The 54139-nt window shown below is 73.5% G+C and carries 59 protein-coding genes and 1 pseudogene (1 of these 60 running past the window's edge); 35 read left to right on the top strand and 25 right to left on the bottom strand.

What is annotated here, in order from left to right; translation table 11 throughout:
• The 3 genes in view from ACIBQZ_RS05180 to secA2 are tightly spaced (at most 54 nt apart) and all read left to right on the top strand, a layout consistent with a single transcriptional unit that may run on beyond the window.
• Positions 1–739, top strand: the 3' portion of a protein-coding gene (locus ACIBQZ_RS05180; protein ID WP_396087168.1) for a zinc-binding alcohol dehydrogenase. The gene continues 347 nt to the left of window position 1, outside the view; the window shows 739 of its 1086 coding nt (coding positions 348–1086); its start codon lies beyond the left edge, outside the window; the stop codon is at positions 737–739.
• Positions 740–791: 52 nt separating this feature from the next.
• Positions 792–2525, top strand: a complete 1734-nt coding sequence (locus ACIBQZ_RS05175; protein ID WP_396087167.1) for an ABC transporter ATP-binding protein — start codon at positions 792–794, stop codon at positions 2523–2525.
• A gap of 54 nt (positions 2526–2579) precedes the next feature.
• Entirely contained in the window at positions 2580–4868 is a 2289-nt protein-coding gene (gene secA2, locus ACIBQZ_RS05170) for an accessory Sec system translocase SecA2 (protein ID WP_396087166.1), read from the top strand.
• A gap of 9 nt (positions 4869–4877) precedes the next feature.
• Here the strand turns inward: secA2 and ACIBQZ_RS05165 are convergent, their stop codons facing one another.
• On the bottom strand, positions 4878–5804 hold the full coding sequence (locus ACIBQZ_RS05165; RefSeq protein ID WP_396087165.1) for a DUF3500 domain-containing protein: 927 nt from the start codon (positions 5802–5804) through the stop codon (positions 4878–4880).
• Positions 5801–6217 carry an ankyrin repeat domain-containing protein gene (locus ACIBQZ_RS05160; protein WP_396087164.1) on the bottom strand — a complete coding sequence of 139 codons (417 nt, stop codon included), beginning with the start codon at positions 6215–6217 and terminating at the stop codon, positions 5801–5803. The genes ACIBQZ_RS05165 and ACIBQZ_RS05160 overlap by 4 nt, the downstream gene beginning before the upstream one ends.
• Before the next feature lie 52 nt (positions 6218–6269).
• Between ACIBQZ_RS05160 and ACIBQZ_RS05155 the strand changes: the two genes are divergently transcribed.
• The 5 genes from ACIBQZ_RS05155 (at position 6270) to ACIBQZ_RS05135 (ending at position 9691) form a co-directional block, all read left to right on the top strand.
• Positions 6270–6647, top strand: coding sequence for a signal peptidase I (locus ACIBQZ_RS05155; protein WP_396087163.1), 378 nt, complete (start codon positions 6270–6272; stop codon positions 6645–6647).
• 367 nt (positions 6648–7014) lie between these two features.
• Positions 7015–7485 (top strand): winged helix-turn-helix domain-containing protein, encoded by a 471-nt coding sequence (locus ACIBQZ_RS05150; protein ID WP_396087365.1) that lies wholly within the window; start codon positions 7015–7017, stop codon positions 7483–7485.
• Positions 7486–7495: 10 nt separating this feature from the next.
• Positions 7496–8119, top strand: a complete 624-nt coding sequence (locus tag ACIBQZ_RS05145) for a uridine kinase (RefSeq protein ID WP_396087162.1) — start codon at positions 7496–7498, stop codon at positions 8117–8119.
• Positions 8120–8337: 218 nt separating this feature from the next.
• The gene (locus ACIBQZ_RS05140; RefSeq protein WP_396087161.1) at positions 8338–8760 is read left to right on the top strand and encodes a TraR/DksA family transcriptional regulator; all 423 of its coding nucleotides are present in this window, start codon (positions 8338–8340) and stop codon (positions 8758–8760) included.
• Positions 8761–8824: 64 nt separating this feature from the next.
• Entirely contained in the window at positions 8825–9691 is an 867-nt protein-coding gene (locus tag ACIBQZ_RS05135) for a DUF72 domain-containing protein (RefSeq protein WP_396087160.1), read from the top strand.
• Here ACIBQZ_RS05135 and ACIBQZ_RS05130 read toward each other — a convergent pair.
• Positions 9688–10476, bottom strand: coding sequence for an aminotransferase class IV (locus ACIBQZ_RS05130; RefSeq protein WP_396087159.1), 789 nt, complete (start codon positions 10474–10476; stop codon positions 9688–9690). The two genes, ACIBQZ_RS05135 and ACIBQZ_RS05130, sit on opposite strands and share 4 nt — an antisense overlap.
• Positions 10477–10485: 9 nt before the next feature.
• A complete protein-coding gene (locus tag ACIBQZ_RS05125; RefSeq protein WP_396087158.1) occupies positions 10486–11220 on the bottom strand; it encodes a DUF72 domain-containing protein in 735 nt (244 codons plus the stop codon).
• A 108-nt stretch (positions 11221–11328) separates the two neighbouring features.
• Here ACIBQZ_RS05125 and ACIBQZ_RS05120 point away from each other — a divergent pair, with 108 nt between their 5' ends.
• Positions 11329–11646 (top strand): BatC protein, encoded by a 318-nt coding sequence (locus ACIBQZ_RS05120; protein WP_396087157.1) that lies wholly within the window; start codon positions 11329–11331, stop codon positions 11644–11646.
• A 10-nt stretch (positions 11647–11656) separates the two neighbouring features.
• Positions 11657–12907 (top strand): cupin domain-containing protein, encoded by a 1251-nt coding sequence (locus ACIBQZ_RS05115; RefSeq protein WP_396087156.1) that lies wholly within the window; start codon positions 11657–11659, stop codon positions 12905–12907.
• Between the two features lie 224 nt (positions 12908–13131).
• Here the strand turns inward: ACIBQZ_RS05115 and ACIBQZ_RS05110 are convergent, their stop codons facing one another.
• From ACIBQZ_RS05110 to ACIBQZ_RS05085, 6 genes are all read right to left on the bottom strand, one after another.
• Complete coding sequence (locus ACIBQZ_RS05110; protein WP_396087155.1) at positions 13132–13842, bottom strand: hypothetical protein; 711 nt, start codon at positions 13840–13842, stop codon at positions 13132–13134.
• Complete coding sequence (locus tag ACIBQZ_RS05105) at positions 13839–14000, bottom strand: hypothetical protein (RefSeq protein ID WP_396087154.1); 162 nt, start codon at positions 13998–14000, stop codon at positions 13839–13841. Before ACIBQZ_RS05105 ends, ACIBQZ_RS05110 begins: the two co-directional genes overlap by 4 nt.
• Positions 13997–16642 (bottom strand): FtsK/SpoIIIE domain-containing protein, encoded by a 2646-nt coding sequence (locus ACIBQZ_RS05100; protein WP_396087153.1) that lies wholly within the window; start codon positions 16640–16642, stop codon positions 13997–13999. The genes ACIBQZ_RS05105 and ACIBQZ_RS05100 overlap by 4 nt, the downstream gene beginning before the upstream one ends.
• Complete coding sequence (locus ACIBQZ_RS05095; protein ID WP_396087152.1) at positions 16635–17513, bottom strand: hypothetical protein; 879 nt, start codon at positions 17511–17513, stop codon at positions 16635–16637. The genes ACIBQZ_RS05100 and ACIBQZ_RS05095 overlap by 8 nt, the downstream gene beginning before the upstream one ends.
• Before the next feature lie 4 nt (positions 17514–17517).
• Positions 17518–17778, bottom strand: a complete 261-nt coding sequence (locus ACIBQZ_RS05090) for a hypothetical protein (RefSeq protein WP_396087151.1) — start codon at positions 17776–17778, stop codon at positions 17518–17520.
• A gap of 172 nt (positions 17779–17950) precedes the next feature.
• On the bottom strand, positions 17951–18325 hold the full coding sequence (locus ACIBQZ_RS05085) for a hypothetical protein (RefSeq protein ID WP_396087150.1): 375 nt from the start codon (positions 18323–18325) through the stop codon (positions 17951–17953).
• 48 nt (positions 18326–18373) lie between these two features.
• Between ACIBQZ_RS05085 and ACIBQZ_RS05080 the strand changes: the two are divergent.
• A pseudogene (locus tag ACIBQZ_RS05080) lies at positions 18374–18535 on the top strand (hypothetical protein); the annotation flags it as partial.
• A gap of 2 nt (positions 18536–18537) precedes the next feature.
• Here the strand turns inward: ACIBQZ_RS05080 and ACIBQZ_RS05075 are convergent.
• Positions 18538–19518 (bottom strand): LysR family transcriptional regulator, encoded by a 981-nt coding sequence (locus tag ACIBQZ_RS05075; RefSeq protein ID WP_396087149.1) that lies wholly within the window; start codon positions 19516–19518, stop codon positions 18538–18540.
• A gap of 180 nt (positions 19519–19698) precedes the next feature.
• Positions 19699–20304 carry a hemerythrin domain-containing protein gene (locus tag ACIBQZ_RS05070; RefSeq protein WP_396087148.1) on the bottom strand — a complete coding sequence of 202 codons (606 nt, stop codon included), beginning with the start codon at positions 20302–20304 and terminating at the stop codon, positions 19699–19701.
• Between the two features lie 95 nt (positions 20305–20399).
• On the opposite strand from ACIBQZ_RS05070, the gene ACIBQZ_RS05065 reads away from it, so the two are divergent.
• Positions 20400–21710 (top strand): M20/M25/M40 family metallo-hydrolase, encoded by a 1311-nt coding sequence (locus ACIBQZ_RS05065; RefSeq protein WP_396087147.1) that lies wholly within the window; start codon positions 20400–20402, stop codon positions 21708–21710.
• Positions 21711–21729: 19 nt separating this feature from the next.
• Positions 21730–22398, top strand: a complete 669-nt coding sequence (locus tag ACIBQZ_RS05060) for a hypothetical protein (protein WP_396087146.1) — start codon at positions 21730–21732, stop codon at positions 22396–22398.
• A gap of 61 nt (positions 22399–22459) precedes the next feature.
• Here ACIBQZ_RS05060 and ACIBQZ_RS05055 read toward each other — a convergent pair whose 3' ends face one another.
• Positions 22460–22651, bottom strand: coding sequence for a DUF5703 family protein (locus ACIBQZ_RS05055; RefSeq protein WP_396087145.1), 192 nt, complete (start codon positions 22649–22651; stop codon positions 22460–22462).
• A gap of 5 nt (positions 22652–22656) precedes the next feature.
• Positions 22657–23673, bottom strand: a complete 1017-nt coding sequence (locus tag ACIBQZ_RS05050) for an aldo/keto reductase (protein ID WP_396087144.1) — start codon at positions 23671–23673, stop codon at positions 22657–22659.
• Between the two features lie 166 nt (positions 23674–23839).
• Between ACIBQZ_RS05050 and ACIBQZ_RS05045 the strand changes: the two genes are divergently transcribed.
• From ACIBQZ_RS05045 to mshC, 5 genes are all read left to right on the top strand, one after another.
• Positions 23840–24892 carry an LLM class F420-dependent oxidoreductase gene (locus ACIBQZ_RS05045; RefSeq protein WP_396087143.1) on the top strand — a complete coding sequence of 351 codons (1053 nt, stop codon included), beginning with the start codon at positions 23840–23842 and terminating at the stop codon, positions 24890–24892.
• 2 nt (positions 24893–24894) lie between these two features.
• Complete coding sequence (locus tag ACIBQZ_RS05040; protein WP_396087142.1) at positions 24895–25584, top strand: histidine phosphatase family protein; 690 nt, start codon at positions 24895–24897, stop codon at positions 25582–25584.
• Positions 25585–25693: 109 nt separating this feature from the next.
• Entirely contained in the window at positions 25694–26293 is a 600-nt protein-coding gene (locus tag ACIBQZ_RS05035) for a DUF3090 domain-containing protein (RefSeq protein ID WP_396087141.1), read from the top strand.
• Positions 26290–27105 (top strand): SCO1664 family protein, encoded by an 816-nt coding sequence (locus tag ACIBQZ_RS05030; protein WP_396087140.1) that lies wholly within the window; start codon positions 26290–26292, stop codon positions 27103–27105. Before ACIBQZ_RS05035 ends, ACIBQZ_RS05030 begins: the two co-directional genes overlap by 4 nt.
• Before the next feature lie 55 nt (positions 27106–27160).
• Entirely contained in the window at positions 27161–28399 is a 1239-nt protein-coding gene (gene mshC, locus ACIBQZ_RS05025; protein ID WP_396087139.1) for a cysteine--1-D-myo-inosityl 2-amino-2-deoxy-alpha-D-glucopyranoside ligase, read from the top strand.
• Between the two features lie 60 nt (positions 28400–28459).
• Here mshC and ACIBQZ_RS05020 read toward each other — a convergent pair whose 3' ends face one another.
• Positions 28460–29116 (bottom strand): response regulator, encoded by a 657-nt coding sequence (locus ACIBQZ_RS05020; RefSeq protein WP_396087138.1) that lies wholly within the window; start codon positions 29114–29116, stop codon positions 28460–28462.
• Complete coding sequence (locus ACIBQZ_RS05015) at positions 29113–30258, bottom strand: sensor histidine kinase (protein ID WP_396087137.1); 1146 nt, start codon at positions 30256–30258, stop codon at positions 29113–29115. Before ACIBQZ_RS05015 ends, ACIBQZ_RS05020 begins: the two co-directional genes overlap by 4 nt.
• Before the next feature lie 157 nt (positions 30259–30415).
• On the opposite strand from ACIBQZ_RS05015, the gene ACIBQZ_RS05010 reads away from it, so the two are divergent.
• Positions 30416–31657: a hypothetical protein gene (locus ACIBQZ_RS05010; RefSeq protein ID WP_396087136.1), complete on the top strand. Its 1242-nt coding sequence runs from the start codon at positions 30416–30418 to the stop codon at positions 31655–31657.
• 41 nt (positions 31658–31698) lie between these two features.
• Here ACIBQZ_RS05010 and ACIBQZ_RS05005 read toward each other — a convergent pair whose 3' ends face one another.
• Positions 31699–32766, bottom strand: a complete 1068-nt coding sequence (locus ACIBQZ_RS05005) for an alkene reductase (protein ID WP_396087135.1) — start codon at positions 32764–32766, stop codon at positions 31699–31701.
• Between the two features lie 122 nt (positions 32767–32888).
• On the opposite strand from ACIBQZ_RS05005, the gene ACIBQZ_RS05000 reads away from it, so the two are divergent.
• On the top strand, positions 32889–33395 hold the full coding sequence (locus tag ACIBQZ_RS05000; protein WP_396087134.1) for a MarR family winged helix-turn-helix transcriptional regulator: 507 nt from the start codon (positions 32889–32891) through the stop codon (positions 33393–33395).
• Here the strand turns inward: ACIBQZ_RS05000 and ACIBQZ_RS04995 are convergent.
• Complete coding sequence (locus tag ACIBQZ_RS04995) at positions 33382–34173, bottom strand: GntR family transcriptional regulator (protein WP_396087133.1); 792 nt, start codon at positions 34171–34173, stop codon at positions 33382–33384. The genes ACIBQZ_RS05000 and ACIBQZ_RS04995 overlap by 14 nt on opposite strands.
• Positions 34174–34289: 116 nt before the next feature.
• Here ACIBQZ_RS04995 and ACIBQZ_RS04990 point away from each other — a divergent pair, with 116 nt between their 5' ends.
• Complete coding sequence (locus ACIBQZ_RS04990) at positions 34290–35093, top strand: class I SAM-dependent methyltransferase (protein WP_396087132.1); 804 nt, start codon at positions 34290–34292, stop codon at positions 35091–35093.
• Positions 35094–35102: 9 nt separating this feature from the next.
• Positions 35103–35450, top strand: a complete 348-nt coding sequence (locus ACIBQZ_RS04985; protein WP_396087131.1) for a hypothetical protein — start codon at positions 35103–35105, stop codon at positions 35448–35450.
• Here ACIBQZ_RS04985 and ACIBQZ_RS04980 read toward each other — a convergent pair.
• The gene (locus ACIBQZ_RS04980) at positions 35447–36538 is read right to left on the bottom strand and encodes a TetR/AcrR family transcriptional regulator C-terminal domain-containing protein (RefSeq protein ID WP_396087130.1); all 1092 of its coding nucleotides are present in this window, start codon (positions 36536–36538) and stop codon (positions 35447–35449) included. The genes ACIBQZ_RS04985 and ACIBQZ_RS04980 overlap by 4 nt on opposite strands.
• A 136-nt stretch (positions 36539–36674) precedes the next feature.
• Here ACIBQZ_RS04980 and ACIBQZ_RS04975 point away from each other — a divergent pair, with 136 nt between their 5' ends.
• A complete protein-coding gene (locus ACIBQZ_RS04975; protein ID WP_396087129.1) occupies positions 36675–37430 on the top strand; it encodes an ABC transporter ATP-binding protein in 756 nt (251 codons plus the stop codon).
• Complete coding sequence (locus tag ACIBQZ_RS04970) at positions 37427–38743, top strand: FtsX-like permease family protein (RefSeq protein WP_396087128.1); 1317 nt, start codon at positions 37427–37429, stop codon at positions 38741–38743. The genes ACIBQZ_RS04975 and ACIBQZ_RS04970 overlap by 4 nt, the downstream gene beginning before the upstream one ends.
• A 46-nt stretch (positions 38744–38789) precedes the next feature.
• On the opposite strand, the gene ACIBQZ_RS04965 is transcribed toward ACIBQZ_RS04970, so the two are convergent.
• Complete coding sequence (locus ACIBQZ_RS04965) at positions 38790–39659, bottom strand: PAC2 family protein (RefSeq protein WP_396087127.1); 870 nt, start codon at positions 39657–39659, stop codon at positions 38790–38792.
• 167 nt (positions 39660–39826) lie between these two features.
• Here ACIBQZ_RS04965 and metH point away from each other — a divergent pair, with 167 nt between their 5' ends.
• The gene (gene metH, locus ACIBQZ_RS04960; RefSeq protein WP_396087126.1) at positions 39827–43351 is read left to right on the top strand and encodes a methionine synthase; all 3525 of its coding nucleotides are present in this window, start codon (positions 39827–39829) and stop codon (positions 43349–43351) included.
• Between the two features lie 49 nt (positions 43352–43400).
• Here metH and ACIBQZ_RS04955 read toward each other — a convergent pair whose 3' ends face one another.
• Both ACIBQZ_RS04955 and ACIBQZ_RS04950 read right to left on the bottom strand, forming a co-directional pair.
• Positions 43401–43649 carry a hypothetical protein gene (locus ACIBQZ_RS04955; RefSeq protein WP_396087125.1) on the bottom strand — a complete coding sequence of 83 codons (249 nt, stop codon included), beginning with the start codon at positions 43647–43649 and terminating at the stop codon, positions 43401–43403.
• Positions 43650–43789: 140 nt separating this feature from the next.
• Complete coding sequence (locus ACIBQZ_RS04950; protein ID WP_396087124.1) at positions 43790–44866, bottom strand: hypothetical protein; 1077 nt, start codon at positions 44864–44866, stop codon at positions 43790–43792.
• Positions 44867–44971: 105 nt separating this feature from the next.
• Here ACIBQZ_RS04950 and ACIBQZ_RS04945 point away from each other — a divergent pair, with 105 nt between their 5' ends.
• Both ACIBQZ_RS04945 and ACIBQZ_RS04940 read left to right on the top strand, forming a co-directional pair.
• A complete protein-coding gene (locus ACIBQZ_RS04945) occupies positions 44972–45274 on the top strand; it encodes a GNAT family N-acetyltransferase (protein ID WP_396087123.1) in 303 nt (100 codons plus the stop codon).
• An 81-nt stretch (positions 45275–45355) separates the two neighbouring features.
• Complete coding sequence (locus ACIBQZ_RS04940) at positions 45356–45673, top strand: hypothetical protein (RefSeq protein ID WP_396087122.1); 318 nt, start codon at positions 45356–45358, stop codon at positions 45671–45673.
• Positions 45674–45946: 273 nt separating this feature from the next.
• On the opposite strand, the gene hpt is transcribed toward ACIBQZ_RS04940, so the two are convergent.
• Complete coding sequence (hpt, locus tag ACIBQZ_RS04935; RefSeq protein WP_396087121.1) at positions 45947–46495, bottom strand: hypoxanthine phosphoribosyltransferase; 549 nt, start codon at positions 46493–46495, stop codon at positions 45947–45949.
• Between the two features lie 150 nt (positions 46496–46645).
• Here hpt and ACIBQZ_RS04930 point away from each other — a divergent pair, with 150 nt between their 5' ends.
• The 6 genes from ACIBQZ_RS04930 to ACIBQZ_RS04905 all read left to right on the top strand — a co-directional run bounded on the left by ACIBQZ_RS04930 (position 46646) and on the right by ACIBQZ_RS04905 (position 50732).
• Positions 46646–47425 carry a hypothetical protein gene (locus tag ACIBQZ_RS04930; protein ID WP_396087120.1) on the top strand — a complete coding sequence of 260 codons (780 nt, stop codon included), beginning with the start codon at positions 46646–46648 and terminating at the stop codon, positions 47423–47425.
• Positions 47426–47561: 136 nt separating this feature from the next.
• Entirely contained in the window at positions 47562–48554 is a 993-nt protein-coding gene (locus ACIBQZ_RS04925) for a CDP-alcohol phosphatidyltransferase family protein (protein WP_396087119.1), read from the top strand.
• Positions 48555–48629: 75 nt separating this feature from the next.
• Complete coding sequence (locus ACIBQZ_RS04920; RefSeq protein ID WP_396087118.1) at positions 48630–49343, top strand: spermidine synthase; 714 nt, start codon at positions 48630–48632, stop codon at positions 49341–49343.
• Positions 49344–49361: 18 nt separating this feature from the next.
• Positions 49362–49907 (top strand): hypothetical protein, encoded by a 546-nt coding sequence (locus ACIBQZ_RS04915; RefSeq protein ID WP_396087117.1) that lies wholly within the window; start codon positions 49362–49364, stop codon positions 49905–49907.
• Between the two features lie 25 nt (positions 49908–49932).
• Positions 49933–50292, top strand: coding sequence for an ArsR/SmtB family transcription factor (locus ACIBQZ_RS04910; RefSeq protein WP_396087116.1), 360 nt, complete (start codon positions 49933–49935; stop codon positions 50290–50292).
• Entirely contained in the window at positions 50289–50732 is a 444-nt protein-coding gene (locus tag ACIBQZ_RS04905; protein WP_396087115.1) for an SRPBCC domain-containing protein, read from the top strand. Before ACIBQZ_RS04910 ends, ACIBQZ_RS04905 begins: the two co-directional genes overlap by 4 nt.
• Here the strand turns inward: ACIBQZ_RS04905 and ACIBQZ_RS04900 are convergent.
• Both ACIBQZ_RS04900 and ACIBQZ_RS04895 read right to left on the bottom strand, forming a co-directional pair.
• Positions 50729–51487: a YqjF family protein gene (locus ACIBQZ_RS04900; protein WP_396087114.1), complete on the bottom strand. Its 759-nt coding sequence runs from the start codon at positions 51485–51487 to the stop codon at positions 50729–50731. The two genes, ACIBQZ_RS04905 and ACIBQZ_RS04900, sit on opposite strands and share 4 nt — an antisense overlap.
• A 14-nt stretch (positions 51488–51501) precedes the next feature.
• Positions 51502–52476 carry an aldo/keto reductase gene (locus ACIBQZ_RS04895; RefSeq protein ID WP_396087113.1) on the bottom strand — a complete coding sequence of 325 codons (975 nt, stop codon included), beginning with the start codon at positions 52474–52476 and terminating at the stop codon, positions 51502–51504.
• A gap of 159 nt (positions 52477–52635) precedes the next feature.
• On the opposite strand from ACIBQZ_RS04895, the gene ACIBQZ_RS04890 reads away from it, so the two are divergent.
• Entirely contained in the window at positions 52636–53376 is a 741-nt protein-coding gene (locus ACIBQZ_RS04890; protein ID WP_396087112.1) for a neutral zinc metallopeptidase, read from the top strand.
• A gap of 103 nt (positions 53377–53479) precedes the next feature.
• Positions 53480–54127, top strand: coding sequence for an HAD family hydrolase (locus tag ACIBQZ_RS04885; RefSeq protein ID WP_396087111.1), 648 nt, complete (start codon positions 53480–53482; stop codon positions 54125–54127).
• Positions 54128–54139: the final 12 nt, after the last annotated feature.

The raw sequence follows: 54139 nt of genomic DNA, 5'->3' as shown, positions 1-54139 counted from the left end.
GGACCGGGTGGTGCCGCTGCCCGCCGACCTCGACCCGATGCTCGGCATCTACGTCGCGCACATGGGCCCGATCTGCGCCAACGGCCTGCTGCACGCCGCCGCCGACCGGTACGGCACCGACGTCCGCGGGCTCGGCGACGGCGTGGCGGGCCGGCGCGTCGCGGTCACCGGCGCCGGGGTGGTCGGCCTGATCACCGCCCTGTTCGCCCGGGCGCACGGCGCGGCCTCGGTGGTCGTCGTCGACCCCACCCCGCAGCGGCGGGCCGTGGCCCGGGCGCTCGGCCTGGAGACGCTGGATCCGGAGGACGGCGATCCGGCGGTGACCCTCAAGACCGCCTGGCGGCACACCGCCGACGACCGCGGCGCCGACGTCGTCTTCCAGTGCCGCGGCCAGGCCTCGGCGCTGCACCTCGCGCTGCGCCTGCTGCGGCCCCAGGGCACCGTCATCGACCTGGCCTTCTATCAGGGCGGCGCGGACCCGGTGCGGCTCGGCGAGGAGTTCCACCACAACGGTCTGGGGCTGCGCTGCGCCCAGATCGGCCGGGTGCCGCCCGGCCTCGCGCCGACCTGGGACCGCGAACGGCTGTCCGCCGCCACCGTCGACCTGCTGCGCGCCGACGGCGACCGGATCCGCAAGCACCTGATCTCCGCGGTGGTGCCGTTCGACGAGGCGCCGCGGTTCCTCGACGACCTGGCCGCCCGCCGCCGCCAGGAACTCCAGGCGGTCATCGCCTGCTGAGGGTGGTGCGCGACACGTCCCCGCGGGTGCGGGGCGCGGCTAGGCTCGCCGCATGACAGTGCGGAGGGTCGGCCTGCCCGCACTGCTGCCCTACCTGCGCGAGCACCGCGGCACGCTGGCCGTGGTGGGCGTGCTCTCCCTGGTCACCGCGGCCACCGCGCTCGTGCAGCCGGTCCTGGTCCGCTCGGTGCTCGACGGCATCGGCGCGCGCCGGCCGGTCGGCGGCGCGGTGGCCCTGCTGATCGCGCTGCTGCTGACCGGCGCGGCGCTGGGCGGGCTGCGCGACTACCTGCTGCAGCGCACCGCCGAAGGGCTGGTGCTGACCACCCGCCGCCGGCTGGCCCGGCACCTGCTGCGGCTGCCCATCGCGGAATACGACACCCGCCGCACCGGCGACCTGCTCTCCCGGGTCGGCGCCGACACAACCCTGCTGCGGGCGGTGGTCACCTCCGGGCTGTTCGAGATCGTCACCGGCACCGTCATGGTGGCCGGCGCGACGATCGCCATGGCGGTGCTCGACCCGCTGCTGCTCGGCGTCGCCCTGTGCGGGCTGGCCGTGGGCATGGCCGTCGCCATCTCGGTCTCCCGCCGGGTGCGCAGCCTGTCCGAGCAGACCCAGGCGCGGCTCGGCGAGATGACCTCGGCGGTCGAGCGGGCCATCTCCGCGGCGCGCACGATCCGGGCCAGCGGCGCCGAGGAGCGCGAGGCCGAGACGGTCACCCGCAGCGCGACGGAGGCGTACCAGGCCGGCATGCGGGTGGCCCGGCTGCGCGCGCTCATCGGGCCGGCCTCGGCGGCGGCCACCCAGGGCGCGTTCCTGCTGGTGCTGGGGGTCGGCGGGGCCCGGGTGGCGGCGGGGGCGATCAGCGTCGGCGACCTGGTGGCGTTCGTGCTGTTCCTGTTCTTCCTGGTGCTGCCGCTGGGCCAGGCGCTGAACGCGTACACCCAGCTGCAGACCGGGCTGGGCGCGTTGCAGCGGATCGAGGAGGTCCTGGACCTGCCGTCGGAGACGGCCGGGGACCACCCGGCGGCGGTCGCGCCGGCCGGCGACCCGGAGATCGCGGTCGCGCTGGAGAAGGTGAGCTTCGGTTATCCCGGCGGCCCGCCGGTGCTGCACGAGGTGTCCTTCACGGTGCCGGCCGGCAGCCGGATCGCGCTGGTCGGTCCGTCCGGGGCGGGCAAGTCCACGGTGCTCGCGCTGATCGAGCGCTTCTACGAGACCACCGCCGGCACCATCCGGGTGGCCGGCACCGACATCCGCCAGCTGCCCCGCGACGCGCTGCGCCGCCGGCTCGGCTACGTCGAGCAGGAGGCGCCGGTGCTGGCCGGGACGCTGCGTGACAACCTGCTGCTGACCGCGCCCGGCGCCGACGAGCAGCGCCTGCTCGCCGCCCTGGCGCAGGTCAACCTCGGCGCGCTGGCGACCCGCACCGCCGAGGGCCTGGACGTGCAGGTGGGCGAGGGCGGGGTGCTGCTCTCCGGCGGCGAGCGCCAGCGCCTGGCGATCGCCCGCACCCTGCTGGCCGACACGCCGATCCTGCTGCTGGACGAGCCGACGAGCAATCTCGACGCCCGCAACGAGGCCGCGCTGCGCGAGGCGATCGCGGCCGCGTCGTTCCGGCGCACCCTGATCGTGGTGGCGCACCGGCTCAGCACGGTCGTCGACAGCGACCAGATCGTGGTGCTGGAGGCGGGCCGGGTCGTCGCGGTCGGCCCGCACGAGCAGCTGCTGGTGACGAGCCCGCTCTACCGCGAGCTCGCCGCGCACCAACTGCTCGTCGCGTGAAACCGGCGGGAGTCGGCACCCGGTCCCAAGCTGAGTGAAGTACCGTAACCGCCCATGGGTGTGTCGCAGCGGTTCAAGAACCGGTTCCGTAAGTTCCTGCAGCGTCCGGGCACCACGGTCGATCTGGCGCCGCTGGAGAAGCGGCTGCCGGAGATCGAAGCCCGTGAGGAGGCGCTGCGCGAGCTCGACGACGCGGCGCTGACCGAGGCCGCCGCCGCGGCGGACGACTACACCGAGATCTGCGCGGTCGGCCGGGAAGCCGCCTGGCGCGCGCTCGAGCAGCGGCCGTACGACGTGCAGCTGGTCGGCGCGATGGCGCTGCTCTCCGGCAAGGTCGCCGAGATGGCCACCGGTGAGGGCAAGACGCTGACCGCCACCATCGCCGCGTACGGCCACGTGCGCCTCGGCAACGGCCCGGTGCACGTGCTCACCGTCAACGACTACCTGGCCCGCCGCGACGCCACCTGGATGGAGCCGGTGTACACCCTGCTCGGGTGCAGCGTCGGCTGGGTCACCGAGGCCTCCACCCGCGAGGAGCGCCGCGCCGCGTACGCCGCCGACGTCACGTACGTCTCGGTCAGCGAGGCCGGCTTCGACTACCTGCGCGACCAGCTCGTCACCGACGTCGAGGACCGGGTGCAGCGCAAGCTCGCCACCGCCATCGTGGACGAGGCCGACTCGATCCTGATCGACGAGGCCCGGGTGCCGATGGTGCTGGCCGGCAGCATCACCACCGAGAGCGACCCGGTGCACGACGCCGCCGAGCTGGTCCGCGACCTGCGCCCGGGCAAGGACTACGAGGTCGCCGAGGACGGCCGCAGCGTCGCGTTCAGCAACGCCGGCCTGGCCGCCCTGGAGCAGAAGATGGGCATCGACCTGTACGCGGACGACCAGGTCGAGCAGCTGTCCGCGGTCAACGTGGCGCTGCACGCCCGCGCCCTGCTGCGCCGCGACGTCGACTACATCGTCCGGGACGGCAGCGTCGAGCTGATCGACGAGATGCGCGGCCGGGTGGCCCAACGCCGCCGCTGGCCCGACGGCCTGCAGGCGGCCGTGGAGGCCAAGGAGGGCCTGAACGCCACAGCCGAGGGTGAGGTCCTCGACACCATCACCGTGCAGGCCTACATCGCGCTGTACAAGACGGTGTGCGGCATGACCGCCACCGCGGTGCACGTCGGCGAGCAGCTCCGCGAGTACTTCAAGCTCGAGGTCGCGGTCATCCCGTCGAACACCCCGAACATCCGCGAGGACGAGCCGGACCGGATCTACTCCGCGCACGACATGCGCGACGAGGCCCTGGTCGAGGAGATCAAGATCGCCCACGAGAAGGGCCGGCCGGTGCTCATCGGCACCCTCGACGTGAAGGCCTCCGAGCTGCTGGCCAAGCAGCTCGCCGCGGCCGGCGTGCCGAGCAACGTGCTGAACGCCAAGAACGACGACGAGGAAGCGGCGATCATCGCCGAGGCCGGCGCCCTGGGCGCGGTGACCGTCTCGACCCAGATGGCCGGCCGCGGCGTCGACATCCGGCTCGGCGGCAGCGACGGCAAGGACGCCGAGCGGGTCGCCGAGCTGGGCGGCCTGTACGTCATCGGCAGCGGCCGGCACGACAGCCGCCGGGTCGACGACCAGCTGCGCGGCCGGGCCGGCCGGCAGGGCGACCCGGGTGGCTCGGTGTTCTTCGTCAGCCTGGAGGACGACCTGATCACCCGGCACGCCGGCGACATCCTGCCGTCGTCGCCGCGGATGGACATGGACGGCGTGGTGCACGACGAGCAGGTGGAGTACGCGGTCGAGCACGCCCAGCGGGTCGCCGAGGGCGTCAACCACGAGATCCACCGCAACACCTGGCGCTACAGCGTGGTCATCGAGGAGCAGCGGCTGGCCCTGGCCGAGCGCCGGGAGCGGCTGCTCACCTCCGAGGTCGCCGCGATCATGCTGCTGGAGCGGTCGCCGGAGAAGGCCAAGGAGATCGACGAGGACGTGCTCTCCGACGCCGCCCGGTCGATCGCGCTGTTCCACCTCGACCGGCTCTGGGCCGAGCACCTGGCCGAGCTCTCCGAGGTGCGCGAGGGTGTGCACCTGCGGGCGCTGGGCAAGCTCGACCCGCTCGACGAGTTCCACCGGTCCGCGGTGCCCGCGTTCCAGAAGGTCTTCACCGAGATCGAGGCGCGCACGATCGCGACCTTCGAGGAGGTCGACCTCACCGACGGCTACGACCCGGACCGCGCGGAGATCGTCCGGCCGAGCGCGACGTGGACGTACCTGGTGCACGACAACCCGTTCGGCTCCGAACTGGACCGGCTCATCGCGGCCGTCGGCCGCCGCCTCACCTCGGGCGGCTGAGCCGGCCCGTCAGGAGTGCGCAAAGCCCGCGCGGTGGGCGGCGAGGATGTCGCCGCCGAAGTCGCCGCGCGGGCGGCGCAGCACGCTGTGCGCGTGGTTGCCGTCGTCGGTGGTGTTGTCGAACTCGATCAGCAGGTCGTCGGCCTGGATCCGGTAGTAGTGCCGGGTCCGCGGCCCGGGCGGCCCCTCCCAGGCGAAGTGCACGTCGCCGCCGGCCGGGTCGAGGGCCGCGGCCAGCTCGTCCGGCAGCCGGCCCAGGTGCACGGCCACCAGCTGGTCCAGCAGGGCCCGCTCGCCGGGCCGCAGGTCGGCGCGGGCGATCCCGGCCGGCGCCAGCCGCTCGCTGACCGGCCGGGTGGCCGAGCGGATGTCGTCCGGGGCCTCGTCGGCCACCACCGCCCGGCGCCGGGCCGCCGCCGGCAGCGACCGCAGCAACTCGGCGCCGAGGTCCTCCTCGATCGCCAGCGGCCGCAGCACGGTCCGCCCGGCGTGCTCCACGTGGGCCGGGTTGGCGCCCAGGAACACCGGCGCGGGGGAGACCCGGTCGCCGGCCAGCGTCATGCTGACCGACAGGTGGTGGCCCTCGAAGCGCCAGCCCCACGCGTCGTCGCCGGGCGCGCCGAAGACGATCACCCGGTAGTCCTCGCTGTGCCGTCCCCGGGCCCAGCCCTCCCGGCGGTCGAGGATCTCCTCCAGCGCCAGCACGGTCATCGCCTGGGCGTACGCCGGCGGGCTCAGCGCGGTGGCGAGCAGCCGGTGGGCGGCCTTGCGGGCGGCGGTCCCCAGCTCGGTGAGGCTGAGGCCCGGGCGGGGCCGGGGACGGTACTCGATCCAGCGGCGGGCGTCGTCGTCGGCGAAGGCAGCGGTGGCGCGTGCCCCCTCGGCGGTCGCGAGCAGCGTCGCGGCCGCCTCCCGCATCTCGTGCGCGAGAGTCATGGCGTCACCGGCGTCTCGCCGGCCCGGCCGCGGAGCAGTTCGGCCATCTCCGGCAGGTCGAAGAACGCGGCCGTCCCGGCAGCCGACGGGCTGCCGTCCGCCGGGTCGGCGCCGGCCGCCAGCAGGGCCCGCACGCTGTCGGCGTTCTTGCGGAAGACCGCCGCGGCCAGCGCGGTCTGGCCGCGGTCGTTGACCCGCGCCGGGTCGGCCCCGAGCTCCAGCAGCGCGGTGACCGTCCGCGGATGGTTGTGGTAGGCCGCCAGGATCAGCAGCGTGTCACCCTTGTCGTTGGTCAGGTTCACGGGCAGGCCGTGGGCGATCTGGCCGGTCAGCTGCTCGGTGGACCCGCAGCGCGCGAGGTCGAACATCCGGTGCGCGAAGGCGATCGTTTCGGCATCCAATTCCGCGGCCATGCGGACCAGCCTACGGTGCTAATGTCTGGCGCACATTATCCGGGGGTGAGCGGTGACCGACGGGGTCTACGTGGGCCGGGCCGGGCACGACGGCGCGGCCAACCAGGGCTGGCTGCTCGGCCATTTCATGCCCAAGGGTGAGCTGTTGCACAGCACCGACGTCGAGGTGAAGTGGGGCGTGCACCCGCCCGGCGACCGGCGGACGGCCTGGGCCACCGGCGAGGTCCGCACGGCCCTGCTGGTGCTGATCCGCGGCTCGTTCGACATCGAGCTGCGCGACCGTACGGTGCTGCTGCGCGAGCCCGGCGACTATGTCGTGTGGGGACCCGGCGAGGACCACTCCTGGCAGGCCGGGGCGGTGGAGACGGTGGTGCTGACGGTCCGCTGGCCGTCGCTGCCGGGCTGGCGCCTGCCGCCGGAGCCGGGCTGATCGGTCGGGAAACCGTCTTTATTCGCCGGGCTGCGACAAACGGTTGACCGCCGTTAACCACCGGCACCGGTAATCGCATTCCCGGTGCGGTAAAACACGATGCATCCAACGGTTATGGAACGAGTTTCCCACAGTGTGGATGCCGCCTTGACCGGAGAACCGGAGGGCCGGAAATATCGACCGCGGTTTAAGCGTGCATTAATTCGCGCCCGTTGTCCGGGCGCGGGGTTTCCATTCTTTCGACGCAGGAGGATTCATGGCGGTCACCGCCCTGCCGGCACGCTCGGGACGGCACACGAAGGGCTCGGGCCGGCTGGCCGCGATCCGTCGTGTCCCGCCCGTGGCGCCCCCTCCCACCGCGCTGACCATCACGCTGAACATCCCGCTGACCGGCGACGCGCTGCCGCCGCAGGCGCACCGGCTCATCGAGGCCGTCCGGGAGCTGGTCGAGGCGGGCCAGGGCTCGGTGGCCGTCGAGCCGCCGCCGGCCGCCCGGGCCACCGCGCCCCCGCCACCGGAGCGGGCGGAGGGCACGGTCGAGGTCAAGCTGCTGACGGCCTCGCGGCAGGTGCTGGTGGAGGGTGAGCTGCTGCCGCTGACCCGGCTGGAGTTCGACCTGCTGCTGTTCCTCGCCGACCACCCGCGCCGGGTGTTCAGCCGGACCCAGCTGCTCACCGCGGTCTGGGGCTACGAGCACACCGGCGAGCGCACGGTCGACGTGCACGTGCGCCGGCTGCGGGTCAAGATGGGCACCCAGCTGCCGCTGATCACCACGGTCTACGGCGTGGGTTACCGGCTGGCCGACGAGGCCCGGATCGTGGTGCTGCCGCACGACTAGAGTGGCCCGGATGCGCGTACGCCCGGTCTCGATCGACGTCCTGGTCGAGGAGCTGGCCGACCGGCTGGCCGGCCTGCCCGGGCGGGTCCGGGTGGCGATCGACGGGGCCGCCGCCGCCGATCCCGGTGCGCTCGCGGACGCGCTCGTCGCGCCGTTGCGGGTGCGCGGCCGGCCGGCGGTCCGGATCGCCACCGACGACTTCCTGCGGCCGGCCTCGGTGCGCCTGGAGTTCGGCCGGACCAACCCGGACTCGTTCTACCTCGGCTGGCTGGACGAGGCCGGTTTGCGCCGGGAGGTGCTCGACCCGGCCGGCCCGGGCGGCAGCGGGCGCATCGTGACCCGGCTGTGGGACGCGCAGACCGACCGGGCGGCCCGGGAGCCGTACCGGGAGCTGGCCGGCAACGCCGTGGTGCTCGTCAGCGGCCCGCTGCTGCTCGGCGCCGGGCTGCCCTTCGACGTCACGGTCCACCTGCAGTTGTCGGCCGCGGCGCTGGACCGGCGCACCGAGCCCGCCCGGCGGTGGACGCTGCCCGCCTTCGCCCGCTACGGCGCGGAGGTCGACCCCGCCGCGTTCGCCGATGTCGTGGTGCGGATGGACGACCCCCGGCACCCCGCGATGGTGCTCGGATCATGAGTGAATCGCTCATCACACCCGCGCTGACCTGCGACGCGAAAGCTGGATCGCGCAGTCCGTGGCGGTAACGTGCACTGACAGTTATGCTGCGGTTACTTTTTTGCGAGGGACCCGTTTGGGATCTTCGGCGGTGGGTATCTGCGGGCTCCACGGTGTGACGCCAGGGCCGGCGCGGGGGACGTCCACCGGCAGGGGCAGAGGGAAGGCAGGGGGAGCACATGCTCGTCAACAGCGCGGTCATCACGGGTAAAGGTGCCGACACCGCCAAGGGACGCTCGAATGGTGAGATCGAGCAGATCCGGGAGCTGCTGCGGACCCGGTTCGACGACCTGACAGCCGAGTACGAAGAGGCTGTCGCCGAGAACCACCAGCTGCGGCTGGTCGAGATCGGCGACGCCGCCGGCGACGACCAGGCGGACAGCGGATCCAAGACCGCGGAACGCGACGCCGCATCGTCGCTCATCCGCACTCTGCTCGACCGGCGGACGCAGGCGGAACACGCCATGCAGCGCCTGGAGGACGGCACGTACGGCAACTGCGAGGGCTGCGCCAAGCCGATCCCGGTGGAGCGGCTCGCCGTCTTCCCGTCGGCGACCTCGTGTGTGGCGTGCAAGTCCAACCGCGAGCGCCGCGCGGGCTGATCAAGAGCTGCACCGGTCCGCCGCTGTCCCACGAGCGGCGGACCGGCCGCATAAGATCCCCGTCATGGGCCGGATCGCCGTTGGCACCGCGTCGTGGACCGACAAGACGCTGCTCGCCTCGGGCTGGTATCCGCAGACCGCGGACAACCCCGAGAAGCGCCTGGCGTACTACGCGAAGCACTTCCCGGTGGTCGAGGTCGACGCCACCTACTACGGGCCGCCGGCCGAGCAGACCACGAAGCTGTGGGCGCAGCGCACACCGGAGGGCTTCACCTTCAATATCAAAGCCTTCAGCCTGCTGACCGGCCACCCGACCAAGGTGTCCGCGATCTACCAGGACCTGCGGCCGGAGACGGACAAGAAGAACGTCTACCCCGCCGACCTGCCGCCGCAGGTGTACGAGGAGATCTGGAGCCGCTTCCTGAGCGCGTTGGATCCCCTGGCCGGGGCGGGCAAGCTGGGCGCGCTGCTGTTCCAGTTCCCGCCGTGGTGGGGCATCCGCCGCGACCACAAGGACTACCTGCGCGAGGTGGCGGCCCGCTGCCGGCCGCTGCGGCCGGTCTTCGAGTTCCGCAACGCCTCCTGGTTCGACGGTGACAACGCCGAGGAAACCCTGGGGTTCCTGCGCGCTCACGAGCTGCCGCTGGTCTGCGTCGACATGCCGCAGGGCCACAGGTCCTCGGTGCCGCCGCCGCTGGCGGCGACGGCCGACCTGGCCGTGGTGCGCTTCCACGGCCACAGCGACAAGTGGACCAGCAAGGACATCCACGAGAAGTTCGGCTACCGCTACTCCGACGCCGAGCTGCGCGAGTGGGCGCCGAAGCTGCGCGCGCTGGCCGACGAGGCCGCCACCACCCAGGTCTTCATGAACAACTGCTACTCCGACTACGCCCAGCGCAACGCGTCCACCCTGATCGAGCTGCTGGACTAAAGCTCGTCCCAGGGCACCGTGGCCCACGCCTCCCGCAGCGTCCCGCTCATCAGGCCGTCGTCCTTGAGCGGCAGCTCGTCGATGCTGGCGAGCGCCCGCGCCGGCCAGCGCGAGTTCACCGCCGCGGCCGCCGCGAAGCCGCTCAGCTCGTCGGCGTCGACCGGCCGCAGGTCCCACCGGATGCCGTTCATGGTCATGGCGAGCTGCAGCAGCACCATCGTCACACCCTTGAGCATCGGCGCGGCCGGCCACACCACCCGGTCGCCGTCCCAGAACGCCACGTTCCACGACGTGCCCTCGCGGACCCGGCCGTCGAGGCCCAGGCAGAGCGCGTCGTCGAAGCCGGCCAGCCGGGCCTGACGGATCCGGTAGTTCAGGCCCATGGTGGCCTGGTGCTTGTGCTCGGGCAGCTCGCGTTCGTACCGCACGGTCTGCACCCGCAGCGGCGGGCCGGGCTCGTCGGGCGCCGGGTCGGAGACCGACACCAGCACGTCCGGCGGGGCCGGCTCGGCGGAACCCGGCACAAAAGTCACCCGTACGGAGGCGTCCCGGACCGGGCCGAGGGCGTGCCGGATCAGCCCGAGCAGCCGGTGCTCCTCGGCCACCCCGATGCGGTGGCCGAACAGCTCCTCGGCGCCGTCGGCCAGCCGGGACAGGTGCAGGGCCAGGCCCCGGACCCGTTGATCGCGCACCTGGAACGAGGTGTAGTGCCCGTAGTTCAGGGTCGCGATCCGGTGCAGCTGCGCCAGGTCCGGCGTCCGCCCGTTCAGCTCGACGTTCAGCACCCCGCCAACCTACGGCGTCCGGGTGACCTTGATGCCGCGGCGGCGGGCCCGCGCGGCCAGCGCGGCGGCGTCGGTGACTGCCGCGCCGCCGGGATCGTTGTTGAAGAACACATACGACGGTACGGCGGGCAGCCGGTCCAGCCAGCTCCCCAGCGCGGTACGGCCGTACCGCGGCCACGGCGCCGCCCGCCCCTCGTGCAGCCGCAGGTAGCCGAAGTCCGCGGTGACCCACAGCGGGGTGACCGGGCGGCCCTTGCGGTCGGCCCAGCTCAGCGCCGCGTTGTGCCGGCACAGCAGCTCGCGCACCGGCTCGGTCCACCAGGAGTCGTGCCGCGGCTCGACGGCGACCCTGACCTCCCGCGGGAACAGGCCGAGCGTCTCGTCCAGTGCGGCCACGTCGACCTTGAGGGTGGGCGGCAGCTGGAGCAGCACCGGGCCGAGCTTGTCGCCGAGCGCCTCCGCCCGGCCGAGGAACCGGGCCACCGGCTCGGCCGGCTCCCGGAGCCGCTTGACGTGGGTCAGGTAGCGGCTCATCTTCACCGCGAAGCGGAAGTCGTCCGGGGTCCGGGCCCGCCACCGGGCGAACGTGTCCCGCTCCGGCAGCCGGTAGAAGGCGTTGTTGATCTCCACGGTGGCGAACGACTCGGCGTACCGCTCCAGCCAGAGCCGCTGCGGCAGGTCGGGCGGATACAGCCGGTCCGGCCCCCGCCAGTCCCGGTACTGCCAGCCCGAGGTCCCGATCACCAGCACACCGTGGGGTTACCCACCCCGGGCCAGGTTAGACGCGATCAGCCGGGGGTACGACTGGATCTCCACCTGCCCCAGCGTCGGGGCGACACGAAGGAGCTTTTCATGCGACTCAGCGACGACGACATCACCGGCGGCAGCAGCGTCTCGGGCGAGGGTGTGGCCGACGGCGGCGCCAACCCGGGCGGCCACGACGGTGGCGCGGACGGTGGCGCGGGCGAGGGCCCGGCCGACGGTGGCGCGAACCCGGCGGGCCACGACGGCGGTGCCGACGGTGGCGCCGGCGCCGAGGGTCCCGCGGACGGCGGTGCGAACCCGGCCGGTCACGACGGTGGCGCGGACGGTGGCGCGGGCGAGGGCCCGGCCGACGGCGGCGCGAACCCGGCGGGCCACGACGGCGGCGCCGACGGCAGCGCGCTCTGAGGTCGCAGCCATGACGGAGACCACGCCGGGCGGCCGCGACGACCGCCCGGCACTGGCCCGGGCGGTCGCGGTCGACCCGGCGAAGTTCGCCGAGGCGTACTGGGGCCGGCAGCCGCTGCTCACCCGGGCCGACGAGCTGGCCGGCCCGGCCGGCTTCACCGACCTGCTCTCCCCGGACGCGGTCGACGAGCTGCTCAGCGAGCGCGGCCTGCGCACCCCGTTCCTGCGCGTCGCCGACCAGGGCACGGTCCTGCCCGCCTCGGCCTTCACCGGCAGCGGTGGCGCGGGCGCCGAGGTCGGCGACCAGGTGATCGACGACAAGATCATGAGCCTGTACGCCGGCGGCGCCACCCTGGTCCTGCAGGGCCTGCACCGGATCTGGCCCCCGCTGATCGACTACGCCCGCCGGCTCGGCGCGGAGCTGCGGCAGCCGCTGCAGGTCAACGCGTACCTGACGCCGGCCGGCAACAAGGGCTTCGCCACCCACTACGACACCCACGACGTGTTCGTGCTCCAGGTGGACGGCACCAAGCGCTGGCGGATCCACGAGCCGGTGCTGCCCGAGCCGCTGGAACGCCAGGCCTGGGGCGGCCGCGCGGACGAGGTCGGCGCGGTGGCCGACGGCCCGGCGACGCTGGACGTCGTGCTCGCCCCCGGTGACGCGCTCTACCTGCCCCGCGGCTGGCTGCACTCGGCGCAGGCCCAGGGCGAGCGCTCCCTGCACCTGACCTTCGGCGTCCGCGCGCTGACCCGGTACGCGCTGGTCGAGGAACTGCTCGGGCTGGCGGCCGAGGCCCAGCGGCTGCGCGCCACCCTGCCGTACGCCCTGGACGTCGCCGACCCGGACGCGGTCGCGCCGGAGCTCACCGCGACGGTCGAGGCCCTGCGCGACTGGCTGCTCACCGCCGACCCCGCCGTGGTGGCCGCCCGGCTGCGCGACCGCGCCTGGCCGGCCCAGCGGCCCCAGCCGGTCCGGCCGCTGGCCCAGCTCGCCTTCGCGGAGCAGCTCGGCCCGGACGACCGCATCACGGTCCGCGACGGGCTGCGCTGGCACCTGCGTGAGGACGGCCCGGAGCACGTGCTGCTCCGGCTGACCGACCGCACACTGCGGTTCCCGGCCTACTGCGCGGCGGCCGTGCGCACCGCGCTGGACGGCGGCCCGCACCGCGTCGGCGACCTGCCGGAGCTGGACGACGACGCGGACCGGCTGGTGCTGGCCCGCCGTCTGCTCCGCGAGGCCCTCACCGTTCGGGCCCGCTGATCTCCTGGGCGCCGCCCTACCGGCGCCCAGGACCTGCACCAGGCCGCGGGCACCGGCCCTTGGCCGTCAGGCCGCGGGCCTTCGGCTCTCGCGCTGCGGTGCGGGCCTTCGGCTTTCGCGTTGCGGTCCGGGCCTTCGGCTTTCGCGTTGCGGTGCGGGCCTTTGGCTGGCAGACCGTGGTGCCGGCCCCATGGCTGTCGCGCTGTGGTGCGGGCCTTCGGCTGTCAGGCCGCGGCGCCGCCGCGGGCCAGCGCCAGCACCAGGCCGGCCGCGATGAGGCTCGCGATCAGCACCGTCGCGACCGCGGAGGCGTCGAGCTGCGCGCCGCGGCGGTCCGCGACCCGCTTGGCGGTGACCACCGCCAGGATCGGGCCGAGCAGGGCCACCACCAGCGCCACCACCGGCAGCCCGGCGGCCCAGTCGCCCCCGGCCTCGCGGCCGGCCCAGCGCAGCGTCGACCACGCCGCCACCCCGACCGCCCCGCCCAGCGCGCCGAGCACGACGTACAGCAGGGACGCGCCGCCGGCGGGCTTGCGCGGGGTGGGCGCCCAGGCCGCCGCGGCCGCCGCATCCTGCAGGAAGTCCTCGGCCCGGCGGTCGCGCTGGTGCGGGACGGCCGGCTGCGGGGCGTGCGAGCCGAACCGCTCGGCCACCCGGCCGGCCTTGTGCGCGAACTCCGCCCACAGCACCGCGGAGCGCGCGTCGACCTCTTCCCGTTCGCGCTGCGCCGCCCGATAGGCCGCCAGCGTCTCGCGGATCCGCTCGTCGGCCGCGCGGACCGCGTTGTCGGCCTCGACCGCGCGGCTGTCGTGCCAGCTGCGGGCCTCGGCCCGGTGCGCGGCGGCCTCGTCGTCCAGGTTGGTCAGCTTGCGCACGACACTGCGATAGTCGGGCGTCCGGCGCTCGACCGTGCCGTCGTTCTCCGGCGCGCTCATGACGGGGCCTCCATGGTCATGCCCTGCTGGCCCTCGCCGGCCGGGCCGTCGCAGGCGTGCGCTGAGGCAAGCTGCGTGCAGGCGGTCAGGCCCTGCTGGCCGTCGCTGTCCGGGCCGTGGCAGGCGTGCGCTGAGGCAAGCTCGGTGCGGGCGGTCATGACGGGCCGTACGGGATGATCACCTCGGCGCCGCGGTGCACCGAGCGGTCGAAGTGCAGCGCCCGCCAGGGCCGCGGATACCAGTTCGGCGAGCCGTGCCCCGGGTAGTACGGCGACAGCTCGCTGCCGTGCACGTCCAGCGCCACCCACGCGCCCACCGTGTCGGTCCGCGTGCCCGCCCCGCCCAGCGTGTCCCGCAGCAGCGCCGCCCCGCGCCACCAGCCGATCACGTGGATCCGCCGCTCCGGACCCTGCCGCATGATCCGGCGCAGCCGTTCGTCGCTGCCGCCGGGCGCCGCGTCGACCGCGTAGAGCAGCACGAACCACGGCTTGTCCGCGGCCGAGCCGAACTCGGCCCGCTCGGCCGCCAGCTCCAGCAGGCTGTCCACGTTGTCGTTGTCGAAGTACCCGGTCTCCGCCGGCAGGTACGGCCGCAGCGCCTCGACCGCCGCACCCGCGTCGGTGTCCAGGCAGGCCACCGAGAACTGGGCCGCGCCCGGGGTGAACTGGGCCGCCAGCGACCGGGCGGCGGTGCCCAGCACCGCGCAGGCCTCGTCGACCCGGGTGCCCAGCACCGCGATGCTGCGCCCCGGCGCCCGGCGCAGCACGGTCTTGGCCGACCGGGACTCGACGTCGATGGTCTCGCCGAGCAGCACCACCGGCGCGGCCACGGTGTCCGCCCGGGTGAACCGGCGGAACTCGGGGCTGTCCTCCAGGCGGGGGATGGCGTCGCCGTCGAAGAGCCGGGGCGCGGCCAGCTCCGCGGGCCGGTGCCGCCACAGCCGGTGCTGGAGCTCGCTCCAGCGTTCCCGGTTGCCGGCGTCGGGCACCCGGACCACCCGGTTCGCCTCGGTCGCGCCGGAGTCGGCGTTGACCACCGCGTGGTAGCGCGGCAGCGTGTCGGCGGCCGGGTTGGTCTCGGCCAGCACCCGGCGGGCCCGGGGCAGCGCGATCCGCAGCGAGAACTGCGCGACCAGCGCGGGCCGGCCCCAGAGCGCCTCGATGCCGGAGACGTCCTGGCTGGCCAGCACCAGGTGGATGCCCTGCGAGCGGCCGCGCCGGGCCAGGTCCTCCAGCAGGTCCACGGCCTCGGCGGCGACCGCGTCGCGGCCGGAGAGCAGCACCTGGAACTCGTCCACCACCGCGACGATCCGCGGCCACGAGCCGGTCGGGTCCTCGGCGCGCAGCTCGGCCAGGTTGGTCACCTCGTGCTGCTTGGCCGCGTCCGCCCGGCTGCGCAGCTCGGCGGCGAGGAAGCGCAGCAGCGCCAGGCCGAACTCGCGGTCGGTGTTGACGTTGACGCCGACCAGCCGCACATGCGGCAGCCAGCTCGGGTCGCGCCGGCCCGGGGCGAACCGGGCGAACGACACGCCCTCCTTGAAGTCGAGCAGGTAGAAGGCCAGCTCGGCGGGGGAGTAGCGGGCGGCGAGCGCGCCCATCCAGGCGTAGATCAGGTTGGTCTTGCCGGTGCCGGACGGCCCGGCGATCAGGGCGTGCGGCGGATAGTCGCTGAGCGTCACGTGCACGGGCGCGCCCTGCGGGCTGTCCCCGAGCGGCGCGGTCAGCGCGCGGGCCGAGCTCTGCTGCCACTCGTGCTCGGGCAGCAGGCTGTCCAGCGCGACCGGGGCGGGCCCGGCGGCCACCTCGTCGGCGATCTGCCGGGTGGTGCGGGTGATCACCGACGCCGGCGGGCCGGCGTCCAGCCGCACCGGGAGATCACCGCAACCGCTCAGCCGCGCGGCGTCGCCCTCGGCCGCGTGCACGACCTCGATCCCGGCGCCGGGCCGCACCGGGAAACCCCGCATGATCAGGTGTACGCCGCAGGCGGCGCCCGTGCGCAGCAGCCGGTCGAGCTGGCCACGCTCGTGGCGCGACAGCTCGTCGGCCCGCCCGGCCCCGAGCAGGATCGCCACCCGCCACGGCTCGGGCCGCCGGCCGGTGGCGGCGGCCAGCTCGCGCAGCGAGGTGTGCTCGCCGGCCAGCACGGTCTCGTTGATCCGCCGGACGTGGTCGACGAGCTCGTCCAGCAGCGCCGGCAGCCCGCCCGGGCCGACGAAGGTCAGCACCCCGGCCGGGGCCAGCGGCGCGAACCCGGCCAGGCCGCCGCCGAGCTGCTCGGGGTCGTAGCCGGTGAGCCGGACCCGGCCCGCCTCCGAGCTGCCCAGCGCGCGCAGCAGCAGGCCGGCCACCACGTCGTCGCCGATCCGCTCGTCGCCGTCGATCACCACGTGCCCCCGGTCGAGCAGCGGCACCAGCGCCGGCACCTCCCCGTCGTACGGCAGCAGCAGCCGCCCCACCCGCAGCTCCGGCGCCGGGGCCTGGGTGCCCGCCGGGGTCGCCCGCCACCGGTCCCAGGGCATTCCCGCGGCACCGGGCGCGGCCAGCACCGCGGTGTCCGCGGCGGCGCCGGCCAGCGCCGCCAGGTCCCGCTCGTGCTGGACGTCGATCTCCCGCAGCCGCTTGTCCCGCTCGCCCGCCAGCCGGATCCGGCGCTCGCGGGCCGCCGCGGCCACCCGGGCCCGCCGGGTCACCGCCGCCTCGTACGCGCTCTCCGCCGCCGCCAGGGTGTCGTCGGCCGCGCCGAGGGCGTGCGACAGCGCGGCCCGGACCTCGACGACCTGTTGCGCCTTCGAGTCAGGCATCGACGCCGTGGGGTCGGGCCGGCTCGGGGGCGCCCGGGTCGAGCGTCGCCGGGTCGCGGCCGAGCCGGGCCAGCAGCACGCCGGTGAGCACGCTGGCGGTGACCGCCGAGTCGGCCGGATGCGCCGGGGCCCGCTCGGCCTGCGGCGCCCGGCAGATCCGGGCCAGCAGGGTGTCCAGCACCTCGGGCGGGGTGCCCGGCAGCAGCGACCGGACCCGGCCGCCGGCGGCGCCGCGCAGCCGCTGCAGGTCGTCGGGGCCGGGCTCGTGCCCCAGCAGGTCGCCGGCCAGGCGGTGCAGCACCGGCGAGCTGACCGCCGACAGGCCCAGGCCGGTGGCGGCGTTGACGCCATGCAGGTCGCGGCCCAGCCGGGCGCGGTCGCCCGAGCGCACCCCGGCGGCGACCTGGCGCAGCAGCTCGGCGGTGTTCGCCGGGCGTTCCGGCGGCGCGCCGTTCTCCCGGGCCGGCGGCGGCGCCTCCCCGGTCAGTTTCGCCACCCGCTCGCGCCACCAGGGCTGGAGCTGCTCCGGCGGGGGCTGCTGGTCCTGCTGCGCCGCGGCCGGCTCGTCCGGCGCCAGGCCCGCCTTCCAATCCCGGTCCGGCGGCGCGCTCGCGTCGGCGGCCAGCCCGAGCTGGGCCAGGTACGCCGCGATCGCGTCCTGGGCCAGCCGCAGCGCGGCCGCGGCGTGCTCGGCGTGCTCGGTGGCGTTGCCGAGCTGCGGCACGCCGATCGGGTCGATCGAGGTCTGGCGCACCCAGTTCAGCAGCTCGGTGGCGCTGCGCAGCCGTTCCATCGCCACCGAGACCAGCCCGGTGGGCAGCTCGTCGGAGGTGGCCCGGAGCTGGGCGCCGAGTTCCTGCAGCAGAGACATCGCGTTACAGCGTCGCCGTGTAGGTCTGCGCCTGCTCGACCGCGAGCAGCGTGGCGCCGAGGCACTCCTCGAGCTGCTGGTCGGCCTGCGACAGGGAGGCGTGCGCGGCGCCGACCGCGTCGTTGGCGCTGCCGTCGAGCGCGGCGGCCAGGCTCTGCTGGGCCTCGCCGAGCTTCTCGCGGGCCGCCTGGATCGCCGCCTGACCCTCCGTGACCTGTTGGAGTGCGGCCTCCACGGCCGCTCTGACCTCGGCGACGCTGGCCACTCGGGCAGCCTCCTGCGGTATCGACACGTCGGTAAAGACTCAGAATAGTCGTCCCCGATGGGGCGGTCGTGCCCGCACGCCCCTTTCGCGAATTCATGCTCGCACGGTCCCGGCCGCCCGCGCACCCGGCCGCCGATTCACTCGCGCCGGCCGTCGATTCACTCCCGCGCGCTCAGCGCGGGACCGACGAGGGCCCGCGTACCTCAGCGCCCAGGGCGGCCACCCGGGCGCGCAGCCCGCGGTCCGCGGTCACCACCGCGACCCGCCGGTCCGCCCCCTCGGCGGCCACCAGCGCCACGATCGTGTCGTCACCGGAGCCGGCCGCGGGCACCACCCGGACCCCCTCGACGGACGGCACCGCGCGGGCCCTGCCCTCCACCACGAGCACGACCTCCACCGGTCCGGGCAGGTCCGCCAGGCCGGTGGTGGGGAGGCCGGCCAGGCCGTCGCGCAGGCGCGCGGTGGCGCCGGCGCGGTCCCGCCACCAACCGTCCGGCTTGGAGCCGAGGACGTTGGCGGCGTCGACGACCAGCAGCGGGACGCTCATGTAAGGAGCGTCTCACATCGGCCTCAAGCGATCGTTCAGCAGCAGGACGAGGCGCACCACCAGGTGCGGATCACCGACGCGGCGCTGGAAGCCGCGGCGGAGCCGTCCGACCGCTGCCTCACCGATCGGTTCCTGCCGGACGAGGCGATGGGCCTGATCGACCAGGCCGGCGCCCGGGTGCGGCTGCGGGTCAAGGCGCCCGCCGCCGAGTCTCACGCCGGGGCGAGCTGGGCCCCGCCGAGGTTCGGATAGGCCTCGAGCCATTCGATGTAGAGCGGGTTGCGGGCCACCACCTCGTGGTACGCCTCCCCGGCCATGTTCATCAGCCGGGGGGCGACCCGGGCGGCGGGGCCGTCCGGGTGCCAGCCGAGCACCTGCCGCCAGCGCAGCGGGGCGCCCTGCAGCGGGCGGTGGGTGAGCCCGGCCGGGGGGCGGAAGGTCGGCTGGCACAGCGCCAGCGCCAGCCCGGACTCCACCATGTCCACACAGCCGCGGATGTCGGTCTCCAGCACCCGGCGCGGGGTGAAGCCGGCCCGGGCGCAGGCGGCCGCGAAGCAGTCGGCGAAGCAGCCGTCGCCGGTGCCGGCCACCCACTGCTCGTCGGCCAGCTCGGCCAGGTCCACCTCGACGCCCTTGGCCGCCAGATGGTCCTCGGGCATGAGCACGCAGACCGCGTCGACCGCGATGGTCTGCCACACCATGCCGTAGTCGGCCGAGGGGATGGCGTCGCCGCAGACGCCGACCTGGGCGTAGTCGAGCTTGCCGGCCAGCACCATGCCGCACAGCTCTTCCACGTAGTACGACGCGTGGGTGCTGATCTGGGCGTCCGGCTGGGCCTCGGAGAGCCGGTGCACCATGCCGCCGATGACCGGTCCGCCGATCGCGCCGATCCGGTAGCGGGTCATCACGTTCTCGTCCGTGCCCGACCCGGCGAGCCGGGCCGCCTCGTCCTGCAGGCCCTTCATCGCGGGCAGCAGCACCCGGGCCCGGGAGAGCACCAGCTCGCCCAGCGCCGTGGGGCGCGCACCCCGCCGGTCACGCTCGAAGAGGGGGCCACCCAGGGTCCGCTCGATGCGTTGCAGCTGAGCGGTCAGGGCCGGCTGGGCGAGACCCAGCAGGGACGCCGCCTTCGTCACGCTGCCCGTCTCCGCGATGGCACAGACCACCTTGAGATGCCGCAGCTCCAGGTTCATAGCGTGACGGTAGGACGTTGGGAGGATTACGGCTAGACCTTCGGCCAGCCAAAGATCCTCCAGTTGTGACAAATAGGTTAACCAAAAGGACAGAACCAGCTAACCCGTACTCAGTTACTCTCACGTATCGTGAGTGAAGTTTCACTATGCGTAAAATCTTACGTCCACTTTGTGCTTTGTTCACAAATCCCGGGGGTACGTGGTCCGCCGGCTCACCAGGTCGCGCATCTTGTCGATCACGGCCACCGCGGGGTCGACGACCTTGTTCCACGGCGGCGTCGCCGGGGTGCCCGGGTGCGGCCGGGTCGGTGCGGCCTCCTCGGCCAGCTCGACGCGGTTGCCCAGCCGGATCAGGTCCTCGACCGGGGCCATCTGCAGCAGCATCGGCAGCAGGTCCGCGTCCGCCGCCTCGGAGTGCCGGGTCAGCCGCCGGCACACGTCGTCCGCCCGGGCCGGCCGGTTCTCGTCGTCCGCGGCTTCCAGCAGCCGCAGCGCCTCCAGCAGCGCCCGGTCCTCGGCGATCTCCCGGTCCACCAACGCGTACCCGTCCGGCACGGTCGAGCGGACCGCGGGGTAGAGGTACTGCTCCTCGGCGGACAGGTGGCGCGACAGCTCGGCGCTGATCACCTGGGCGAGCGTGCGGCGGCGGGCGGTGTCCTTACCCTCGCCGGTCAGCTCCGCGCAGAGTGCGAGCAGCTCGCGGTGCTCGCGGGTGATGAGGTCGACGACGTTGGGGCCGGTCGTCTCACCGCCGACGGGCGGCAGCGGAGGCAACTGTACGGACACGGGCCGTCCCTTCCGGTGGCGTAACGGTTCGCGCCGTCCTTACCCGTACCGGATCTCCCACCAAACGCCCCGGCGCAAGCTGGTAAGAAGAGCGCATGGAACCTGTCTCCGCCGCCGATGAGGTCGTCGACATCTGCCGCGATCTGCTCCGGATCGACACCAGCAACACCGGCGACCCGCGGACCACCGTCGGCGAACGCGTCGCCGCCGAGTACGTCGCGGAGAAGCTCACCGAGTTCGGCATCGAGGTCGAGCTGCACGAGTCCGCGCCCCGGCGGGCCAACCTGGTGGCCCGCATCCCGGGCGCCGACCGCAGTCGCGGCGCGCTGCTGGTGCACGGCCACCTCGACGTGGTGCCGGCCGACGCCGGTGAATGGTCGGTGCCGCCGTTCTCCGGCGAGGAGAAGGACGGCTACCTGTGGGGCCGCGGCGCGATCGACATGAAGGACTTCGACGCGATGACGCTCGCCGTGGTGCGCGGCTGGCAGCGCACCGGCTACGTGCCGCCCCGCGACATCGTGCTGGCCTACACCGCCGACGAGGAGGCGGGCATGGAGTACGGCTCGCAGTTCCTCGTCCGCGAGCACGCCGACCTCTTCGAAGGCTGCACCGAGGCGATCGGCGAGGTCGGCGGCTTCTCCTACACGGTCAACGACGACCTGCGCCTGTACCTGGTCGAGACCGCCGAGAAGGGCATCGACTGGCTGCGCCTGCACGCCAAGGGCCGCCCCGGGCACGGCTCGTTCGTGCACGACGACAACGCCGTCACCGCGCTCGCCGAGGCCGTCGCCGCGGTCGGCCGGCACAAGTTCCCGATGGTCATCACCCCGACCGTGCGTTCGTTCCTGGAGCAGGTCTCCGAGGCGCTCGGCATCGACCTCGACCCGGACAACCCCGAGCTGTCCATCGCCAAGCTCGGCCCGATCGCCAACCTGATCGGCGCGACCGTGCGCAACACGGCCAACCCGACCCGGCTCGAGGCCGGCTACAAGGACAACGTCATCCCCGGCAAGGCGTCGGCGACCATCGACTGCCGGACCCTGCCGGGCCAGGCCGAGATCTTCCTCGACCAGCTGCGCGCGGTGATCGGCCCGGACATCGAGATCGAGCACGTCTCGCAGCAGGCGGCCGTGGAGACCGGCTTCGACGGCGCGCTGGTCGAGGCCATGGGCGCCGCGCTGCGGGCCGAGGACCCGGGTGCGCGCACGGTGCCGTACATGCTCTCCGGCGGCACCGACGCCAAGGCGTTCAGCACGCTGGGCATCCGCTGCTTCGGCTTCGCGCCGCTGAAACTGCCCGCCGACCTGAACTTCTCCGCGCTGTTCCACGGCGTCGACGAGCGGGTGCCGGTGGAGGGACTACAGTTCGGCGTGCGTGTGCTCGACCGACTGCTGCAGGCGAGCTGATGAGAGGACTTTTCACACCATGACCGACCAGTACGCGGAACTCGACGCCGCCCTCGAGCGCGTCGTCGAGGCCGCGAAAGCCCACCTGGCGGCAGTCAAGGCCGCACAGGGCCGGGTGGATGACGACGACGTGTGGCAGGCGTACGTCAACCTCAACAACACCTCCTTCGCGTACGACGAGCAGCTGCTCGACGCGTTCGGCGAGGTCACGCCCTGGGACGTCGAGTCGATCGACCCGGACGAGGCCGACCAGCGCTTCGGCGGCGGCATCGGCGGCCTGGACGGCGCGGAGGCCGACCCGCACCCGCGGGTGATCTCGGTGCGCCAGCGCCGCGACTACCGGGTGCCCAGCGTCTCGGCGCTGCTGCGGGTGGCCGACGCCGCCCGGCGCAACCTGGTGCCGGCCGACGAGGAGGCCGGCGAGGTCGAATCCGTCGGCGAGGCCGTGCTGGAGCTGCTCCAGGCCGGCGACGGCTCGCTCTCCTCACTGGACGTGCCGGAGCTGGAGCCGCTCGACGGCCTGCTCACGGTGAGCGAGGTGACCACGCCGCTGGATCTGGAGGCGTTCGAGGACGAGGACGGGGCCGGACCGTTCGCCCCGCTGGCGGACGACCAGCTGGTCGGCCGCCTCGACGAACACCCCTTCACCGACGAGGACGAGGACGAGCACGCCGGCCACAACCACTGAGCAGGGACAGGCCGACAGCCGCCCGCCTCGGAGAGGCGGGCGGCTGCTCTATGGGCTTCGCCTAGGTGGAAAGGCCGGGGACGAGGGTGCCCTGCACCTTGCGGCGGAGCACCACCTGCCTGGTCCCGTCCCGGAAGAGCTGGACGCGGGCCAGCTCCCATCCCGAGAATTCCGCCTGGATCGCCAGCTGCGCCGCAGCGGTCAAGCGATCAACGTTCGAAGGCAACCGGAGCGGCGCGTACTCGTAGTCCATGCGTCCTAATATGCTCCCGGACCCCGCCGGTCACCAGTCCCCGGGCCGGTCAGGCCCTCTCTTTCCGGATAGCCGACCGGCACCGACGACACGTCGTCGAGGGCGTCGGCGATCTCGCCCGGCAGCACCAGTTCCTCGCTCAGCAGCGCGCCCTGCAGCTGCCCGGCGGTGCGCGCGCCCAGGATCGGCGCGACCACCCCGGGCCGGTCGCGGACCCAGGCCAGCGCCACCTCCAGCGGTGACACCCCCAGCCCGCCGGCCGCGATCACCACCGCCTCGACGATGCTCGAGCTGCGCGGCTCCAGGTACGTCTGGACGAACGGCGCCAGGTGCTCGGTGGCCGCCCGCGAGTCCAGCGGCCGGCCGTTGCGGTACTTGCCGGTCAGCACCCCGCGGCCCAGCGGCGACCAGGGCAGCACGCCGATGCCCAGCGCGGCCGCGGCCGGCAGCACCTCCCGCTCGATGCCGCGTTCCAGCAGCGAATACTCCACCTGGGTGGCGACGATCGGGGCGCGGGCCGGGAACGCCTGCTGCCACGCGGCGGCCCGGGCGGTCTGCCAGCCGGTGAAGTTCGACACTCCGATGTAGCGCACCCGGCCGCTGTTGACCGCGTGGTCCAGCGCCGACAGGGTCTCCTCCATCGGCGTCTGCGGGTCGTAGCCGTGCACCTGCCACAGGTCCACGTAGTCGGTGCCGAGCCGGCGCAGCGACGCGTCCAGGGTGCGCAGCAGGTGGCCGCGGGAGCTGTCGCGGCGGCGGAAGCCGTACTCGCCGAGGCCGGCCTTGGTGGCGATCAGCACCTCGTCGCGGGCGACCAGGTGGTCGATCAGCGAGCCGATCACGGTCTCGGCGTCGCCGTCGCCGTACACGTCGGCGGTGTCCAGCAGCGTGCCGCCGGCCTCCAGGTAGAGCTTGAGCTGAGCGGCCGCGTCGTCGGGGTCGGTGTCCCGGCCCCAGGTCATGGTGCCGAGAGCGAGCCGGGAGACCGCCAGCCCGCTGCGGCCGAGCGGTCGCTGTTGCATGGGTGCACCTTATTCAGCCGCGACCGGCCGCGAAATGCTCCCGGCAGCCCAATAGCGGCGCTGCCGTATCGGGTTCGCGACCCAACTCCGTAAAGATCACTGAGCGTGTTCGCCTAGGCTTCGTAGCGCGGAGCATCGGTGCTCCCGCGCAGACCCGGGAGGACCCGTGCGGCTCGGACTCAACCTCGGATACCAGAGCTCGTGGACCACGCCGGCCGACCATCTCGCCATGGCGCAGGAGGCCGACCGGCTCGGCTACTCGGTGGTGTGGGCGGCGGAGGCGTACGGCTCGGACTCGCCGACGATGCTGGCCTGGATCGCCGGCCAGACGCAGTCGATCGACGTCGGCGCGGCCGTCATGCAGATCCCGGCCCGCAGCCCGGCGATGACCGCGATGACCGCCGCCACCATCGACACGCTCTCCGGCGGCCGGTTCCGGCTCGGCCTCGGCGTCTCCGGCCCGCAGGTCTCCGAGGGCTGGCACGGCGTGCGCTTCGGCAAGCCGCTGGGCCGCACCCGCGAGTACGTGGACATCGTCAAGCTGGCGCTCGCCCGCAAGCCGGTGGCCTACGACGGCGAGCACTACACGCTGCCGCTGCCCGACGGCCCGGGCAAGGCGCTGCGGCTCGGCTTCCACCCGCCGCGCGAGCACATCCCGATCTACCTGGCCGCGGTCGGCCCGAAGAACCTGGAGCTGGCCGGCGAGATCGCCGACGGCTGGCTGGCCATCTTCTTCGCGCCCGACGCGGCGGGGGAGTACCTCCAGCACATCGAGCGGGGCCGGGCCAAGTCCGGGGCCGGGCTCGCCGGCTTCGACGTGGCGCCGACCGTGCCGGTGGTGGTCGGCGACGACATCGCCGCCGGCGCCGACCAGATCCGGCCCTACACCGCCCTGTACGTCGGCGGCATGGGCAGCCGCGAGCAGAATTTCTACAACCAGCTCGCGGTCCGGATGGGCTACGCCGACGCCGCCAAGGAGATCCAGGACCTGTATCTGGACCGCAAGCCGCGCGAGGCGGCAGCCGCGATCCCGCAGGACTTCATCACCCGGACGGCGATGATCGGCCCGAAGGCGCGGATCACCGAACGGATCCGGGAGTACGCGGCCGCGGGCGTCGGCACGCTCTCGGTCAGCCCGTACGTGGGCGACCTGGAGAGCGGCATCGCGACCCTGCGCACCGTCGCGGAGGCGTACGAGGCGTCGGGCGTGGCCGAGTAGCCGTGGCCACCGTTCTGCTGCTCCGCCACGGGCGGACCACCGCCAACGCCACCGGCGAGCTGGCCGGCCGGCTGCCCATCGAGCTCGACGACACCGGCCGGGGCCAGGCCCAGCGGGTCGGCGAGCGGCTGCGCAAGCTGCCGCTCGCCGCCGTGGTGAGCAGCCCGCTGATCCGCTGCCGGCAGACCCTGGAGCTGGCCCTGCCGGAGCTCGTGCCGGAGACCGACGAGGGCCTGATCGAGTGCGGGTACGGCGACTGGGAGGGCCGTCCGCTCAAGGACCTGACCGGCGAGCCGCTCTGGCCGGTGGTCCAGCAGCACCCCAGCGCGGCGGTCTTCCCGAACGGCGAGGCGATGGCGGCCATGTCGGCCCGCGCCGTCGCCACCATCCGCCGCTGGGACGCCCGGGTGACCGCCACCCACGGCCCGGAGGCGCTCTGGCTGGCGTGCAGCCACGGCGATGTGATCAAGGCCATCGTGGCCGACGCGATGGGCCTGCACCTGGATGAGTTCCAGCGCCTGGTGGCCGATCCGGCGTCGGTGAGCGTCATCCGCTACACCCCCACCCGGCCGTTCCTGGTGCGGCTCAACGACACCGCGGACCTGTCCGCGCTGATCCCCCCGAAACCCGCCGAGGGCGCGCTGCCCGAGTCCGACGCGGCCGTGGGCGGTGGCACGGGCGGCGGCGCATGAGTACGGCCGGTAACCAACGTGTTACCACAGCGTGCGCGGGCTTTCCGCCCTCGGCGAACCGGGCCGGTGGGCTGAGCGCTCGCGTGCGCGGGCGGATAGGGTCGAACCCATGACCCACCAGGTGCATGCCTTCGAGCCGCCGGAGCGGTTCGTCGCCGGGACGGTGGGCGAGCCGGGGGACCGGACATTCTTCCTCCAGGCCCGCGGTGGCGGCCGGGTGGTCAGCGTGGCGCTGGAGAAGGTCCAGGTGTCGCTGCTCGCCGAGAAGCTCGAGGAACTGCTCACCGAGGCCAGCCGCCGGTTCGGCGTCGACCTGCCCGAGGCGCCGGTGCTCGCGATCAACGACAACGAACCGCTGGACACCCCCGTCGACGAGGAGTTCCGGGTCGGCACGCTGGGCCTGGCCTTCGACGTCGACACCACCACGGTGGTCATCGAGGCGATCGAGGCCGGCGAGGGCGACGCGGAGGTCGAGCTCGGCGAGGACGACGACGAGGACGACGACGACCCGATCGCCGACGACGAGGACGACGAGCCCGACGACGACCTCGACCGGCTGCGCGTGCGGCTGACCCCCGAGGCGACCCGCGCTTTCATCGACCGTGCCCGGCGCGTGGTGGCGGCCGGCCGGCCGCCCTGCCCGCTCTGCGGCCAGCCGCTGGACCCGGCCGGCCACCTCTGCCCCCGGCACAACGGCTACCACCGGTGACGACGGAGCCGGCCAGCGTGCTCGCGGAGTCGGACGCCCTCGAGCTGCTGACCCACGGCGAGATGGAGCTCGAGGGCCGGCTCGTCGACGCCTCCAACACCACGCTGCGCGCGGAGATCACCCTCGACGGGCTGACCCGGCGCTGCGTCTACAAGCCGGTGCGGGGCGAGCGGCCGCTCTGGGACTTCCCGGACGGCACCCTGGCCGGGCGTGAGGTCTCCGCGTTCCTGGTCTCCCAGGCGACCGGCTGGGGGCTGGTGCCGCCGACGATCCTGCGTGACGGCCCGCTCGGCCCGGGCGCCTGCCAGCTCTGGATCGACGAGCCGGCCGACGCCGAGTCGCTGATCGGCTTCGTCCCGGCCTACGACGTGCCACGCGGCTGGTTCGCGGTCGCCGCGGCCCGCGACGACGACGGTGACGCGTACGCGCTGGCGCACGCCGACGACCCGCGGCTGTCCCGCCTGGCGGTGCTGGACGCGGTCATCAACAACGCCGACCGCAAGGGCGGCCACGTGCTGTACGCCCCCGACGGCCGGATCCACGGCGTCGACCACGGCGTCTGCTTCCACGTGGAGAACAAGCTCCGCACGGTGCTCTGGGGCTGGACCGGCAAGGCCATCCCGGCCGACTCCGTCGAGGTGCTCGGCAAGCTGGCGGAACTGCTCGACGGCACGCTGGGCGCGGCCCTGGCGGAGCACCTGACGCTCACCGAGGTCCAGCACGCGCGGCTGCGGGTCCGCCGGCTGCTGCGCGCGGCCCGCTTCCCCAAACCGCCCCAGGACTGGCCGGCCGTGCCCTGGCCGCCGGTCTGAGGGTTTACTCACGCCGGGCAGGTTTCCGTCGGTGCCCCTGGATAGGCTCCTGACCATGGACGCATGGACGGGGCACGAGGTGCCGAGGCTGCCGGGGACCGCGACGCCGCCGGCTCTGTACGATTCGGCCCGCCGGTCGGTGCAGCCCACGACCCCGGGCGGCACCGCGACGATGTACGTCTGCGGCATCACTCCGTACGACGCCACCCACCTCGGCCACGCAGCCACGATGATCACGTTCGACCTGGTCCAGCGCGCCTGGCGCGACGCCGGCCTCGAGGTCACCTACGTGCAGAACGTCACCGACATCGACGACCCGCTGCTGGAGCGCGCGGCCCGCGACGGCGAGGACTGGGTGGTCCTGGCGATGCGCGAGACGGCCCTGTTCCGCGAGGACATGGAGGCGCTGCGGATGATCCCGCCGGCGCACTACGTCGGCGCGGTCGAGTCCATCCCGGCGATCGCCGCCCACGTCCGCGAGCTGCTCGACGACGGCGCGGCCTACCGGCTCGACGACGGCACCGGCGACATCTACTTCACCCTCGAGGCGGCGCCCCGCTTCGGCTACGAGTCCCACCTGTCCCGCGACGAGATGCTGACCCTGTCGGCGGAACGCGGTGGCGACCCGGAACGCCCGGGCAAACGCGACCCGCTCGACCCGCTGCTGTGGCGCGGCGCCCGCGACGGCGAACCGGCCTGGGACGGCGGCGACCTGGGCCCGGGCCGCCCCGGCTGGCACATCGAATGCGCCACCATCGCCCTGGGCCTGCTCGGCGAGACCATCGACGTCCAGGGCGGCGGCAACGACCTGCTCTACCCCCACCACGAATGCTCCGCGGCCCACGCCGAACGCCTCACCGGCACCGAGCCGTTCGCCCGCCACTACGTGCACGCGGGCATGATCGGCCTGGACGGCGAGAAGATGTCGAAGTCCAAGGGCAACCTGGTCTTCGTCTCCCGCCAGCGCGCCGACGGCGTGGACCCGATGGCGGTCCGGCTGAGCCTTGTCAGCGAGCACTACCGCACCGACCGCCAGTGGACCGACGACGTCCTGAAAACCGGCCAGCAGCGCCTGGCCCGCTGGCGCGAGGCAGCGTCATCCCGGTCGGGCCCCTCGGGCGAGGGCCTGCTGGCAGCGGTCCGCGAAGCCCTGCACCACGACCTGGACACCCCGGCGGCGCTGGCCCTGGTGGACGCGTGGGCAGAGGCAACACTGTCCGGCGTGGGCGACGACACCGAGGCCCCGGCCCTGATGGCAAAAACGGTCGACGCCCTCCTGGGCATCCGCCTGTAGCGGGCCTCGGCCCCGGCCGGCAGGTCCGGGCAGGCTGCCGGCCTGCCCGGATCAGCCAGGTCAGCTGCCCCCGGCCCGGACCAGCCCCGACTCATAGGCGTACACCACCGCCTGGATCCGGTCCCGGAGGCCCAGTTTCATCAGCACCCGCGCCACATGCGTCTTCACCGTCGCCTCGCCGACCCCCAACTCCGCCGCGATCTCCCCGTTCGACATCCCCCGGGCCAGCAGCCGCAGCACGTCGGTCTCGCGCGGGGTCAGTTCCCCGAGCTCCGGCGGCGCCACCGGCCCCGGACGCCCCGCGAAGGCCGAGATCACCCGGGTCGTCACCGCCGGGTCCAGCAGGGCCTCGCCGCCCGCCACCACCCGGATCGCGGTGATCAGGTGTTCCGGGGACGACACCTTGAGCAGGAAGCCGCTCGCCCCCGCCTGCAGCGCCCGGTACAGGTTCTCGTCCGTGTCGAACGTCGTCAGCACGATGATCCGGGGCGGGTGCGGGGCCGCCAGCAGCGTCCGGGTCGCGGTCAGGCCGTCCTGGCGTGGCATCGCGATGTCCATCAGCACGACGTCCGGGCGCAGGCGGCGGACCACGCTCACCGCCTCGGCGCCGTCGCTTGCCTCGCCCACCACCGTCAGGTCCGGTTCCGTCTCGATCACCATGCGCAGGCCGGCCCGGAGCATGCGCTGGTCGTCCGCGATCACCACCGTGATGCTCATCGGGCCACCTGGGCCGGCACCGGCAGCCGCGCCGCCACCGAGAAGCCGCCTTCCGGGCGGGGTCCGGCGGTCAGCTCGCCGCCGAACAGCGTCACCCGCTCGCGCATGCCGATCAGGCCCTGGCCGCCGCCGCCAGGCGCCGCGGGCGGCGCCGTGCCGTCGTCCTCGACCGTCAGGTGCAGCCCGTCCGGCCGGTAGTCGACCGTCACCGTCGCGCTCGCGGCCGCGGCGTGCTTCAGCACGTTCGTCAGGGCCTCCTGGGCGATCCGGTACGCGGACAGGTCCACCGCCGGCGGCAGCGTCACCGCCTCCCCGTGGCGCCGCACGGTCACCGCCAGCCCAGCTTCGCGGACCTGCCCGGCCAGTTCGTCCAGCCGGTCCAGCCCGGACGGGGGCGCCGTCTCCGCCGCGTCGCCGCGCAGCAGTCCCAGGGTCCGGCGCAGCTCACCCACCGCCTCCCGGCCGGAGGCCTCGATGCTGTGCAGCAGCTGCGGGTCGACGTCGAGCCCGGCGTCGAGGCGGCGCCGCACCACGCCGGCCTGGATCACCATGACGGTGACGCTGTGCGCCACCATGTCGTGCAGTTCGCGGGCGATCCGCACCCGTTCCTCGGTGACCGCCTCGCGGGCCTGCTGTTCGCGGATCGACGCCCGCACCGCCGCGGTCTCCGCCAGCCGCCGGTTCTGCAGCGCCACCGCCACACCGAGCGCGTAGGGCGCCAGCGTGAAGAAGAACGCGGCCATCGGATCGGTGCGGTCGTTCTCCCAGTAGACCAGGGCGGTGAGCAGCACGAACAGCCCGGCGGCGAGGCCGCGCAGCCGGGCCCGGCGGTCCGCTCCCGGCGCCGGGCAGAGCTGGCCCGCCGTGTACGCCGCGATGATCATCGCCACCAGCTGCCAGAGCCGGTAGCTGATCGGCGAGTCGTCGTAGAACACCGAGGCGGCGCTCACGCTGCTGGCGGCGATGGCCAGCACCGGCACCAGCCGGCGCAGCAGCACCAGCGCGGCGAACAGCGTCAGCGCGTACGGCCACCAGGCACCCGGCATCCGGACGACGTACTCCTCGACGAGGGCGAACACCGTGAAGGCCGCGGCCAGGGCGAGGTCGAGCGGGCGGAGCCGCCCGGCGAGCGTCCGGATCACCCCCTGACCGTACGGGCTGAGCCCGGTCCCGCAGACCGCCCCGGGGCGGATACGCCGTCCACCGCGCGGGGGACCCGCAGTCCCTCCCGGTACGGGCGACGCCCGCGCCCGCCGTTCGTAACGTCTGCCGCCGACAACAACAAACGAGGAGGCCACGATGTGGCGCAAAGCTGCCGCTGTCAGCCTGGTGACGGCGCCGATCCTGCTGGCGGTGGCGACCGGGGTCGACCCGGCGCTCGGGGACGACCAGGGCTATGGCATCTACCGCGCGCATCCCGGCGCGACTCAGTGGCACTCGCTGCTGCTGCACTGGGCGTGGGTGCTGTTCGTGCCGGGGCTGCTCGGGCTGCTCGCCCCGATCCGGCGGCGGGGCGCGGGGCCGGCCCGGGTCGCCTGGGTCGCGGTGCTGCTCGGCCTGGCGACCTTCTCGGCCCTGATGGCGATGGACTTCTTCCTGCTGGCGCTGGAGCAGACGCTGCCGGACGCGCAGGTCGCCGCGGTGGACACCCGGTTCCAGGAGCAGCTGCTCACGGTCGCCGGCTGGCAGTGGCCCGGGCTGCTCGGCTGGGCGCTGGCCATGCTGCTCGTGCCGGTCGCCGCGGCCCGGGCCCGGGTGGTGAACTGGTGGACCGCCGGCGCCGCCCTGGTGGGGATGGCGCTGTATCTCGCGTTCGCCATCTCGCCCGTACCGGTGAATCTGCTCGGACCGGTCGTGCTGGCCGGCGCCTACGCGGCGGCGGCGTGGCAGCTGCTGCGGCCGCGCGCCGCGGCGGCCGAGCCGGATTCCTTCGGGGTGTTCCGCGCCCGGACCGGGCTCGCCGCGCTCGTGGCCGCGCCGGTGGTGCTCGGCGCCGGGGTGGTGAGCGCGCCGTCCGGCACGTTCGCCGCGCATCCCACGCAGACCCAGGTCAGCGCGCTGCTGCTGCACTACGGCTGGCTGCTGTTCGTGCCCGCCGTGCTGAGCGTGGCCGCGAGGGGCGGGCGGTTCACCCGGGTCGCCGCGGGCGTCACCGTGCTGGCGCTGCTCAACTTCAGCGCGCTCATGGTCGGTGACGCCGCGGATCTGGCGGCGCGGCAGGTGCTGGACGCGGCCACGGCGGACCGGGTTGGCGAGACGCTGGGCGGGTACCCGCTGTTCACCTTCGGCTGGATGGTGCCGGGCATGGTGCTGAGCCTGCTGGGCCTGGTCGCGGTGCTGGCCGGCGCGGCGGTGGACCGGCTGGCCCGGTGGTGGGTGCCGGTGCTCGGGTTCGCGGGGGTGGCCGCGTTCCTGGTCGTGCCGGTGGGGGTGGCCGGGCTGGCCGGCCCGGTGCTGCTGCTGGCGGCGTTCGGGCTCACCGGCCGGGAGCCGCGCCGACCGCGGGAGGAAACGGGCGAGCCCGTCGCGGTGGCGGGGTGAGAACGCCGCCCGGCAGCCGAGGGGGCTGCCGGGCGGCCCGGTCACGCGGCGTGCAGCGCCGGGTAGTCGGTGTAGCCCTCGTGGTCGCCGCCGTACGCCTTGGCGTAGTCCGGCGTGTTGAACGGCCCACCCGCGGCCAGCCGCTCGGGCAGGTCCGGGTTGGCCAGGAACAGCGCGCCGTACGACACCAGGTCGGTGTCGCCGTTCTCGATCTGCTTGAGCGCCTCGGGCCCGGTCCAGGCCCCCGGCGTGTACGGGTTCAGGATCAGCGTCCCCGTCCACCGCTCCCGCAGCAGCGGCGTGAACTCGGTGTCCGGCCCCTCCGCCACGTGCAGGTACGCGAGCCCGAGCGGCGCCAGCGCGTCGACCAGGGCCAGGTAGGTCTCCCGGTGGTCGTCCTCGCTGATGTCGTTGAACGGGTTGCTCGGCGAGATCCGCAGGCCCAGCCGGTCCGCGCCGATCGCCGCCGCGACCGCCTTCGCGACCTCCACGGTGAGCCGGATCCGGCCGGAGATCGTGCCGCCCCACTCGTCCTCACGCCGGTTGGTGTTGGTGGCGAGGAACTGGTGCAGCAGGTAGCCGTTGGCGCCGTGCAGCTCCACGCCGTCGAAGCCGGCCGCGATCGCGTTGCGGGCCGAGCCGGCGAAGTCGGCGATGGTCGCCGCGATGCCGTCGGCGTCCAGCGGCTCGGGCGTCACGAGGTCCTGCGGGCCGTCGGCGGTGAACACCTGGCCGGCCGCCGCCACCGGCGAGGCGCCCACCGGGGTGGCGCCGTGCAGGCTCGGGTGCCCGATCCGGCCGGTGTGCATGAGCTGGGCGAAGATCAGCCCGCCACGCTCGTGCACCGCCGCGGTGACCGGCTGCCACGCCGCCACCTGTTCGGCGGTGTGCAGGCCGGGGGTGTTCAGGTAACCCTGCCCGACCGGCGAGGGCTGGGTGCCCTCGGTGATGATCAGCCCGGCGCCCGCGCGCTGGCCGTAGTAGGTGGCCATGAGCTCGGTGGGGGTGCCGCCCGGCCCGTACGCGCGGCTGCGGGTCATCGGCGCCATCACCACCCGGTTGCGCGTCGTGTACCGGCCGATGGGTGCTCCGTCGAAGGCGCTCGTCATGACAATCTCCTGTCCTCGACAGCTATTTTGCTGTCCAGGACAGGTAATCCCCGGCGGGCCCGGTTTATTGCGCCCGCGCGTGGTGATCAGAGCCACAAGCCGCGCGGACTACGCTGCACCGCATGGACGAACGGTCGACCGGGCCGGGCGCCGCCGCCGGCGGGCCGATCAGCCACACCATCTTCCGGCTGGCCCGGATCCACTCGCTGCTGGCCGGCCGGCTGCTCCGCGAGGTGGGCCTGCACCCCAGCCAGGAACTGCTGCTGATGGTGCTCTGGGACCACGGCCCGCAGCGGCAGACCGATCTCGGCGCCGAGCTGGGCACCGACTCGGCCGGCACCACCCGGATCGTGCAGCGGCTGGAGGAGGCCGGCTACGTGTCCCGCCGCCCCGACCCGGCCGACCGGCGGGCCACCCTGGTCGGCACGACCGCCGCGGGGGAGGCGCTGCGCGAGCACGTCGAGCGGATCTGGGCCCACCTCGAGGAGCTCACCGTCGGTGACATGACCCCGGCCGAGCGGCACGCGGCGCTGGAGAGCCTGCTCCGGCTCGAGCAGAACGTGCTGGCCACCGACCCCTGCGCGGGTCTCCGGCCCGGGATCGGCAGGCGGGGCGTCACGCCAGCGTGAGGCCGGGGTCCGGATCCGGCTCGGGGACCGGCGCCGGGATGCGGTACTCCTCGGTCAGCGTGGTCATCGGGCCCGGCCAGGTCGCCTGGGCCACCTCGATCGGCTTGCGGGTCTCGTCGAACGCCACGTGCAGCAGGTGCAGCACCGGGGTGTCCGGGCGGATCTGCAGGATCTCCGCCTCCTCGCGGCTGGGCTGCCGCGCGCTGATCGTGTCGGTCGCCGACGCGTACCGCCGCCCGATCGCCTCCTCGGCCTCCTGGTAGAGCGGCCGGCCGAACGCCTCGGCCCGCTCCAGCGAGGTGCCGGTCGCGTCGGTCACCCGGAACCAGGACGCGCCCACCTCCACCGTGGCGTCGTCGGCGCGCACCAGGTGCCGGCGGACCAGCATCTCGGTGCCGTCCCGCACCCCGAAGGCGTCGGCCACCTCGGGCGGCGCGGCCTCCCGCCCGACGCCGGCCAGTTGCTGGCGGTAGCGGGCCGCCAGGTCCGCGTGGTAGCCGCGGTGGGCGCCGTAGCGGCCGCGGGAGAGCCGGTTGAGCCGGCGCCGGGTGCCCCGCACGTACGTGCCGGAGCCCGGCTTGGTGATCAGGATGCCCTCGACCCGGAGCTGGTCGACGGTGCGCTGCACGGTCTGCTTGGCGACGCCGAACATCTCGGCCATCGCGGGGATCGAGGGGAGCCGCTCGCCCGGGTTCCAGTCACCGCGGCGGATGCGTTCGCGCAGCTGGGCGGCGATCTGCCGGTGCGGGAACTCGGCGGCGCCGGGATTGATCGGCATGGCGGAACCTCCAGACCCTAGGTTCCTAGGATGACCTACGCGGGGTGCGCCGGACCGCAGCGACACGCCCGTAACTCGGTCGACGGCGCAGGCCCGCGGCATCGACCATGGTGCGCATGCTGAGCCCCGAGATCCTCGAGTACTACGAGCGCGGCGGTGAGCACCTGCGGCTCACCGCCGGCACCGGCCGCCTGGAGTTCCTGCGCACCTGGGACGTGCTGACCCGGGTGCTGCCGCCGGCGCCGGCCCAGGTCGTCGACGTGGGCGGCGCCACCGGCGGCTACGCCCGTCCGCTGGCCGAGGCGGGTTACGACGTACGGGTGATCGACCCGGTCCCGGACCACGTGGCCGCCGCCGGCGCACTGCCCGGGGTGACCGCCGTGCTGGGTGACGCGCGGCAGTTGCCCGAGCCGGACGCGAGCGCCGACGCCGTGCTGCTGCTCGGCCCGCTCTACCACCTGCCGGAACGCGCCGACCGGATCGCCGCCTGGCGGGAGGCCGCGCGGGTGGTCCGCCCGGGCGGGGTGGTGGCCGGCGCGGTGATCAGCCGGTTCGCGTCGCTGTTCGACGGGGTGGTGAAGGCCTACTTCACCGAGCCGGAGTTCGTGTCGATCGTGGACCGGGCGCTGGGCGACGGCGTGCACCGCAACGCCGGGGCGCAGTCGCGGTGGTTCACCAGCGCGTACTTCCACCGCCCGGAGGAACCGGCCGCCGAGGCGGCCGAGGCGGGTCTCGCCGGCGCACGCACGGTCGGGGTCGAGGGGCCGGTGTGGATGACCGGCCCGCGGCTGACGGAGTTCCTCGCCGACGAGCGGCTGACCGCCGTCATGCTGGCCATGCTGCGCCGGGTCGAGGACGAGCCGAGCCTGCTGGGCGCCAGCAGCCACCTGCTGACCATCGCCCGCCGCCCCGCCCCCTAAGCTGTCCGCGTGGAAGCATTGCGGTTGATCCTGCGGTACGCGCACCTGATCGGTTTCGCCCTGCTGCTCGGCGGGGCGATCGCCCAGTTCGTCACGGCCAAGCTGCGGATCAACCCGGCGATGCTGTGGGGTTCGATCATCCAGGTGCTGACCGGGCTGGCGCTGGCGGCCCCGCTGCGCGGCGGCGGTGACGACGAGCCCGACCCGGTCAAGCTGGCGGTGAAGGGGATCATCGCGATCCTGATCTTCATCATGGTCTTCGTGGCGCGCAAGCGGACCGCGGTCAACCGGGGCCACTTCCTGGCGATCGTCGGGCTGACCCTGGTGAACGCCGCGGTCGCGACCTTCTGGCGCTAACGCTCCAGCAGGGGCGCGAGCCCGTCGAGCAGCCGCTGCAGGCCGAAGTCCAGCAGCCGGTCCACGTCGAACTCGAGACTCTCGTCGGTCACGGCGCGGGCCAGCAGCGGGTAGTGGCCGCTGTTCAGGATCTCACCGAGCCGGCCCTGCTGGGTGTCCAGCCACTCGTGGTCGGTCAGCCCGGTCTCCTGCTCGGCCTGCGCCTCGTCCTCGAGGTTGACGGCGGTGCCGCGGATGTAGTTCGCCACCGTGGCCGCGGCGAGGAACAGCACGTCCGGGGCGAGCCCGTGCCCGTCGAGCGCGCGCATGGTCCACTCCGTGTGGGCCATCGCGCGCGGGGCCAGCAGCGGCCGGGTGAAGTTGATCGCCTGGGAGAGCCAGGGGTGGCGCCGGTACATCGCCCACTGCAACCGCGCCAGCGCCTCGACGCAGGCCCGCCAGCCGGCGCTCTCCGGGGACAGCTCGGGCGGGGGATTGCGGGCGAAGACGGACTCCATCATGAACAGCAGGAGCTCCTCGCGGCCGGTGACGTGCCGGTAGAGCGACATCGTCGGCATCCCCAGCTCCCCGGCGAGCCGCCGCATCGAAAGCCCGGCCAGCCCCTCGGCGTCGGCAATGGCAACGGCCGCCCGCACCACCCGGTCCCGGTCCCGGTCCGGCGCATCCTCCCCGGCCCCGCTCCGCCCGGCCCGTCCCGGCCCGGCCTGCTTCCGCCGGGCGGGAGCTGACCCGCCCTGATCGGTCCCGCCCTGATCGGGTCCGGCTTGAGCCGGCGCTGCCCGGTCTGGCGCTGCCCGGTCCGGCGCTGCCCGGTCTGGCGCTGCCCGGTCCGGCGCCGCGCGGTCCGGCGCGGCCGGTGCCGGTGTCGGCCGGGGCTGGTCGGTCACGACCGTGCCGACGCCAGGCACGGCCCGGACCAGCCCTTGCTCACGCAGGGCGGCGATGACCTTGGTCGCGGTCGCCATCGCGATCCCGTGCTCGGCGGTGAGCCGGCGGGTGGACGCGATCCGGTCGCCCGGCGCGAGCTCGCCCGCGGCGATCCGGGCCGCGATCCCCTCGGCGATCCTGCGGTACGGCGGCAGCACCATGACCCTCCCGTGCACTAGTGCGCACCACCCTAGTGCGCCCATCGACGGCGAGCAAGAACAGGGGTGCTAGCACCACTTGAAGCCCCGTGCAGAGCGTTCGTACAGTGTACCGAGACGCCCACGAGAAAGGCTCGCCATGACCGACGCCGTCCGTCTCGAGACGCTGTACAAGACCTATGACGACACCGGCGCCGCCGTCACCGCGCTCGACGGCGTGACCGCGTCATTCGCCGCCGGCAGCTTCACCGCCGTGATGGGCCCGTCCGGCTCCGGCAAGAGCACCCTGCTGCAGTGCGCCGCCGGCCTGGACCGGCCCACCGCCGGCCGGGTCTTCCTGGACGGCGTCGAGCTGCACCCGGGCAAGGACACCGCGATGACCAAGTTCCGCCGCACCCGGGTCGGCTTCGTCTTCCAGGACTACAACCTGCTGCCGGCGCTGACCGTCGAGCAGAACGTGCTGCTGCCGGCGCGGCTGGCCGGCCGCCGGGCCGACCGGGCGCGCTGCCGGGCGGTGCTGGACCGCCTCGGCCTGACGGAGCGGAGTGCCGACCTGCCCGAGCGGCTCTCCGGGGGTCAGCGGCAGCGGGTGGCGATCGCCCGTGCCCTGGTGACGGAACCGGCGGTGATCTTCGCGGACGAGCCGACCGGCGCCCTGGACCTGCGCAGCGCCCGGGAGGTGCTGACGCTGCTGCGGGCCACGGTGCGCGAGCACGGCCGTACCGTGGTCATGGTCACCCACGACCCGGTCGCGGCCGCGTACGCGGACTCGGTGCTCTTCCTGGCCGACGGCCGGCTGGCCGGCGCGCTCAGCGCGCCCACCGCCGAGGCCGTCGCCGCCCGGCTCACCCACCTCGGTGACCTGGTCGGCACCCGGGCCGGGGCCCTCGCATGATCGCCGTCGCGCTGCGCGGGCTGCGGCACCGCCCGGGCAGCTTCGTCGCCACGTTCCTGTCGGCCTTCCTCGGCGCGACGCTGCTGATGACCTTCGCCGCGATGCTCGACACCGCGGCGGGCGCGGATCCGGTCAGCGCCGAGTCGCTGTCCACCACGGCCGCGGTGGCCGGCGGCTGGTGCCTGGTCATCGTGGTGTTCGCGGTGACCTCGACGCTGAGCCTCGCGGTGCGCCGGCGGGCCGAGCAGACGGCCCTGCTGCGCCGGCTCGGCGCGACCGGCCCGCAGCTGCGCCGCATGATCGTCGGCGAGGCCGCCGCGGTGGCCCTGCTCGCCGCGGCGGTCGCGGTGCCGGTGGCGCTGGTCCTGGGCCGGGTGCTGCTCTCGCTCATGCGCGACACCGGCCAGGTCGCGGCGGGCGTCGGATACGCGTTCGGCCCGGTCGCGCTCGCGACGGGCTTCGGCGTCACGCTGGCCGGCTCGGTCGTCGCGGCGGTGGCCACCGCCCGGCGTACCGCCGGACCAGCCGGCGCCCGAGCCGCCCGCCCCCGGGCCCGCCGTGTCGCCGCAGTGCTGTTCCTGTTGGCCGGCGCGACCTGCGGCACGCTCACCGCGACCATGATGGACGGCAAGGGCATCGACGCGATGCAGACCGCTGGCCAGGCGGGCATCTGGGCCTCGATCGGCCTGGCGCTGCTCGCGCCCGAGCTGCTGCGGCTGGTCACGGCGGTGCTGGGCGGCCCGGTCCGGTGGGCCGGCGGCGCGGCGGGGGAGCTCGCGGTCCTGGGGGTACGGCAGCGCACCCGGCAGCTGGCCGCCGCGGTCATGCCGGTGGCGCTGTTCACCGGCATCGCCACGGGCACGGTGTACATGCAGGGCATCGAGGACGACGCGGCGGCCGGCACGATCCAGCCGGCCTACGCCCGGGACATCCAGACGCTGAACTACGTCGTGGTCGGCATGATCACCGTGTTCGTCGCGATCATGCTGGTGAACACGCTGATCGCGGCCACCGCCCACCGGCGGCGCGAGTTCGCCCAGCAGCGGCTGGCGGGCTCGACCCGCGGCCAGCTCTACGCGATGGTGGCGCTGGAGGGCGTGCTGGTGACAGCCACCGGGGTGCTGGCGGGCTCGGCGGCGTCGCTGGTCACGATCCTGCCGTTCGGCGCGGCCCGGGCGGACCGCTGGTGGCCGGACGCCGGCCCGGCGGCGTACGCGCTGATCGTGGCGGTCGCGGTGGGGCTGACGGCGTTCGCGCTGGTCGGGACGGCCCGCCGTACCGTGCGGGGCCCGGCCGTCGCGGCCCTGCGGTGATGCCCGGCGCCGTCCCCCACCGGTCGCCGATGGGGGACGGGCGTAGCTACCAGGAGCCGGCGGTCGGGCCGGCCGAGCCGCCGCGGCGGCGCAGGTACTTCTCGAACTCGGTGGCGATCTCGTCGCCGGTCAGCGGCTTGATGCCCTCGTCGCCGACCCGTTCCTCCAGCTCACGGACGTAGTCGCCGAGCTCGGTGTCCTGCTCGGCGGCGGCACGGACGCGCTTCTCCCACTCGTCGGCCTCCTCGGCCAGGTCGGCCAGCGGCACCGGCAGGTCGAGCACGTCCTCCAGCCGGCTCAGCAGCGCGAGCGTCGCCTTCGGGCAGGGCGGGTTGTTGGCGTAGTGCGGCACGTGCACCCAGAACGACAGGCCGTCCACGTCGGCGCGGTCGGCCGCCTCCTGGAGCACGCCGACGATGCCGGTCGGGCCGTCGTAGCGGGTCGGGACGACCTTGTACTTCTCGGCGACCTCCTGCTCCGTCGCGGACCCGCTGATCGGCAGCGGCCGGGTGTACGGCACGTCCGCGAGCAGCGCCCCCAGCAGCACGATCCGGTTGACCTCGAGGCTGTGGCAGACCTCCAGGATCTGCTCGCAGAAGGTGCGCCAGCGCATGCTCGGCTCGATGCCCCGGATCAGCACCACGTCGCGGTCGATGCCGGGCGGGCTGGCCACGCTGAACCGGGTGGTGGGCCACTCGATCTTGCGGGTCTCGCCCTCGGCCATGGTGATCGTCGGCCTGCTGACCTGGAAGTCGTAGAACTCCTCCGGGTCGATGGTGGTGATCTCACGGGCCTGCCAGACCTGCTCGAGGTGCTCCACCGCGGCCGTCGACGCGTCGGCCGCGTCGTTCCACCCTTCGAAGGCGGCTATCGCCACGGGGGAGCGCAGCAGGGGTAGACCGTCGAACTCTGTCACGGTGCCAACCTTTCGTACCTCACGTACGCAAAGCCTACGTGTACGCGCTTGATCCCACTCAGTGGCCGCGCCGACCCCCGGCACAACGTGGAGAGCCCCGTCACAGTGTGTCCACCTGTCGGACACCGTTCTTCGGCATCGAGGGGTGCAACGACTAGCCTTGCCAGGTGCCGAACTCCTTCCTTGCCGCGCTGACCGAACGCATCCTCGTCGCCGACGGAGCGATGGGCACGATGCTGCAGGCCGCCGACCTCGACGTGGACGCCGACTTCCAGGGTCTCGAGGGCTGCAACGAGATCCTCAACGTGACCCGGCCCGACGTGGTCCGCGGTGTGCACGAGGCCTATCTGGCGGCCGGCGCCGACTGCGTCGAGACCAACACCTTCGGTGCCAACCTCGGCAACCTCGGCGACTACGACATCCAGCACCGGATCCGCGAGCTGTCGCAGGCCGGTGCCGCGGTCGCCCGCGAGGCGGCCGACGGCTTCTCGACCCCCGAGCAACCCCGGTACGTGCTGGGCTCGATCGGCCCCGGCACCAAGCTGCCCACGCTGGGCCACACGCACTACACCACGCTGCGGGACGCCTACCACGAGAACGCGGCCGGCCTGATCCTCGGCGGCGCGGACGCGCTGATCATCGAGACGTGTCAGGACCTGCTGCAGACCAAGGCGGCGGTGGTCGGCTCGCACCGGGCCATGGCGGAGGTCGGCCGGACCGTGCCGATCATCTGTCACGTGACCGTGGAGACCACCGGCACGATGCTGCTGGGCAGCGAGATCGGCGCGGCGCTGACCGCGCTGGAGCCGCTCGGCATCGACCTGATCGGGCTGAACTGCGCCACCGGCCCGGCCGAGATGACCGAGCACCTGCGGTATCTGTCGCAGTCGTCGAAGGTGCCGGTCTCGGTCATGCCGAACGCGGGCCTGCCGGTGCTGGCGGCCGGCGGCGCCTACTACCCGCTGACCCCGGAGGAGCTGGCCGAGGCGCTGGAGCGCTTCGTCCGCGAGTACGGCGTCTCGCTGGTCGGCGGCTGCTGCGGCACCACCCCGGCGCACATCGAGGCGGTCGTCAACCGGGTCCGCGGGTTGCGGGCCGCCCCCCGTACGGTCGAGCACGCGCCCGCCGCGGCCTCGATCTACCACGAGGTGCCGTTCCGGCAGGACGCCGGCGTGCTCATGGTCGGCGAGCGCACCAACGCCAACGGCTCGAAGGCGTTCCGCGAGCCGATGCTGGCCGGCGACTGGCAGGCCTGCGTGGAGATCGCCCGCAGCCAGGCCCGGGACGGCTCGCACCTGCTCGACCTCTGCGTCGACTACGTGGGCCGCGACGGCACCCAGGACATGCGCGAGCTGGCCGGCCGCTTCGCCACCGCGTCCACCCTGCCGATCATGCTCGACTCCACGGAGCCGCAGGTGATCGAGGCGGGCCTGGAGATGCTCGGTGGCCGCTGCGTGGTCAACTCGGTCAACTACGAGGACGGCGACGGCCCCGGCTCCCGCTATGCCCGGATGATGCCGATCGTCAAGGAGCACGGCGCGGCCGTGGTCGCGCTGACCATCGACGAGGAGGGCCAGGCCCGCGACGCCGCCTGGAAGGTCCGGGTGGCCGCCCGGCTCATCGACGACCTGACCGGCACCTGGGGCATGAACCTCTCGGACATCCTGGTCGACTGCCTGACCTTCCCGATCGCCACCGGCCAGGAGGAGACCCGCCGCGACGGCCTGGAGACGATCGAGGCGATCCGGCGGATCAGCGAGCTGTACCCGGGGGTCAACTTCACCCTGGGCGTCTCGAACATCTCGTTCGGCCTGAACCCGGCGGCCCGCCAGGTGCTCAACTCGGTCTTCCTGCACGAGTGCGTGCAGGCCGGGATGACCAGCGCGATCGTGCACGCCAGCAAGATCCTGCCGATGCCGAAGATCCAGGACGAGCAGCGCGAGGTCGCGCTCGACATGATCTACGACCGGCGCCGCGAGGGCTATGACCCGCTGCAGAAGTTCCTGCAGCTGTTCGAGGGCGTCGACGTCACCTCGGCCCGCGAGACCCGGGCCCAGGAGCTGGCCGGGCTGCCGCTGGAGGAGCGCCTCAAGCGCCGGATCATCGACGGCGAGCGCAACGGCCTGGACGAGGACCTGCTGGAGGCCCTGCAGACCAAGCCGGCCCTGGCGATCGTCAACGACATCCTGCTGGACGGCATGAAGACGGTCGGCGAGCTGTTCGGCTCCGGCCAGATGCAGCTGCCGTTCGTGCTCCAGTCGGCCGAGGTGATGAAGGCGGCGGTGGCCTTCCTCGAGCCGCACATGGAGAAGAACGAGGACGAGGAGGGCAAGGGCCGGATCGTGCTCGCCACGGTCAAGGGCGACGTGCACGACATCGGCAAGAACCTGGTCGACATCATCCTGAGCAACAACGGCTACGAGGTCGTCAACATCGGCATCAAGCAGCCGATCAACGCGATCATCGAGGCGGCCGAGCAGCACCAGGCGGACGCCATCGGCATGTCCGGGCTGCTGGTCAAGAGCACGGTCGTGATGAAGGAGAACCTGCAGGAGATGGCGACCCGCGGGGTCGCGGCGAAGTACCCGGTCATGCTGGGCGGCGCGGCGCTGACCCGCGCGTACGTCGAGGACGACCTGCGCTCGCAGTACGCGGGCGAGGTGCACTACGCCCGCGACGCGTTCGAGGGCCTGTCCCTGATGGACAAGGTGATGACGGCCAAGCGCGGCGGCGCCCCGGTGATCGACCCCGACCGCGAGGCGGCGCTGGCAGCCCGCCGGGCCCGCCGCGAGAAGCAACGCGCGATGGTCTCGGACAACCTGCCACCCCTGGACGACGCCTCGGTCCGCTCCGACGTGTCCACCGACGCCGACGTGCCCCGCCCGCCGTTCTTCGGCACCCGCGTCATCAAGGGCATCCCGCTGAAGGACTACGCGTCGCTGCTCGACGAGCGCGCGACCTTCCTGGGCCAGTGGGGCCTGAAGGCGGCCCGCGGCGGCAGCGGCCCGTCGTACGAGGAACTGGTGGAGACCGAAGGCCGCCCCCGCCTGCGCTACTGGCTGGACCGCCTGGCCGCGGACCAGATCCTGGAGGCGGCGGTCGTGTACGGCTACTTCCCGGCGTACTCCGAGGGCAACACCCTGGTGGTGCTGGACGAGAACGGCGCCGCGGAACGCGCCCGCTTCACGTTCCCCCGCCAGCGCCAGGAACGCCGCCTGTGCCTGGCCGACTTCTTCAAGCCCCGCGACGCGGCCGGCGACCTCGACGTGGTCGGCCTGCAACTGGTGACGGTGGGCCAGCCGATCAGCGAATACACGGCGAAGATGTTCGCCCGCAACGAATACCGCGACTACCTGGAGGTCCACGGCCTGTCGGTCCAGCTGACGGAGGCCCTGGCGGAATACTGGCACCGCCGGGTCCGCTCGGAACTGGTCCTGCCGACCGGCGCCGCGGTGGGCGCAACAGACCCGGCCGACCTGGCGGGCATCCTGAAGAACGACTACCGGGGCTGCCGGTATGCGTTCGGCTACCCGGCCTGCCCAGACCTGGAAGACCGCGCAAAAATGGTCGACCTGCTGGACGCGGGCCGCATCGGCGTGACCCTGTCAGAGGAATTCCAACTCGAACCGGAGCAGTCGACGGACGCGATCATCGTCCACCACCCGGACGCGAACTACTTCAACGCCAAGTAGCCGGTAGGCCCCATACGCATCACGGGTACTGGCCCGGGGAATCGCGTAGCTACCGGGTCCACGCGATGAAGCGGCCGTAGGCCTCTGCCACCGGCATTCCCGGCATGTCGCCGGCCGCTTCCTCCAGCGAGGTCCAGAGGTACATCGCCAACCGGACCGGGCTCAGCTCGGCCCTCAGCGCTTCGCGAGCCGGATCGCAGGCCGCGTTGCGGGCGGTCCGTCTGTCGCTGCGTCTCAGCCAGGACGAGCTGGCCGACCGGATGCGCCAGGCCGGCGCGCCCAGCACCACCAAGCGCACCCAGCGCTACGAGAGCGGCGAGATCGCCAACCCGCGGCCTGCCAGCGCCCGTGCACTGGAGGTCGTCACCCGGCTGCGCCGGCCTCGCATGAGGCACCAGCATGAGCCGTTCGAGCGCGGCGGGCATCCGGGCCGGAGTCTCATGACGACAGCTGCGGGAACGCGGTGCGCACCTCCGCGAACGCCTGCCGATACCCCTGCTGCCCGTACACATAAGCGAGGCACACCAGCACCTCCAGCACCGCCGCCAGGCTGTCGTCCAGCGCGGAATGGAACACCGCACTGGCCGCCCAGTCCTGCGGCGACTGCTCGTACTCCCCGTCCGGTGGCACCGGCACGCTTGTGCGGGGCACGGCCAGCTGGTTCAGCGTCGACCACACGTACCCGGAATCGTCGAACGGCGCCGGGACCCGCCTCCCGTGCCGGAGCGCCGCGACGGCCGGCGCGAAGGCCGGCACGTCGAGCAGGCCCGCCTGGTCCAGGCAGCGCAGCGTCACCCAGGCGGCCACCTCCCGGTGCGTGCCGTCGCCCGTCCCGGCCAGGGCGAACTCCAGGTTGATGTCCAGCTCCGAGACGGCGCTCAGATAGAGGCCCTCGGCGGCGCGGAGGCGCTCGTTCGGGATCCGGTCACCCCACCGTTCGCGGGCCTCGGCCTCCGCCTCGGCCGCCTCGCGGCGCTGCCCCGCTGCCTGCTCCTGCTCGGTGGGCGGGCGCCGGGCCCGGTGCCAGTACGCGGCCTGCGGACTGGTCTGCTTGACGATGCGGTCCGGGGCGGGCGGACCGGGCCAGAACTGCAACAGGTACGCGTCCGGCGTGTCCTCGGAGTGGTCCGCCTCGTCGATGCCGCGGACGCTGTAGCGGACGCGGTAGTCGTCGCGGGGCAGCGCCAGCCGATGCGGGGTGTCGTCGTCGAGCCCGAGCAGGTGCACCTTCTTGCGGGTGGGGGTGAAGGACGCCTCGACGATCTCCTCCCAGGTGTCGTCGACGGGTGGTTCGGCGGTGAGCAGTTCGACCCGGAACGGCACCCAGCCGGTGTGCGTGCCGACGGTCAGGTGCAGGACGCCGGGGACGGCGGCGCCGCAGAGGCCGTTCGCCTGGTCGCGCCACGCGTCTTCGATGTCGTAGTCGTTCTCGTACGGGTCGTTGCCGCTGAAGACCGTCGCCGACGCGTACGAGACGAACACCCGGGGCTCGTCGAGCAACACCGTCACGTCCACCGGAACCACCCACCGGCTCGGGGCCCGTCACCGACCCGTACAAGATCACTGTGCCATCCACCCGCCCGCTGCTGTGCCGTATCCGGGCCGTGCTTGGATGGTTCGGTGAACTTCACGGTGACGGACGCGCCCGAGCGTGAGCGTTTCGAGGCGCGGGACTCCTCCGGCGTGCTCGCCGGCGTGCTCACCTACCAGCTGACGGGCAGCATCGTCGCCTACACGCACACCAAGGTCGACCCCGGCTTCGAGGGCGAAGGGGCCGGTTCCGCCCTGGCCCGCGCCGCGATGGACGACGCCCGGGCGAAGAGCCGCACCGTCGTGCCCATCTGCCCGTTCCTGAGCGGCTGGCTGGACGAGCACCCGGAGTACGAGAACCTCGTGGCCCGCTCCACCCGGAAGATCAAGTAGCTGGCGCGGTGGTGGTTCACTGCTGCCGTGGAACAGCGAGCAGATAGCAGGGTCCGAGGCGTCCCGAGGCTGTGGCGGTGGGTGCTGCTGCATGCGGCCCTGGTCGTGGCGCTGCTCGCCGGGTTCTATCTCGGCCTGTGGGGCCTCGGCCGGGCGCCGTTCCTGGGTACGTTCGTCGACCTCTGCCACCTCGCCCTCACGACGCTGGGCCTGCCGTGGTCGCTGCTGGTCTCCGAGGCGCTGGGCCACGTCGACAAGGGGAACGAGGCCCTCGGCGGGCTCCGTGAGCTGGTCCTGTTCCTCACGGCGTTCCTGAACATCGCGGTGCACGCCGCGCTGCTGCTGCTCGGCCGGGAGCATCCCGCGCTCGCCCGCCCCGAGCCCGGCCGCAACGCGTAGGGAATTTTGTCGTACCCGGCTGGCAGCCTGAATCCATGAGTCGGTTGTGGAGTCTGATCGGCGCGCCGTCGAGCGCGGGGCATTGCCCGGGCGGCACGCCCAGCCGCTCGGCCGCCGAGGCGCTGGTCCGCCGGCCAGCTCTCGTACTGCCGACTCGGCGGTCTTCTCGTGCCGCGAGGGCTGCAATCGGAGATCAGCCCCAGCCGCGGGCCGCGCCGGCGCAGCGTGGCCGGCATCGGCAGGACGCCCGGGCGGGGGTGCGGACCGTGGCCCTCATCGCACGGCGTGCGGGGCGAGCAGCGCGGCGCAGCGCAGGTTGCGGTAGTGCCCGCGGTAGTCCAGCCCGTACCCGACGATCAGGCCGGCCGGCACGTCGAAGCCGGTGTAGGTCGGCACCCCGAGCTCGGGGGTGTCCGGCTTGCGCATCAGCGCGGCCACCGCGATCGACGCCGGGCGGCGCTGCCGCAGGTTCGCGATCAGCCAGGACATGGTCAGGCCGGTCTGGATCACCGTCTCCGCGATGATCACATCGCGGTCCGCGATGTCCAGATCAAGATCCTTGAGCAGGCGTACGGAGCCCGAGGCGCGCTTGCTCGTGGTGTACGACCGGATCGCCATCCAGTCGATCTCCACCTGCTGGTCCAGGGCGCGGGCCAGGTCGACGGTGAACGTGGCCGCCCCGCCCAGCACGCCCACCAGCACGATGTCGCGGCCGGCGTAGTCCTTGCCGATCTCGGTGGCCAGCTCCCGCACCCGGGTGTGGATCCGGTCCTCGGTGAGCACGACGGACTCGAGATCCCCCGCGACGTGGTCGGCGTCCAACCGTCATCCCCCTGACACAGCCCCGCGCCCCCGCGAGGTCACGCCGGAATCCTGACATGCCCGCGCGCCCCCGCCAACCGGCGTCCAGCCTGCGGGGGAGGGGCGCGGAATCGCCGCCCGGACCGCTCGGCAGGCGGCAGACTGCAGCTCATGGGCCGGCTCCGCTTCGCTCCGGTGGCGACCGGCTACGTCGCCGTCGTGGCGCTGCTCACAGTTGCGAGCCGGCTGCCCGCGTACCGGTCGGATCTGCTGTCCTTCGTGGCGCTGGCCGCGACCTTGCCGACCGGCCTGGCCTATCCGCTGCTCGCGCTCGTGCCGCGGCACCTCGGCTGGTACGCCCTGCCCGCGCTCGCCCTGCTCAACGCCCTCGTGCTGCGCCGGCTGCGGCGGCTGCTGCCCCGCGATCCGGTCGCCCGTGGGGTGGAGGACCGGCTGCACCGCGCGCTGGTGGCGATCGGGGTGAAGGTCACGCCGATGGCGCGGGCCGGCCCGCGGCGGACCCGCGGCCTGCTGCTGCGCGACGTGCCGATCGTCTACCCGCAGCTGGTCGGCGTCGTCGGCGACCGCTGGCGGGAGGCGGGCCTGCGGGTGCGGCGGCAGGAGGAGCCGCTCGCGCTGCGGGGGTACGACGCGCAGGGTTACGAGTTCTCGCTGGAGCCGGGACCGGGCGTGTTCGGCGACGCCGTGCTGACCGTGACGGCGCCGGCGTCGCGGCACCGGGCGTTCGCGGCCGGGCTGGCCGCCGGGGGGCTGCCGGGCATGGCCGCCGGGCTCACCGCGACCTACCCGGCGCTGCTGGTCACCGGCTGCGCCGCGCTGGTCGGCGGGCTGGCGTGCCTGGCCGCGCCGCACACCCGGTCGTTCGGCCGGGGGATGCTCCTGGGCGGGTTGCCGGCGCTCCTGATTCTCTGGCTGTATGGCACAGCGTGACGGATTGTGCCCGGTCAGGCGTTATCAAGCGTCGTTTGTCCAGTTTCCTGGGTGGCTCTCGCCACCGTCAGTCGGACTCCTGTAATGTCCGCGCGTCCCACTATTCATGTATTCATCACCACGGTGGAGTTGTGGCATGGCACAACGGTTCACGCTGGACGAGATCCGGACCCGCACCTACAAGGATCGCGACGCGTGGTGGACCGTGTGGCTCGTCGATCCGCTGGCGTCGCGGCTGGTCTGGCTCGTCGCCCCGGTCAAGTGGGTCACGCCGAACCTGCTGACCATGGGCGCGTTCCTGCTCGGCTTCGTGGCGGCGTACTGCTTCGCCCAGGGTGACTACCCCTGGCTGCTGGCCGGCGCGCTCGTCTTCCACATCAGCTTCGTGCTCGACTGCATGGACGGCAAGATCGCCCGGCTCAAGGGTACGGGCTCGGTCTTCGGCGCCTGGCTCGACTACGTCTTCGACCGGCTGCGCGTGGTCACCTGCGCCGTCGCCCTGATGCTCGGCCAGTACGCCAAGACGGACAACTTCGTCTACGTGTGGCTGGCCGGCGTGGTCATCTTCCTCGACATGTTCCGCTACCTGAACGCCCTGCAGATGGGCAAGGTCAAGAACGACATGCGGCGCCGCCTGGAGGCCGCCCGCGGCGAGGACTCCGGCCGCCCGATGTTCGTCGAGGAGACCGGCGCCGCGCACCCGGTCGGCGCCGGCGCGGCCGCGGCGACCGCGGTCGACGGCAACGGCGAGGAGCGGCCCGTCGTCGACGTGTACGGCGAGTTCCGCGCCAAGCTCGGCCCGCTGGTCAAGGTCCGCAACGCGCTGGCCCGTCAGCGCATCCGGGCGCACGTGTTCAGCGGCATCGAGTTCCAGATGTTCGTCTTCATCCTGGGCCCGGTGACGAACCAGATCATGGTCTTCACCATCCTGTCCGCGGTGGGGATGCTCGCGTTCGAGCTGCTGCTGATCTACAAGCTGTACAGCGCGACCAAGGTGTACACCCGCGAGCTCGCCAAGATCGGCGCCTCCGAGGCCGAGGCCGAGGCCGCCGCGGTGGCGACCGGGCTCGAGCAGCCCGGCGCCGACGAGGACGACGACGAGCTCGCACCGCAGCGCCTCACCGTCTGAACCGGGGGCGCGTCGCATCGGATGGCCGGTCAGCATGGCATGCTGACCGGCCATGAACGTATCCGTGGTGAGCCCGTGAGCGCCCGCTTCGAGGAGCTCGCCTGGCGGGCGACCCCGATCGGCGAGATCAGCCTGCGCCGCCGCCGCGACCCGCGGCTCGACGTCGACGTGTACGAAGTCAAGATCAACGACGAGTACCTGATGTCGAGCCTGTTCACCGTGGCCGAGATCGAGCTGGCCCGGCTCGGGCTGGCGGCGCTGCCGGCGGACGCCCGCCCGGAGGTCGTGGTCGGCGGGCTCGGCCTCGGCTACACCGCCCGGGCCGTCCTCGAGGACACCCGGGTGGCGTCGCTGCTGGTCGTCGACGCGGTCGCCGAGGTCATCTCCTGGCACGAGCGCGGCCTGCTGCCCGAGGCCGCGACCCTGGTCAGCGACCCGCGCTGCCGGCTGGTCGAGGGCGACTTCTTCGCCATGGCGGCGGGGCCGGACGGCTTCGACCCGGCCGCGCCCGGCCGGCGCTTCGACGCGATCCTGCTCGACGTCGACCACAGCCCGCGGCACGTGCTGGCCCCGGCGAACGCGGCGCTCTACACCGTTGCCGGGATGCGCAGGCTCACCGCGCACCTCAAGCCGGGCGGGGTCTTCGCGCTCTGGTCCGACGATCCGCCGGACGCCGACTTCGAGGCCGTGCTCGCGGAGGTCTTCACCACCTCGGCGGCGCGGGTGGTGTCGTTCCCGAACCCGCTGACCAGCGGAGAGTCGGCCAACACCGTATATGTAGCTACATAGCCGGGCATACTGGCGTTCGTGGACGATCACCCGCTTGAGCCCGGCGAGGACGCCACGACGTTCTTCCAGCCGCGCGCGGAGGTCTTCGTGACCATGCTCTGGGTGTGCGCGGCGGTGTGGCTGCTGTGCCGCGGCCTGTCCGTGCTCATCCAGGTGCTGCTCGGTGACCCGTTCACGGTCGGTGACCTGGTGGCGGTCGCGGAGAGCCTGCTGATCGTGCCGGTGGTGACGGCGAGTGTGGTGCTGCTGATCGCCTGGCGGCGGCTCGGCTGGATGAAGAGCTCGGTCCACGGCCTGGAGTTCGCGGCGACCGGGCGCCGGGGCGTGCACCTGCGCTGGTCCTCGATCGCCTCGGTCGGGCTGCGGCGCTGGGGGCCGTTCACCGAGCTGGTGGTCACGCCCACCGACATGGCGGCGGTGACCGAACTGCCCGGGCCCGGCCGGCGTCCCCGGGTGCTGCGCCGCGAGTCCGGCTCGGCGTTTGTCATCGACGTCGGCATGATGTCGCCCGGCCCCGAGACATTGCTGGCCGAGCTGCACCGGCGCATCCCGTCCCGGGTCTGACCCCGCCGCACCCTTGACGCCCGCCGTGGGTGGTGTGGCCGACGTGCGGCCCTGCCTGTCCAGCTCGGTCAGGGCCGCGGCCCTGGCCGATCCGACCCGCCGGGCCATCCTCGCCCGGCCGGCCGAGGGCGACGCCACCGTCTCGGAGCTCGCCGAGCCGTTCTCGATCAGCCTGCCGGCGATCTCCCGGCACCTGAAGGTGCTGGAGCAGGCCGGCCTGCTCACCCGCAGCCGGTCGGCCCAGTGGCGTTCCAGCAGCCTGCAGGCCGAGCCGCTGCGCGAGGCGACCGCCTGGATGGAGCGCTACCGGCGGTTCTGGGACGACAACTTCACACGCCTCGACGCGCACCTGCGACGCATCCAGGAACAGGAGAGAAAGCCATGAGCGACGAACTGGTCATCACCCGGATCTTCGACGCGCCCCGGGCGCTGGTCTACCGCGCGTTCACCGACCCCGACCAGCTCGCCGCCTGGTTCGGCCCGGTCGGCTGGTCGGTGCCGCGCGACAGCGTCGAGGTCGAGGCCAAGGCCGGCGGCCACCAGCGCTTCACCATGGTCAACGACGCGGACCCCACGCAGACCTCGCCGGTCGACGCGACCTTCACCGAGGTCATCGAGAACGAGCTGCTGGTCGGCGAGGAGGACACCTCGGCGCTGCCCGAGTTCGGCGGCGCGGTCATGCGGATGCGGCTGGAGTTCCACGACGAGCCGGGCGGCAAGACCCGGCTGGTGGTGACCCAGGGGCCGTACCGGCCCGAGATCGTCGACATGGCGCGGGAGGGCTGGTCCAGCTCGTTCGGCAAGCTCGACGCGCTGCTCGGCTAGGCCGGGCCCGGTGCGCCGGCCGGTTGCAGCGAGTCCGGCGCACCGAAGGTCACCGGTACGCCGGGGGAGTACAGCACGCTCACCGGCGGCCCGGCCGGGGCCGGCAGCCCCGCGGCGGTGACCAGCTCGTCGTCCAGCTCCAGCAGCTCCGCGCGGCGCAGCGGCCAGCGCGGGTGCTCGTTGGGCAGGTGCAGGCTGCGGCCCCAGGCGCGGGTGTGCAGGCCCCAGCGGGCGGTCACGAAGTGCTCCACCGGGGACGGCTCGTCGACCGGCGCGCCGATGCGTACCGTCATCGTGCTGGCCGCCCCGCGCGGCCCGGGCCAGCGCCGCCTGCTGGTGTAGCGCAGCACGTCACCGTCGCGCTCCAGGCGCATCCGCGCCCACTTGTACGGCAGCCGCAGCAACGCCTGCGCGGTCAGCACCGGCAGCAGCCGCTCGGCCTCCAGCGACCGGAAGACGACGGCCCGCCGGCCCCGGCCGTCCACGCTGTAGAGCCGCACGTTCGTCTCGCAGAACGTGCCCAGGTACGGGATGCCCGGCCCGCGCAGCGCGCCCAGCTTGACCATCCGGAAGCCGATCAGCCCCACGTAGGTGACCCCGTCGAGGGTGTCCGGCACGGTGCCGGCCGGCAGGAACGGCGCGACCGTCTCCGGTGCCACGGCCCAGTGCAGGAACGCCAGGTCGTGCCAGCTCTGCACCAGCAACGACCGGCGCACCGGCCGGACGGTCTCCGGGGTGACGTCCTCGATCCGCACGTCCCGACCCCCGCTCAGCGGTCGATCGAGGACATGTCCGCATACCGCTCGCCGGCCGCCGGCCCGACCGCGCTGAGCCGGGCCAGCTGCGCGTCGGTGAGCGTCAGCGCGTCCGCGGCCACGTTCTCCTCCAGCCGGGTCACCCGCTTGGTGCCCGGGATCGGCGCGAGGTCGTCGCCCTGCGCCAGCACCCAGGCCAGCGCCACCTGGGCCGGCGTGGCGCCGGCCGCCGCGGCCACCGCCTCGACCTCGGCCACGATGCGCAGGTTGCGGTCGAGGTTGCCGCCCGCGAAGCGCGGGTTGTCGCGGCGGAAGTCGGTCGCGTCGAGCTCCTCGACCGAGCGGATCGCGCCGGTCAGGAAACCCCGCCCCAGCGGAGAGTAAGGCACGAAGCCGATGCCCAGCGCGCGCAGCGTCGGCAGCACCTCGGCCTCGGCGTCGCGGGTCCACAGTGAATACTCCGACTGCACCGCCGTGACCGGGTGCACGGCGTGCGCCCGGCGGATCGTCTCCGCCCCCGCCTCGGACAGCCCCACGTGCCGGATCTTGCCGGCCTGCACCAGATCGGCGAGCGCGCCGACGGTGTCCTCGATCGGCACCTTCGGGTCGACCCGGTGCAGGTAGTACAGGTCGATGTGGTCGACGCCGAGCCGCTTGAGCGATCCCTCGACGGCGGCCCGCGCGTTGTCCGGGTGCCCGTCCAGCGTGCGGCCGCCGTCGCCGCCGCGGTGCGAGAGCAGCCCGAACTTCGAAGCGATCACCACGTCGTCGCGGCGCCCGGCCAGCGCCCGGCCGACGAGCTCCTCGTTGGTGTAGGGCCCGTAGATCTCCGCGGTGTCGAACAGGGTCACGCCCAGCTCGACGGCGCGGTGGATGGTCCGCACCGACTCGGCGTCGTCGGCATTCGCGCCCGAGTAGAACGCCGACATGCCCATGCAGCCCAGCCCCAGGCGCGACACGTCCAGCCCGGCCAGCGATACCTGCCTCATGAGGTGCCCTCTCCGTCGGTCCCTTCGCAAGTTACGCCGGGCCGCGGCGACACGCTCGGACTCCGGCAGTGTCCAGTGCCACACTCACTGATCCCGCCGGCGCGCACCGTCCGTATCGTTGGTGTACCCCCGGTCACGCCTGCCCCTCGGAGGACCCGCATGCCGGTGCCGCGCCGTACCCGTCTTGTCGCCCTGGCCCCCGTGGTGGCCGCGCTGATCGCCCTGGGCTGCGTCTCCGCGCCCGGGGGCGAGGCCGGGTCGGGCGGTGAGCAGCGGCCGGCGCCCACCGCGACCCGCACCACGGCCGCCGGCGAGGACCTGGAGGGCACGGACACCCCGCAGGAGTTCATGGAGGACGTCGGTGACGCCGAACGGGTCGCCGAGGCGTACTGGAAGGCGCAGTTCAAGAAGTCCGGGCTGGAGTTCCAGCCGATCTCCCGGCTGATCGCCTACGAGCAGGAGGGCGAGGTGGACTGCGGCGGGCAGGGGCTGGGGCTCAACAACGCCGCCTACTGCTCGGCGGGCGACTTCATCGCGTACGACGTCAACTGGGCGTTCGCCGCGTTCCGGCAGATCGGCGACGCGTTCATCTTCTATCTGCTGGGCCACGAGTACGCGCACGCGATCCAGCTCCGGCTGCGGATCCAGAAGGAGTTCACCATCGAGCAGGAGCTGCAGGCCGACTGCATGGCGGGGGCGTACATCGGCGACACCGAGCGGCAGGGCTCCCTCAAGCTCGACGACGGTGACCTGGAGGAGCTCGCGGCGGGGCTGGAGGCGGTCGGCGACGAACCGGGCCAGCCCTGGTTTGCCGAGGGCGCGCACGGCTCGGCCAAGCAGCGGACCCGGGCCTTCGACAACGGCTACCAGCGCTCGCTGGAGCCCTGCGGCGTGTCGTAGCGGTCACACCGGCGCACATGACGGCGGGCGGCCGGGGACAATGGGCTGCTGACACGTCCGCTCGGCCCGGGAGGCCACCCTGACACGCACACAACCGGCCGCGGTGCTCTTCGACATGGACGGCACGCTCGTCGACAGCGAGAAGGTCTGGGACATCGCGCTGCACGAGCTGGCGGCCCACGCCGGCGGCAAGCTGTCCGAGGCGGCCCGGCTGGCGATGATCGGCAGCAGCATGGCCAGCTCGATGCGGATCCTGCGCGAGGACCTGGCCCAGCCGGACCGCGACGAGGCCGCCGACGTGGCGTGGCTGGAACACCGGGTCGAGGAGCTGTTCGGCAACGGCCTGGTCTGGCGGCCGGGCGCGCTGGAGCTGCTGGCCGCGGTGCGCGCGGCGGGCCTACCGACGGCGCTGGTCACCTCGACCGGGCGCCGGCTGGTCGAGGTAGCCCTGGACACGCTGGGCCGGGAGAACTTCGACGTGGTGGTCTGCGGCGACGAGGTGTCGGCGCCGAAACCGGACCCGGCGCCGTACCGGCGGGCGGCGGACCTGCTCGGCGTGCGGATCGAGGAGTGCGTGGCGATCGAGGACTCGCCGACCGGGATGGCCAGCGCGGTGGCCTCGGGCGCGGCGGTGCTGGCGGTGCCGGCCGAGCTGGAGCTGCCCGCGACGGACGGCGTGCACCTGCGCGACACCCTGGAAGGCGTCGACCCGACCTTCCTGGCGACACTGTTCGCCCGCGTCGTCACCTGATCCCCGGATCGG

Origin of the sequence: Actinoplanes sp. NPDC049599 (genome assembly GCF_044465625.1) — a bacterium.
Taxonomy (GTDB): Bacteria; Actinomycetota; Actinomycetes; order Mycobacteriales; family Micromonosporaceae; genus Actinoplanes.
This window is presented reverse-complemented; position numbering and strand designations above follow the sequence as displayed.

Bases quoted from the DNA above. Each gene is read 5' to 3' on its own strand.
- ACIBQZ_RS05060 (WP_396087146.1), top strand. From the start codon at position 21,730: ATGACCGACCAGTACGCGGAACTCGACGCCGCCCTCGAGCGCGTCGTC.
- ACIBQZ_RS04905 (WP_396087115.1), top strand. From the start codon at position 50,289: ATGAGCGACGAACTGGTCATCACCCGGATCTTCGACGCGCCCCGGGCG.
- ACIBQZ_RS05050 (WP_396087144.1), bottom strand. From the start codon at position 23,673: ATGCAACAGCGACCGCTCGGCCGCAGCGGGCTGGCGGTCTCCCGGCTC.
- ACIBQZ_RS05165 (WP_396087165.1), bottom strand. From the start codon at position 5,804: ATGACTCTCGCGCACGAGATGCGGGAGGCGGCCGCGACGCTGCTCGCG.
- ACIBQZ_RS04980 (WP_396087130.1), bottom strand. From the start codon at position 36,538: ATGGTGCTGCCGCCGTACCGCAGGATCGCCGAGGGGATCGCGGCCCGG.
- ACIBQZ_RS05120 (WP_396087157.1), top strand. From the start codon at position 11,329: ATGCGACTCAGCGACGACGACATCACCGGCGGCAGCAGCGTCTCGGGC.
- ACIBQZ_RS05140 (WP_396087161.1), top strand. From the start codon at position 8,338: ATGCTCGTCAACAGCGCGGTCATCACGGGTAAAGGTGCCGACACCGCC.
- ACIBQZ_RS05160 (WP_396087164.1), bottom strand. From the start codon at position 6,217: ATGGCCGCGGAATTGGATGCCGAAACGATCGCCTTCGCGCACCGGATG.
- ACIBQZ_RS05110 (WP_396087155.1), bottom strand. From the start codon at position 13,842: ATGAGCGCGCCGGAGAACGACGGCACGGTCGAGCGCCGGACGCCCGAC.
- ACIBQZ_RS04930 (WP_396087120.1), top strand. From the start codon at position 46,646: ATGGGCCGGCTCCGCTTCGCTCCGGTGGCGACCGGCTACGTCGCCGTC.
- ACIBQZ_RS05105 (WP_396087154.1), bottom strand. From the start codon at position 14,000: ATGACCGCCCGCACCGAGCTTGCCTCAGCGCACGCCTGCCACGGCCCG.
- ACIBQZ_RS05005 (WP_396087135.1), bottom strand. From the start codon at position 32,766: ATGACGAGCGCCTTCGACGGAGCACCCATCGGCCGGTACACGACGCGC.
- ACIBQZ_RS05010 (WP_396087136.1), top strand. From the start codon at position 30,416: ATGTGGCGCAAAGCTGCCGCTGTCAGCCTGGTGACGGCGCCGATCCTG.
- ACIBQZ_RS04995 (WP_396087133.1), bottom strand. From the start codon at position 34,173: ATGCCGATCAATCCCGGCGCCGCCGAGTTCCCGCACCGGCAGATCGCC.
- ACIBQZ_RS05065 (WP_396087147.1), top strand. From the start codon at position 20,400: ATGGAACCTGTCTCCGCCGCCGATGAGGTCGTCGACATCTGCCGCGAT.
- ACIBQZ_RS04895 (WP_396087113.1), bottom strand. From the start codon at position 52,476: ATGAGGCAGGTATCGCTGGCCGGGCTGGACGTGTCGCGCCTGGGGCTG.
- secA2 (WP_396087166.1), top strand. From the start codon at position 2,580: ATGGGTGTGTCGCAGCGGTTCAAGAACCGGTTCCGTAAGTTCCTGCAG.
- ACIBQZ_RS05135 (WP_396087160.1), top strand. From the start codon at position 8,825: ATGGGCCGGATCGCCGTTGGCACCGCGTCGTGGACCGACAAGACGCTG.
- ACIBQZ_RS05115 (WP_396087156.1), top strand. From the start codon at position 11,657: ATGACGGAGACCACGCCGGGCGGCCGCGACGACCGCCCGGCACTGGCC.
- ACIBQZ_RS05095 (WP_396087152.1), bottom strand. From the start codon at position 17,513: ATGTCTCTGCTGCAGGAACTCGGCGCCCAGCTCCGGGCCACCTCCGAC.
- ACIBQZ_RS05000 (WP_396087134.1), top strand. From the start codon at position 32,889: ATGGACGAACGGTCGACCGGGCCGGGCGCCGCCGCCGGCGGGCCGATC.
- ACIBQZ_RS05085 (WP_396087150.1), bottom strand. From the start codon at position 18,325: ATGAGCGTCCCGCTGCTGGTCGTCGACGCCGCCAACGTCCTCGGCTCC.
- ACIBQZ_RS04970 (WP_396087128.1), top strand. From the start codon at position 37,427: ATGATCGCCGTCGCGCTGCGCGGGCTGCGGCACCGCCCGGGCAGCTTC.
- ACIBQZ_RS05100 (WP_396087153.1), bottom strand. From the start codon at position 16,642: ATGCCTGACTCGAAGGCGCAACAGGTCGTCGAGGTCCGGGCCGCGCTG.
- ACIBQZ_RS05055 (WP_396087145.1), bottom strand. From the start codon at position 22,651: ATGGACTACGAGTACGCGCCGCTCCGGTTGCCTTCGAACGTTGATCGC.
- ACIBQZ_RS04890 (WP_396087112.1), top strand. From the start codon at position 52,636: ATGCCGGTGCCGCGCCGTACCCGTCTTGTCGCCCTGGCCCCCGTGGTG.
- ACIBQZ_RS05075 (WP_396087149.1), bottom strand. From the start codon at position 19,518: ATGAACCTGGAGCTGCGGCATCTCAAGGTGGTCTGTGCCATCGCGGAG.
- ACIBQZ_RS04925 (WP_396087119.1), top strand. From the start codon at position 47,562: ATGGCACAACGGTTCACGCTGGACGAGATCCGGACCCGCACCTACAAG.
- ACIBQZ_RS05175 (WP_396087167.1), top strand. From the start codon at position 792: ATGACAGTGCGGAGGGTCGGCCTGCCCGCACTGCTGCCCTACCTGCGC.
- mshC (WP_396087139.1), top strand. From the start codon at position 27,161: ATGGACGCATGGACGGGGCACGAGGTGCCGAGGCTGCCGGGGACCGCG.
- ACIBQZ_RS05145 (WP_396087162.1), top strand. From the start codon at position 7,496: ATGCGCGTACGCCCGGTCTCGATCGACGTCCTGGTCGAGGAGCTGGCC.
- ACIBQZ_RS04990 (WP_396087132.1), top strand. From the start codon at position 34,290: ATGCTGAGCCCCGAGATCCTCGAGTACTACGAGCGCGGCGGTGAGCAC.
- ACIBQZ_RS05020 (WP_396087138.1), bottom strand. From the start codon at position 29,116: ATGAGCATCACGGTGGTGATCGCGGACGACCAGCGCATGCTCCGGGCC.
- ACIBQZ_RS05035 (WP_396087141.1), top strand. From the start codon at position 25,694: ATGACCCACCAGGTGCATGCCTTCGAGCCGCCGGAGCGGTTCGTCGCC.
- ACIBQZ_RS04975 (WP_396087129.1), top strand. From the start codon at position 36,675: ATGACCGACGCCGTCCGTCTCGAGACGCTGTACAAGACCTATGACGAC.